The organism is Acinetobacter sp. YH12219 (assembly GCF_013417875.1).
In the GTDB taxonomy this organism is placed as follows: Bacteria; Pseudomonadota; Gammaproteobacteria; order Pseudomonadales; family Moraxellaceae; genus Acinetobacter; species Acinetobacter amyesii.
Genome location: NZ_VPDC01000004.1, coordinates 1 through 57,671, shown reverse-complemented (window position 1 = coordinate 57,671; position 57,671 = coordinate 1). Strand labels below are relative to the sequence as shown.

Annotated in this window: 58 protein-coding genes and 1 pseudogene (1 of these 59 running past the window's edge); 31 read left to right on the top strand and 28 right to left on the bottom strand. The window is 42.3% G+C overall.

Annotation, left to right across the window (positions count from 1 at the left end):
- From FTV04_RS03680 to FTV04_RS03665, 4 genes are all read right to left on the bottom strand, one after another.
- A protein-coding gene (locus FTV04_RS03680) for a sulfurtransferase (protein ID WP_180008663.1) crosses the window boundary here: on the bottom strand, positions 1-289 show its beginning. It extends 560 nt beyond the left edge of the window; only the first 289 of its 849 coding nucleotides appear in the window; its start codon is at positions 287-289; the stop codon falls past the left edge of the window.
- A 153-nt stretch (positions 290-442) separates the two neighbouring features.
- Positions 443-1,651, bottom strand: coding sequence for a nicotinate phosphoribosyltransferase (gene pncB / locus FTV04_RS03675; RefSeq protein WP_180088689.1), 1,209 nt, complete (start codon positions 1,649-1,651; stop codon positions 443-445).
- 146 nt (positions 1,652-1,797) lie between these two features.
- The gene (locus FTV04_RS03670) at positions 1,798-2,298 is read right to left on the bottom strand and encodes an ankyrin repeat domain-containing protein (RefSeq protein WP_078193253.1); all 501 of its coding nucleotides are present in this window, start codon (positions 2,296-2,298) and stop codon (positions 1,798-1,800) included.
- 181 nt (positions 2,299-2,479) lie between these two features.
- On the bottom strand, positions 2,480-3,997 hold the full coding sequence (locus FTV04_RS03665) for a catalase (RefSeq protein WP_180088687.1): 1,518 nt from the start codon (positions 3,995-3,997) through the stop codon (positions 2,480-2,482).
- A 230-nt stretch (positions 3,998-4,227) separates the two neighbouring features.
- Here FTV04_RS03665 and dtd point away from each other — a divergent pair, with 230 nt between their 5' ends.
- The gene (gene dtd / locus FTV04_RS03660; RefSeq protein WP_168379709.1) at positions 4,228-4,668 is read left to right on the top strand and encodes a D-aminoacyl-tRNA deacylase; all 441 of its coding nucleotides are present in this window, start codon (positions 4,228-4,230) and stop codon (positions 4,666-4,668) included.
- Between the two features lie 80 nt (positions 4,669-4,748).
- On the opposite strand, the gene FTV04_RS03655 is transcribed toward dtd, so the two are convergent.
- From FTV04_RS03655 to serB, 3 genes are all read right to left on the bottom strand, one after another.
- Entirely contained in the window at positions 4,749-5,228 is a 480-nt protein-coding gene (locus tag FTV04_RS03655) for an SCP2 sterol-binding domain-containing protein (RefSeq protein WP_078190615.1), read from the bottom strand.
- 156 nt (positions 5,229-5,384) lie between these two features.
- Positions 5,385-5,717 (bottom strand): AciT family ciprofloxacin tolerance protein, encoded by a 333-nt coding sequence (gene aciT / locus FTV04_RS03650; protein ID WP_078190616.1) that lies wholly within the window; start codon positions 5,715-5,717, stop codon positions 5,385-5,387.
- Between the two features lie 414 nt (positions 5,718-6,131).
- Positions 6,132-7,352, bottom strand: a complete 1,221-nt coding sequence (serB, locus tag FTV04_RS03645) for a phosphoserine phosphatase SerB (protein ID WP_078193257.1) — start codon at positions 7,350-7,352, stop codon at positions 6,132-6,134.
- 77 nt (positions 7,353-7,429) lie between these two features.
- On the opposite strand from serB, the gene FTV04_RS03640 reads away from it, so the two are divergent.
- Positions 7,430-8,686, top strand: a complete 1,257-nt coding sequence (locus FTV04_RS03640; protein ID WP_180088685.1) for a hypothetical protein — start codon at positions 7,430-7,432, stop codon at positions 8,684-8,686.
- Between the two features lie 48 nt (positions 8,687-8,734).
- On the opposite strand, the gene ppk1 is transcribed toward FTV04_RS03640, so the two are convergent.
- The 5 genes from ppk1 to mhpT form a co-directional block, all read right to left on the bottom strand.
- Positions 8,735-10,798 carry a polyphosphate kinase 1 gene (gene ppk1 / locus FTV04_RS03635; protein WP_180088683.1) on the bottom strand — a complete coding sequence of 688 codons (2,064 nt, stop codon included), beginning with the start codon at positions 10,796-10,798 and terminating at the stop codon, positions 8,735-8,737.
- 204 nt (positions 10,799-11,002) lie between these two features.
- Positions 11,003-11,971 carry a bile acid:sodium symporter family protein gene (locus tag FTV04_RS03630; RefSeq protein ID WP_180088681.1) on the bottom strand — a complete coding sequence of 323 codons (969 nt, stop codon included), beginning with the start codon at positions 11,969-11,971 and terminating at the stop codon, positions 11,003-11,005.
- A 73-nt stretch (positions 11,972-12,044) separates the two neighbouring features.
- A complete protein-coding gene (gene pncA / locus FTV04_RS03625) occupies positions 12,045-12,695 on the bottom strand; it encodes a bifunctional nicotinamidase/pyrazinamidase (protein ID WP_078193259.1) in 651 nt (216 codons plus the stop codon).
- A gap of 70 nt (positions 12,696-12,765) precedes the next feature.
- Complete coding sequence (locus FTV04_RS03620) at positions 12,766-13,155, bottom strand: hypothetical protein (RefSeq protein WP_180088679.1); 390 nt, start codon at positions 13,153-13,155, stop codon at positions 12,766-12,768.
- A 150-nt stretch (positions 13,156-13,305) separates the two neighbouring features.
- A complete protein-coding gene (mhpT, locus tag FTV04_RS03615) occupies positions 13,306-14,517 on the bottom strand; it encodes a 3-(3-hydroxy-phenyl)propionate transporter MhpT (protein WP_180088677.1) in 1,212 nt (403 codons plus the stop codon).
- A 723-nt stretch (positions 14,518-15,240) separates the two neighbouring features.
- Here mhpT and dapA point away from each other — a divergent pair.
- The 3 genes from dapA to purC are packed head-to-tail and all read left to right on the top strand — an operon-like array spanning position 15,241 to position 17,517.
- A complete protein-coding gene (gene dapA, locus FTV04_RS03610) occupies positions 15,241-16,140 on the top strand; it encodes a 4-hydroxy-tetrahydrodipicolinate synthase (RefSeq protein ID WP_078193262.1) in 900 nt (299 codons plus the stop codon).
- A 15-nt stretch (positions 16,141-16,155) separates the two neighbouring features.
- Positions 16,156-16,761 carry a lipoprotein-34 precursor (NlpB) gene (locus FTV04_RS03605; RefSeq protein WP_078193263.1) on the top strand — a complete coding sequence of 202 codons (606 nt, stop codon included), beginning with the start codon at positions 16,156-16,158 and terminating at the stop codon, positions 16,759-16,761.
- Positions 16,762-16,797: 36 nt separating this feature from the next.
- Positions 16,798-17,517, top strand: coding sequence for a phosphoribosylaminoimidazolesuccinocarboxamide synthase (gene purC, locus FTV04_RS03600; RefSeq protein ID WP_078190626.1), 720 nt, complete (start codon positions 16,798-16,800; stop codon positions 17,515-17,517).
- A 334-nt stretch (positions 17,518-17,851) separates the two neighbouring features.
- Here purC and FTV04_RS03595 read toward each other — a convergent pair whose 3' ends face one another.
- Positions 17,852-19,126, bottom strand: coding sequence for a replication-associated recombination protein A (locus FTV04_RS03595; protein ID WP_180036032.1), 1,275 nt, complete (start codon positions 19,124-19,126; stop codon positions 17,852-17,854).
- A 252-nt stretch (positions 19,127-19,378) separates the two neighbouring features.
- Here FTV04_RS03595 and FTV04_RS03590 point away from each other — a divergent pair, with 252 nt between their 5' ends.
- Positions 19,379-21,175: an EAL domain-containing protein gene (locus FTV04_RS03590; RefSeq protein ID WP_180088675.1), complete on the top strand. Its 1,797-nt coding sequence runs from the start codon at positions 19,379-19,381 to the stop codon at positions 21,173-21,175.
- Between the two features lie 20 nt (positions 21,176-21,195).
- On the top strand, positions 21,196-21,672 hold the full coding sequence (locus FTV04_RS03585; protein WP_180004334.1) for a DUF523 domain-containing protein: 477 nt from the start codon (positions 21,196-21,198) through the stop codon (positions 21,670-21,672).
- A gap of 27 nt (positions 21,673-21,699) precedes the next feature.
- On the opposite strand, the gene FTV04_RS03580 is transcribed toward FTV04_RS03585, so the two are convergent.
- Positions 21,700-22,152 carry a YcgN family cysteine cluster protein gene (locus FTV04_RS03580; protein ID WP_180088813.1) on the bottom strand — a complete coding sequence of 151 codons (453 nt, stop codon included), beginning with the start codon at positions 22,150-22,152 and terminating at the stop codon, positions 21,700-21,702.
- Between the two features lie 167 nt (positions 22,153-22,319).
- On the opposite strand from FTV04_RS03580, the gene FTV04_RS03575 reads away from it, so the two are divergent.
- Positions 22,320-22,478: a DUF1328 domain-containing protein gene (locus tag FTV04_RS03575; protein WP_005006601.1), complete on the top strand. Its 159-nt coding sequence runs from the start codon at positions 22,320-22,322 to the stop codon at positions 22,476-22,478.
- A 164-nt stretch (positions 22,479-22,642) separates the two neighbouring features.
- Here the strand turns inward: FTV04_RS03575 and murJ are convergent, their stop codons facing one another.
- Both murJ and ampD read right to left on the bottom strand, forming a co-directional pair.
- Positions 22,643-24,184 (bottom strand): murein biosynthesis integral membrane protein MurJ, encoded by a 1,542-nt coding sequence (murJ, locus tag FTV04_RS03570; protein ID WP_180088673.1) that lies wholly within the window; start codon positions 24,182-24,184, stop codon positions 22,643-22,645.
- 86 nt (positions 24,185-24,270) lie between these two features.
- Positions 24,271-24,843: a 1,6-anhydro-N-acetylmuramyl-L-alanine amidase AmpD gene (gene ampD / locus FTV04_RS03565; RefSeq protein ID WP_180088671.1), complete on the bottom strand. Its 573-nt coding sequence runs from the start codon at positions 24,841-24,843 to the stop codon at positions 24,271-24,273.
- A gap of 199 nt (positions 24,844-25,042) precedes the next feature.
- Between ampD and nadC the strand changes: the two genes are divergently transcribed.
- Complete coding sequence (nadC, locus tag FTV04_RS03560; RefSeq protein WP_180088669.1) at positions 25,043-25,888, top strand: carboxylating nicotinate-nucleotide diphosphorylase; 846 nt, start codon at positions 25,043-25,045, stop codon at positions 25,886-25,888.
- 72 nt (positions 25,889-25,960) lie between these two features.
- Here the strand turns inward: nadC and FTV04_RS03555 are convergent, their stop codons facing one another.
- Both FTV04_RS03555 and rph read right to left on the bottom strand, forming a co-directional pair.
- Positions 25,961-26,200: a hypothetical protein gene (locus FTV04_RS03555; protein WP_168379723.1), complete on the bottom strand. Its 240-nt coding sequence runs from the start codon at positions 26,198-26,200 to the stop codon at positions 25,961-25,963.
- 150 nt (positions 26,201-26,350) lie between these two features.
- Positions 26,351-27,067, bottom strand: a complete 717-nt coding sequence (gene rph, locus FTV04_RS03550) for a ribonuclease PH (protein ID WP_180088667.1) — start codon at positions 27,065-27,067, stop codon at positions 26,351-26,353.
- 176 nt (positions 27,068-27,243) lie between these two features.
- On the opposite strand from rph, the gene FTV04_RS03545 reads away from it, so the two are divergent.
- The gene (locus FTV04_RS03545; protein WP_180088665.1) at positions 27,244-27,921 is read left to right on the top strand and encodes a TetR family transcriptional regulator; all 678 of its coding nucleotides are present in this window, start codon (positions 27,244-27,246) and stop codon (positions 27,919-27,921) included.
- Between the two features lie 60 nt (positions 27,922-27,981).
- On the opposite strand, the gene FTV04_RS03540 is transcribed toward FTV04_RS03545, so the two are convergent.
- Positions 27,982-28,599: a thiol:disulfide interchange protein DsbA/DsbL gene (locus FTV04_RS03540; protein ID WP_111885097.1), complete on the bottom strand. Its 618-nt coding sequence runs from the start codon at positions 28,597-28,599 to the stop codon at positions 27,982-27,984.
- A gap of 182 nt (positions 28,600-28,781) precedes the next feature.
- Here FTV04_RS03540 and ubiG point away from each other — a divergent pair, with 182 nt between their 5' ends.
- The 7 genes from ubiG to FTV04_RS03505 all read left to right on the top strand — a co-directional run bounded on the left by ubiG (position 28,782) and on the right by FTV04_RS03505 (position 33,328).
- Positions 28,782-29,492 carry a bifunctional 2-polyprenyl-6-hydroxyphenol methylase/3-demethylubiquinol 3-O-methyltransferase UbiG gene (gene ubiG / locus FTV04_RS03535; RefSeq protein ID WP_078190637.1) on the top strand — a complete coding sequence of 237 codons (711 nt, stop codon included), beginning with the start codon at positions 28,782-28,784 and terminating at the stop codon, positions 29,490-29,492.
- Positions 29,492-30,190 carry an HAD family hydrolase gene (locus FTV04_RS03530; protein WP_180088663.1) on the top strand — a complete coding sequence of 233 codons (699 nt, stop codon included), beginning with the start codon at positions 29,492-29,494 and terminating at the stop codon, positions 30,188-30,190. The genes ubiG and FTV04_RS03530 overlap by 1 nt, the downstream gene beginning before the upstream one ends.
- A gap of 36 nt (positions 30,191-30,226) precedes the next feature.
- On the top strand, positions 30,227-30,976 hold the full coding sequence (locus tag FTV04_RS03525; RefSeq protein ID WP_078190639.1) for a YciK family oxidoreductase: 750 nt from the start codon (positions 30,227-30,229) through the stop codon (positions 30,974-30,976).
- 170 nt (positions 30,977-31,146) lie between these two features.
- The gene (locus tag FTV04_RS03520) at positions 31,147-31,566 is read left to right on the top strand and encodes a hypothetical protein (protein ID WP_180088661.1); all 420 of its coding nucleotides are present in this window, start codon (positions 31,147-31,149) and stop codon (positions 31,564-31,566) included.
- Positions 31,567-31,798: 232 nt separating this feature from the next.
- Positions 31,799-31,954, top strand: a complete 156-nt coding sequence (locus tag FTV04_RS03515; protein ID WP_168379727.1) for a hypothetical protein — start codon at positions 31,799-31,801, stop codon at positions 31,952-31,954.
- Between the two features lie 309 nt (positions 31,955-32,263).
- A complete protein-coding gene (locus FTV04_RS03510; protein WP_180088659.1) occupies positions 32,264-32,674 on the top strand; it encodes an RcnB family protein in 411 nt (136 codons plus the stop codon).
- A gap of 243 nt (positions 32,675-32,917) precedes the next feature.
- Positions 32,918-33,328 (top strand): RcnB family protein, encoded by a 411-nt coding sequence (locus FTV04_RS03505; protein ID WP_078190642.1) that lies wholly within the window; start codon positions 32,918-32,920, stop codon positions 33,326-33,328.
- On the opposite strand, the gene FTV04_RS16755 is transcribed toward FTV04_RS03505, so the two are convergent.
- Positions 33,329-33,460, bottom strand: coding sequence for a hypothetical protein (locus tag FTV04_RS16755; RefSeq protein WP_257220955.1), 132 nt, complete (start codon positions 33,458-33,460; stop codon positions 33,329-33,331).
- Here FTV04_RS16755 and argA point away from each other — a divergent pair.
- The 7 genes from argA to FTV04_RS03470 all read left to right on the top strand — a co-directional run bounded on the left by argA (position 33,459) and on the right by FTV04_RS03470 (position 40,936).
- On the top strand, positions 33,459-34,811 hold the full coding sequence (gene argA, locus FTV04_RS03500; RefSeq protein ID WP_180088658.1) for an amino-acid N-acetyltransferase: 1,353 nt from the start codon (positions 33,459-33,461) through the stop codon (positions 34,809-34,811). The two genes, FTV04_RS16755 and argA, sit on opposite strands and share 2 nt — an antisense overlap.
- 338 nt (positions 34,812-35,149) lie before the next feature.
- On the top strand, positions 35,150-36,112 hold the full coding sequence (locus tag FTV04_RS03495; protein ID WP_180088656.1) for a sulfonate ABC transporter substrate-binding protein: 963 nt from the start codon (positions 35,150-35,152) through the stop codon (positions 36,110-36,112).
- Between the two features lie 26 nt (positions 36,113-36,138).
- The gene (locus tag FTV04_RS03490; RefSeq protein ID WP_180088654.1) at positions 36,139-37,128 is read left to right on the top strand and encodes an aliphatic sulfonate ABC transporter substrate-binding protein; all 990 of its coding nucleotides are present in this window, start codon (positions 36,139-36,141) and stop codon (positions 37,126-37,128) included.
- 33 nt (positions 37,129-37,161) lie between these two features.
- Positions 37,162-38,337: an FMNH2-dependent alkanesulfonate monooxygenase gene (ssuD, locus tag FTV04_RS03485; protein ID WP_180051181.1), complete on the top strand. Its 1,176-nt coding sequence runs from the start codon at positions 37,162-37,164 to the stop codon at positions 38,335-38,337.
- Positions 38,337-39,152, top strand: a complete 816-nt coding sequence (gene ssuC / locus FTV04_RS03480; RefSeq protein ID WP_078190647.1) for an aliphatic sulfonate ABC transporter permease SsuC — start codon at positions 38,337-38,339, stop codon at positions 39,150-39,152. Before ssuD ends, ssuC begins: the two co-directional genes overlap by 1 nt.
- A 10-nt stretch (positions 39,153-39,162) precedes the next feature.
- Positions 39,163-39,969, top strand: a complete 807-nt coding sequence (locus FTV04_RS03475; protein ID WP_180088652.1) for an ABC transporter ATP-binding protein — start codon at positions 39,163-39,165, stop codon at positions 39,967-39,969.
- Between the two features lie 346 nt (positions 39,970-40,315).
- Positions 40,316-40,936 (top strand): TetR family transcriptional regulator C-terminal domain-containing protein, encoded by a 621-nt coding sequence (locus tag FTV04_RS03470; RefSeq protein ID WP_180088650.1) that lies wholly within the window; start codon positions 40,316-40,318, stop codon positions 40,934-40,936.
- Between the two features lie 69 nt (positions 40,937-41,005).
- On the opposite strand, the gene FTV04_RS03465 is transcribed toward FTV04_RS03470, so the two are convergent.
- The 3 genes and pseudogenes from FTV04_RS03465 to FTV04_RS03455 form a co-directional block, all read right to left on the bottom strand.
- Positions 41,006-41,572: a 5'-nucleosidase gene (locus FTV04_RS03465; protein WP_180088648.1), complete on the bottom strand. Its 567-nt coding sequence runs from the start codon at positions 41,570-41,572 to the stop codon at positions 41,006-41,008.
- 117 nt (positions 41,573-41,689) lie between these two features.
- Positions 41,690-42,766, bottom strand: a complete 1,077-nt coding sequence (locus FTV04_RS03460; protein ID WP_180088646.1) for an aromatic ring-hydroxylating dioxygenase subunit alpha — start codon at positions 42,764-42,766, stop codon at positions 41,690-41,692.
- 259 nt (positions 42,767-43,025) lie between these two features.
- Positions 43,026-44,165, bottom strand: a pseudogene (locus FTV04_RS03455) (TDT family transporter).
- 208 nt (positions 44,166-44,373) lie between these two features.
- Between FTV04_RS03455 and ribF the strand changes: the two are divergent.
- From ribF to FTV04_RS03430, 5 genes are all read left to right on the top strand, one after another.
- Positions 44,374-45,375: a riboflavin biosynthesis protein RibF gene (ribF, locus tag FTV04_RS03450; protein ID WP_168379800.1), complete on the top strand. Its 1,002-nt coding sequence runs from the start codon at positions 44,374-44,376 to the stop codon at positions 45,373-45,375.
- A gap of 63 nt (positions 45,376-45,438) precedes the next feature.
- Positions 45,439-48,285 carry an isoleucine--tRNA ligase gene (ileS, locus tag FTV04_RS03445; protein WP_180063065.1) on the top strand — a complete coding sequence of 949 codons (2,847 nt, stop codon included), beginning with the start codon at positions 45,439-45,441 and terminating at the stop codon, positions 48,283-48,285.
- Positions 48,278-48,817, top strand: coding sequence for a signal peptidase II (gene lspA, locus FTV04_RS03440; RefSeq protein WP_078190655.1), 540 nt, complete (start codon positions 48,278-48,280; stop codon positions 48,815-48,817). The genes ileS and lspA overlap by 8 nt, the downstream gene beginning before the upstream one ends.
- The gene (locus tag FTV04_RS03435) at positions 48,810-49,292 is read left to right on the top strand and encodes a peptidylprolyl isomerase (RefSeq protein ID WP_078190656.1); all 483 of its coding nucleotides are present in this window, start codon (positions 48,810-48,812) and stop codon (positions 49,290-49,292) included. The genes lspA and FTV04_RS03435 overlap by 8 nt, the downstream gene beginning before the upstream one ends.
- Before the next feature lie 145 nt (positions 49,293-49,437).
- A complete protein-coding gene (locus tag FTV04_RS03430; RefSeq protein WP_180051195.1) occupies positions 49,438-49,980 on the top strand; it encodes an NADPH-dependent FMN reductase in 543 nt (180 codons plus the stop codon).
- A gap of 326 nt (positions 49,981-50,306) precedes the next feature.
- On the opposite strand, the gene FTV04_RS03425 is transcribed toward FTV04_RS03430, so the two are convergent.
- Positions 50,307-51,596 (bottom strand): glutamate carboxypeptidase, encoded by a 1,290-nt coding sequence (locus FTV04_RS03425; protein ID WP_180088644.1) that lies wholly within the window; start codon positions 51,594-51,596, stop codon positions 50,307-50,309.
- A 490-nt stretch (positions 51,597-52,086) separates the two neighbouring features.
- Positions 52,087-52,482, bottom strand: a complete 396-nt coding sequence (locus tag FTV04_RS03420; protein ID WP_180060265.1) for a tautomerase family protein — start codon at positions 52,480-52,482, stop codon at positions 52,087-52,089.
- Between the two features lie 471 nt (positions 52,483-52,953).
- On the opposite strand from FTV04_RS03420, the gene FTV04_RS03415 reads away from it, so the two are divergent.
- Positions 52,954-53,994, top strand: a complete 1,041-nt coding sequence (locus FTV04_RS03415) for a TauD/TfdA family dioxygenase (protein ID WP_180088642.1) — start codon at positions 52,954-52,956, stop codon at positions 53,992-53,994.
- A 92-nt stretch (positions 53,995-54,086) separates the two neighbouring features.
- On the opposite strand, the gene FTV04_RS03410 is transcribed toward FTV04_RS03415, so the two are convergent.
- Positions 54,087-55,262, bottom strand: a complete 1,176-nt coding sequence (locus FTV04_RS03410; protein ID WP_373688113.1) for a PQQ-dependent sugar dehydrogenase — start codon at positions 55,260-55,262, stop codon at positions 54,087-54,089.
- A 443-nt stretch (positions 55,263-55,705) separates the two neighbouring features.
- Here FTV04_RS03410 and FTV04_RS03405 point away from each other — a divergent pair, with 443 nt between their 5' ends.
- Complete coding sequence (locus FTV04_RS03405) at positions 55,706-56,281, top strand: type 1 glutamine amidotransferase domain-containing protein (protein WP_180088640.1); 576 nt, start codon at positions 55,706-55,708, stop codon at positions 56,279-56,281.
- Between the two features lie 68 nt (positions 56,282-56,349).
- Here the strand turns inward: FTV04_RS03405 and FTV04_RS03400 are convergent, their stop codons facing one another.
- Positions 56,350-56,661, bottom strand: coding sequence for an ankyrin repeat domain-containing protein (locus FTV04_RS03400; protein WP_180088638.1), 312 nt, complete (start codon positions 56,659-56,661; stop codon positions 56,350-56,352).
- 84 nt (positions 56,662-56,745) lie between these two features.
- Positions 56,746-57,480: a group I intron-associated PD-(D/E)XK endonuclease gene (locus tag FTV04_RS03395; protein WP_180024683.1), complete on the bottom strand. Its 735-nt coding sequence runs from the start codon at positions 57,478-57,480 to the stop codon at positions 56,746-56,748.
- Positions 57,481-57,671 lie beyond the last annotated feature (191 nt).

Genomic DNA, 57,671 nt, shown 5'->3' with positions numbered 1-57,671 from the left:
CAGCCCATGCCCCACCTTCATCGTCATACACTACTACATGATGTTCTGGACTGATATTCAGATAGCTGATGAGCTGTTCTAAACCGGCTTGGTCAGGTAAAAGCCCCATCGCTTGTTCTTCTTGGCGCACTAACAGTTTCGGCTGCACATGCAGTGCATGTGGAATATGCAATTGGTCATAAACCGAACGACGACTCAAATCGACGATCCGTAGTTTTTCATTACCAAGATGTGGAACCAATTCTTCCGCTTCAATCAGCAGACCAAAATTCAGTGTAGATGCTGTCATCGTTGTTCGTGTTGTATTTTGTGCGATTAAATTCGATCTTAGCATAAGTCATTTTCACTATTATTCTGAATTTTTGCATTCCTTTAGCAATATTTTAGATATAAAAAAGCCGAATCATTGATTCGGCTTTTTTATTTTTATCTAATGCTGTGTTTAAGCGCTAACTTCTGGGATGTCAAATACCTGACGTAGATACGCTAAGAAAGTATCATTATCCGTCATGGTTTTACCCGGACTATCTGAAATTTTTGCCACAGATTGACCATTACATTCAACCAGTTTCAGTACGATATTCAGCGCAGTTTGCCCCATATCATTGGTCAAGTTGGTGCCAATACCAAAGCTAACTTGGAAACGGTCTTTGAAGTAATTATGCAAATCCCACGCTTTTTCGATATTTAGACCATCACTAAAGGTCAGCATTTTACTTTTGCTATCGACTTTAAGCTTTTTGTAATGTGCATAGGCTTTATCGCCCCATTCATACGGGTCGCCACTGTCATGACGTAAACCGTCGAATAGTTTGGCAAAGTACAAATCGAAGTCACGTAGGAACGCATCCATACCGACAACGTCCGTTAAGGCTATTCCTAAGTCACCGCGGTATTCCTGTACCCATGTTTCTAGCGCAGACTTCTGGAAGTTACGTAGACGAACATCAAGCGCTTGGAACGCCTGCAAGAATTCATGCGCCATTGTACCAATTGGAGTAATGTTCAAGTCTTTGGCAATCAGAACATTACTTGTACCGCGGAAAATATACGGTGAAGCCTGATTTAATTCTTCAATTACATGCTTTTGCCATGCATAACTATAACGACGACGCGTGCCAAAATCAGAGACCAAGAATGGTGGATCATTTGGATTTTGCCGTGCTTCATACTGCTTCAGCAAGGCAATCTTATGTTGCAAACGGCGCTCACCTTCGGCTAAAACTTCGGGTGTACGAATACGTTGGAAATATAATTCATTGACGATGGCTAAAACAAAGATTTCAAACATCATCGCTTGAACCATTGGGCCTTCTACCCAAATGTCGAGTCGACCTTCATCATCAATACCCGCTTTAATAAAACGGCGTTTAAGCTGAAATAATTCAAGATAATCAACAAAATCGCTTTTAATAAAACGTAAACTGCGTAAATACTGCAATTCATCTTCTTTAAACTTCAACTGACAAAGCATGTCGAGCTGCATGTTTAAATCATCCAAAATTTCAACCAGTGGATAGGCTGTATCATCCAAGTTACGGCAACGAAAGTGATACACACTATGGGTTTGCGGAAATTTGTGTAACACCACCTGAAGCATGGTGAATTTATACAGATCTGTGTCTAATAAGGATTGGATGATTGGAGACATAAAGACTTTCAGTTTTTATCAACTCTTTGCATTAAAGCATACTTTATTGATAAAAAGCCGATTGATTTAGTGGAATAACTTATAAATCACCGCGATTCATCGACTTTTTTCAATTTTTTTGCTGAAGCTGAGCGCGATCAAGCTCACTATTTTTTGAGTAACTGTCGATATTTTTCTTCTTGACCAAATTCACGCGCAAACTGTTCTGCAGTCTTTTGCCCCATTTTTTTGGCATTTGCATCGCAATCCACTTGGCGTAATTGCTTTGCAATCGCCCATTCTAATTTAAACATGGCACCCATCAATGCGGTGTTGCCTTTATTGTCACGTGCGCAGCGGTCTGCACCTTGTTCTAGCAAACGAGTCACAATATTTTGATGACCATAATAGGTCGCCATCATCAGTGGTGTAAAACCCGAAGCATTGCGCACATCGACCGGAAAACCGTGCTTAAGAAATTCATTGATGACTTCTTCATTGCCAGTTTTGGCTGCAGCAAAGAAAATTGCGATCAATTCCTGTTGTGAGGTCATCTGATCGCTTGCAGTTGCTTTAGCGGGGGAGATATCTTCCGCGATTGCCACGTTTGCGAATGCGGAACCAAACGCAAGAAGACTGGCTAAAGTCAAATGCTGCATAACTTTCATGATGAACTCCAACAGAAAACGAATGTAGAATTGAATTAGAAATGATTCATTTCATAAAAATGAATATTTAAGGAGTGCCTATGAAACTCCCCATAGGGTGCAGGAAAGGTATGGAGCTTCATAGGACTTTTTTGAGGTAACGTTCTAGACCCTAGTTACCAATCCTTCAGACTGATCGAAATTAGTCTTTCAGTTGTGCTGCTTTAGCTTTTACAGTTGCAAGGTTACCGTTTACTGCTTTAGTCATACGCGTACCGTAGTCAGCGTCTGCTTTGTAGAAGTAAGACAGCATGATGTGCTTGGTTTCTGAATCTTTCACGTTGCCAAGGTCAGCCGCCAAGTTCATGATCAAGTTTTCTTTCTCTTTCGCAGAGTATGAACGGTAAAGCTCACCCGCCTGCTTGAAGTTTTGCTCTTTCACGCCTTTTTGCTGAACTGTGCCAGAAAGCGGCGTTTCAACCGCACGCGCTTTCGCAGTCGCTGGTTTTGGCTCAATACGGCTTGGCTCGTAGTTCACGTTCGATGAAGTGCCGCCAACATTCATAGAACCATCCTGGTTGTTGTTGTTCACGTTAACCAATGGACGGTTGACTGGAATTTGCTGGTGATTCGCACCCAAACGGTACATTTGAGTATCTGAGTAAGAGAAGATACGGCCTTGCAGCAGACGGTCTTCTGATGGCTCGATACCTGGTACTAAGTTGCCCGGAGCCAATGCCACTTGTTCCGTTTCCTGGAAGAAGTTTTTCGGCATACGGTTCAGTGTCAACGTACCCACTTTAGTTTCTGGAACTAAGTTCGTTGGCCAGATTTTAGTTGGATCTAATGGATCGAAATCGAAGCTGTTGAGATCTTTAGGATCTAACACTTGGATGTAAAGATCCCATTTCGGGAATTTACCAGCGTTGATGTTGTTATAAAGATCGTTAGTCAAGTGATTAAAATCTTTACCTTGTTGCTCAGCAGCTTCTTTAACGTTCAGACCTTTCACGCCTTGTTTAGAGCGGAAGTTGAATTTAACGTATTTGTATTCGCCTTTGTCGTTATAAAGCTTGTACGCATGTACACCAAAGCCGTCTTGTTCGCGGTAGCTGGTAGGCACGCCTTGGTTACCATACACATAAGTCAACATATTGGTTGCCCATGGTTGGCTAGACAAGAAGTCAAATACGCGGTTTGCGTCTTGAACGTTGTTGATTGGGCTTGGCTTCATTGCGTGAATGAAGTCAGGGAATTTGATCGCATCACGGATGAAGAACACTGGAGTTTGGTTACCCACTAAGTCCCAGTTGCCTTCTTGTGTATAGAACTTAATCGCAAAACCGTGCGGGTCACGTAAAGTTTCTGGAGAACCTTTACCGTGAATTACAGTCGAGAAACGTAAGAAAACTGGAGTCTTAGTACCTGCTTTGAACAATGAAGCAATGGTGAGATCAGATAAATCTTTAGTTGCAACGAACTCACCATAAGCACCTGTACCACGGGCATGTACCACACGCTCAGGAATACGCTCACGACCAAAACGTTGTAATTTTTGAACCAATTGTACGTCTTGAAGTAGAACTGAACCATTTGGACCCGCAGTAATCGAGTTTTGGTTATCGCCTACTGGTGCACCATTGTCTTTTGTTAATGGCGCTGCTTGAGTCGCCACTGTTGCTGTTGCTAACATCGCAACCAATAAAGAACGCTTAAACATCGTCTTAATCTCTCTGTTAAATACCTTTCCTGCCCCGCAAAGATACTGGCATTCAATAAATAGATAAAAACAGATTATTTTTATAAATTTAATCGTATTATTAGATTTATAAAAAATATACAGTTTATTTTCAAATGTTTGAGCCCAAAAATTTCTACACATTGCCTCGAAAGAATGCTGTCTTTGCTACAATCCCTGCCCTATGTTCAATTTTCTACTCGGAAGAAGTTATGCGGGCCTTGTTACAACGTGTTTTGGAAGCCAAAGTGGTGGTCGATGGTGAGATCACGGGTGAAATTAATCACGGTATTTTGGTGTTTTTAGGCCTTGGCAAAGCTGACGATTTAGAAAAAGGCAAAAAGCTGATTGATAAGATCTTGAAATACCGCTTTTTTGATGATGAACAAGGCAAGATGGGCTGGAATGTCAGTCAAGCCGGCGGCGGTATCCTCTTGGTGTCTCAATTTACCCTGATGGCGCAAACGCAAAAAGGTCTGCGCCCCGATTTTGGCCCTGCCATGCCGCCAAACGATGCCAAAGCACTGTATGAACAGCTGGTCGATTACACCAAGAGCCAATATGACCATGTACAAACAGGCATCTTTGCCGCCGACATGAAAGTGCATTTGGTTAATGACGGTCCAGTGACCTTTAATTTAGAAGTTGAATAACCACTGAAGCATTAAAAAAAGCCCTCAAAAGAGGGCTTTTTTTAATGCTCCTCCTTTAGGAGGAGAACAAGGCGTAAATCTTACTTACCTGTTTTTTCTTTAATAAACGCACGTGCGATTTTGATTTTTTCTTTAACCGGTTTTGGAAGTTTAGGTGGAATTAACTTCGCCACTTGGTTAAACCAAACCAGTAGACCAAAATCACCTTCCATTTTAATACTGCCATTTTGCATACCCGTCATGAATGCAGTTGGGTCACCTTTCATCAGGGTTTTTACGCCCTGTTCACTGTCCGCAAATTGCAAAATAAAGTCTGCTTTTTCAGCATCGCCTGAAACAGTATCAATCTGTCCGTTATTTACAATAATTTGACGTGCAACACCTAAATCCGTGCCGATTTGAATGCGGAATTGACGCTCATGAACCAATTCAATGAATTTAGGGCTAGTACGTGCAAGCTGTTTCATACGAAGCGCTAAACCTGCCACGAGTAAATCAAGTGGATCCGTACTGACATCAACTAAAGGTAGTTTTACGACAGGAATTGATGATAGTTTCATGACTTAAAGCCTATTGTAATTGTTGGAAAATTGACTGGCTTCATCCTAACATAACTTGGCTTTTGAGAAGTAAGGCTTTGTATCTCAAATCGGACTAATGCGTTCATAAAAAAATGCGCCCTCAGGCGCATTTTCATTGAAATTTTGTTCTGACACTTATCGGCTCGAACATTGCTGTTCTTCATCATATACAGGCGTGTGCTCTATACATTGGCGCTTTGCCATCGCACGCTCTGCACGGCGGTCTTCACGTAACAATACTAAAGTGAATACCACCATTGCGGCCATTAATGCCGTTAAATAACTATAGGTCACTGATAATTCAAACATGGTTTGTGTGCCAAATCGAATCACTTCAATGAGTCCCCACACCAGCATCCCCGCCAGCATAAAACTTAACCAGCGACGATAAGGCGAGAAGAAAACAGCAATCACAGCCGCCGATACCAAGCTCAGGCCAACGATTGTTGCTAAATTCGCTGTTAACATAAAAACCTCCGTCATTTGACAGCTGACATCTCTTGTCTTACAGGATGCTGAGCCGTCTCACTACTGTATCTTCAGTAAATAGATTTGGTCGATCTCAATCTCTTGCAAGCATTATGCTGAGTTTTTTGCATAAAAAAAGTCTCGTTTTTTGTCCATGCGACACACCTTGTCGCAACATTATTTTGTCATTACATTTTTTCTTTTTAAAGAATTTCTAGAACAATGATGGCATCTCGTTTCGAGTGTCATTACAAAAAAAACAGCTGGTTTTAGGCTAAAAAAATTAATTTTTCGAATGCTGTTAATCGTTGTTTTTATCGACAATTTTCTTCTACCGTTCATCGGATGAGCTGAATTTTTGGCATAAAAAAACGCAGCCTTTTGGCTACGTTTTTTAGTATGACTTAAATGGTTTTAAGCACGATTCAAATCTTTATCATGCACACCAAGCAGGTAAAGAACACCATCTAGACCCACGCTTGAAATGGCTTGATTGGCATTTTGACGCACCAAAGGTTTCGCACGGAAGGCAACGCCTAAGCCAGCTAAAGACAACATAGGTAAGTCATTCGCACCATCACCGACTGCAATGGCTTGTTCTAATGAAATCCCCATTTCTTCAGCGATTTGTGTCAATAAGAAGGCTTTGCGGGCACCATCTACAATATGGCCTTTCACTTCACCTGTTACAGCACCATCTTGTACGTCCAGTACATTGGCATGGACTTCATCGATACCCAGTTTTGCTTGTAGATATTCGGCAAAATACTGAAAACCACCTGACAAAATAGCCGTGCGATAACCCAATGATTTAAGCGTTGAAATGAGACGTTCCGCACCTTCTGTGACAGTCAGACGTTCTGCAATCTTAGGCAATACCGAAGCATCCATACCTTTGAGCAGTGCCACACGTGCACGGAAACTTTGTTGGAAATCGAGTTCACCTTGCATAGCACGTTCAGTGATTTCTGCCACTTGAGCGCCAACACCCGCTTCAATCGCCAATTCATCAATTACTTCTTGCTCAATCAGCGTCGAGTCCATATCAAAACAAACTAAACGACGATTACGACGGTAAGCATTGTCCTCTTGAACGGCAACATCTACCCCAAGTTCGGTAGATAGACGTAAACATGCTGCACGCATCGCAGTGGCATCCAACATTTGGCCTTTTAAACCAAATTGAACGCAGGCACGGCGCGGACCTTCGCTCGATCCATCTAACTCTGGACGGCCAGATAAACGAGTCACAGTTTCAATATTGAAGCCTTGGCTCGACACAATATTTGTAACTGCCTGTAAATGAGATGCCTGTAATTCTGGCGCAAGTGCCGTAACGATATAGCGTGTGCGGCCTCCCTCATTTACCCATTGTTGATATTCTGTTGTAGAGATTGGTTTAAAGCGCACAGTTAAGCCAATATCATGTGCTAAAATCAACATCTCCTTCATGGCTAATGCTGTCGCAGTCTGGTCTTCCGACGAAACAACAATACCTAAAGTCAGCTGATTGTGGATGACTGCTTGTCCGACATCTAAAATCTGTAAGGAATGTGCGGACAAAACCTGCATTAATCGTGTAAATTGATTAGGTTGGTCAGGTCCTAAAAGTGATATAAGAATGATTTCTCGCATGAATTGACTCGGGTCTGAGCTACAACTAATGTAAGAATCATAATCTAAATTGAATAGAATTGCCTTGGAAGTTTACGTTGAATGCGCCTAGACAAGGGCTATTTGCTAGCCTATTAGTAGTTTGTTTTGCTTTGCATACCTTTTTATTGGTATTGGCAACAACCCACCAACTGAACGAAAACCGTGCCAGTCAGGGACAACTGATGACCAGTCAATTGGTTACAGACAGCCTATCTGAGCTTGAGCCGGCCAATACCGTATCATTAGCCTTACTTGCTGACCGCTATGCAACCAACCCGAGCGTGGCTTCCATCCGCATTTTAAATGCCAATAATCAAGTTTTGGCCACAGGCGGTTTGACCAAAACCCGTGACGGTGAAATCTTTGTTCGAGATGCGCTGCAAAACGAAAAGAAAGTTGGAACGGTTGAAATCACCTTAATTAAACCAAGTATTGGTGAAATCTTACGTACCCAATGGGCTGCGATTCTATTTTCATTATTCTTACATGGCTTGTTATGGTTGGCGTATCGCGCTATTGCGCGTCCAAGTCGTACTGAATATTTAGCGCGAATCAACAATGAATCACGTCTAAAACATGAAATTCAAACGCTAGCGCAGGCTTTAGAACAAGAAAAACATAATGCCGCTGTGGCGATTGCTCAAGCGCAGCAAAATACGCAAGCAAAAGCAAAACAGCATAAAGACATGAAACCAGTGGTTCTCGACAGCAACAGCTTGGCATTAAATATTCAATTTTATGATCCGAAACAGCTGCTCGATAGCGTCAACAAAACCGTGTCTGTGCCGTATTTTAATCTCTGCCAAATTTTCTTAAATAAAACCACAGAACTCTGTGTTCAACATTATAAATTGAACAGTTCTGACATCAGTACGGTACATAAGTTTGATGAACATGGCGCAACCATCAGCATGACCGCTGACACTCCAGATGCGCTGCGTTGCCTCACCATGATCAGCTCAGTATTCCAATTGCTTTCAGATGTTTTATATAAACGCTACCGTGAAGAAAAACGTTTCGTTTTACAAACCCGTAGCGCGATTTCAAGCTCTGTCGAAGCCATGCAATTGTCTTCTGTACAAGCGGCTGAACGTTTAGTCCAACAATTGGTTGCTAAAGAAAGTGCCATTCATGTGCCGACAACTTTGCTCAAAGAGATTTCAGATCATTTCCAATTGTTCAGTTTGCCAAATCCGACCAATGTGCTCACTCGTCATGCATTTATGCTCAATGGAATGGACAGTGATGCCGCTGAATTGGCTCAAAACTTCAGAACTGAAATTTTAAAATCCAAACAGTCAAAAGCCTCGTAAAGGTTTGAGCGAAATCAAAAATCCCGACTTAAGTCGGGATTTTTTGTTTTAAACAGTCGAAATTTTCTGTGCAATCAAATATTTTTGCGCGTTATGCGGTTCGGTACCTGCTTCAACTGCGACTTTCTCCCATTGCCCATTCGACTGCATTTCCCATGCATTTTGATTATCTTCCAAATAGTTAAGTAAACCATCTTTCATAATGCGTTTTTTCAAACGGCTTTCCAAAATGGGAAAACAAGTTTCGACCCGTGAAAATAAGTTACGTCCCATCCAATCGGCACTGGCACAGTACAATCGTTTTTCGCCTGCATGCTCAAAATAATACACTCGAGTATGCTCTAAGAAGCGTCCGACGATAGATCTCACATGAATATTCTCAGACATACCTTTGACCTGAGGAATCAAACAACAAATCGAACGGATAATTAAATCTACAGATACCCCTGCTTGCGATGCACGATACAAAGCAGCAATCAGTTGCGGTTCCGTGAGTGCATTGACCTTCACAATAATTCTTGCGTATTTTCCCGCTTGTGCGGCAACAATTTCCTGTTCAATCAGTTTCAGTAATTCAGTATGCAGAGTAAATGGTGCATGCAGTAAGGCTTTCAGCTTCGCCATCTTGCCCATACCGGTCAATTCCTGAAACATGCGATGCACATCCTCGCAAATATCGGGATGCGTCGTCATCAGGCCATAATCGGTATACATCCGCGCATTGCCTGCGTGGTAATTACCTGTTCCCAAATGGGCGTAGCGCAATAGTTGATTATTTTCACGGCGCACAATCAAAATCATCTTGGCATGGGTTTTATAGCCCACAATGCCATACACCACGACAGCCCCAGCTTCTTGCAATATATTGGCCACGGTAATATTGGATTCTTCATCAAACCGCGCCCGAAGTTCTATAACTGCGGTTACTTCCTTACCGTTGCGAGCCGCCTCCGCCAAAACTTGTACGATGTCCGAATCTGGCCCACTGCGATAAAGCGTCTGCTTAATGGCTAAAACCTGAGGGTCTTTTGCAGCTTCACGTAATAGGTTAATAACCGGTTGAAAGGAGTCAAACGGATGATGTAACAACACATCTTGTGTTTTTAATACATCAAAAATCGCGGTTTGTTTCCGAAAAACTTTAGGAATAATTGGTGTATAGACCGGATATTTCAGTTCTGGCCGATTAAAACTGGTACTGAGCCGCGATAAATTGATCGGGCCGTCAATGCGATAGAGCTCCTGCTCACTCAAATCAAATTCATCTAACAAATAATCAATAATGCTTTGCGGACAATCATCTTCAATTTCTAAACGAACTGCCCGACCAAAACGGCGTGAAGACAATTCATCTTTTAATGCCACCGCCAAGTCATCCACATCCTCAGCCAAAACCAAATCTGCATTGCGTGTCACTCGAAAGGCATAACAGCCCGTCGCTTTCATCCCCGGAAATAGGTCATTGATGTGTTGCTGAATAATGGCGGTCAGGAAAATTTGTGTCTCTGCACTGCCTTCAACTTCGACGGGCATTTTGATTAAACGCGGCAACGAACGTGGCGCAGGCACAATCGCCATTTCAATGGCACGACCAAAGGCATCTTTGCCTTCTAGGCTCACAATAAAGTTGAGGCTTTTATTGACCAAGCGTGGAAACGGATGAGATGGATCTAAGCTAATCGGTGTTAAAACTGGTTGAACTTCTTTACTAAAATAATGGCTAATCCACGCCCGATGTTTTTCTAAAATATCTTTAAATTGAATAAAGCGAATGCCTTCACTTTGTAATGCAGGCAATACAGCATGATTGAGGGTCTGGTATTGCTCTGCAACCGTGTCATGAATCACTTGGGAAAGTTCATCTAAGACCACTTCAGTCGGAATGGCATCTGGCGTCCGTGCAATCGCATTCAAATCTCGTTGTTTCATCAGCCCCGCAATGCGAATTTCAAAGAATTCATCTAAATTGCGTGAAAAAATGATGAGAAAATTCAAGCGTTCAAGTAAAGGTAAACTTGAATCGAGTGCCTGAGCCAAGACCCGCCGATTGAAATCTAAAAGTGACAATTCACGATTATAATAGGTCTCTGATGAATGCTGAAAATGTTGCATACCCTCTCAATGCTGTTTGAAACAGTCTATATCTAAAGTGGTTGCCGGCATGTTAGGCAGCGGAGATGACACTTATGTTACAAATAGCATTAATCAATTAAAAAGGCATGCAATTCCCTAAAACACTGTTCATCAAATCGTAAAATTTATTTTCGACATAAAAAATAGAGGGACATTGCCCTCTATTTTACTGAATTTTTTTGTTTATTGCACAGGCTTGTCTTGTTCCAATGCTTTGGGCTCACTCGTCCGCGCTGCCCAATAGGTTGCCAGTGCAGGACCCGAAATATTGTGCCACAAACTAAAAATCGCACTCGGCACAGCGGTCAGAGGTGAAGCGACAAAATGGGTCGCCGCCAATGCCACACCCAAACCTGAGTTTTGCATCCCGACTTCAATTGATACTGCTTTACAGTCTGCATAGGGCAATTTAAATATTCGGCTGGCCCAAAAACCCAATAGATAGCCCAAGCCATTATGTAAGGCCACTACCCCCAGAATCAGTAAACCTGATTGCAAAATCTGTGTTCGGCTACCCGCAATGATTGCTGCCACAATCGCTACAATTGCCACAACAGAAACCAATGGCATGACCTGTATATAGGCATCCACTCGGTGCTTAAAGACAGTTCGAATCATTAACCCCACAATGATCGGAAATAAAACCACTTGTAAAATTGAAACCAACATCGATGCCGCATTAATTTCGATCCATTGGCTTGCCAGCAAATAGAAAATCGCAGGGGTTAAAACCGGTGCGAGTAATGTCGAAACAGAGGTACAGGCAACAGATAATGCGGTATTACCTTTTGCCATATAGGTGATGACATTAGAAGCCGTTCCACCCGGACAGCAACCGACAAGAATGACCCCGATCGCGATCTCTGTCGGCAGTTGTAATAATTTACACAAGAAAAAAGCCAATCCCGGCATCACAATAAACTGTGCCAAAACCCCGATCATCACAGCTTTAGGGCTTTGCAATACACTTTTAAAATCTTGCAGTGTCATGGTCATGCCCATACCCAACATAATGATGCCTAGCATCCATGGGATATATGCTTTTAACCAAACAAATACATCGGGAAAAAACATGGCGAGCGCTGCAAACAGCACCACCCAAATCGCAAATGTTTTCTGCACAAATTGAGTGAATTTTAAGAAAGCCGACATAGGCATCTTCCATTTAAATACAGGGACAAAAAAAGGCACACCCTTGTGCCTTTTCTCAACTGAGCCCACTGGGTCATGCCAAAGATAATGCCTGTGCATGCTGCTGCACAATATCTTTCAGGTAAATACGCTTCACCCCATTCGCCAACATGTCTTGCCATGCATGCTGTAAAGAACCCTGTAAATCGATCCCTTTGGTCAAATCAGCAATCACAAAAGTTTCAAAACCAAGCTTACGTGCATCCATTGCCGTCCATGCAACACAGAAATCCGTGGCAATGCCCACCACAAAGACTGTATCAATACCACGTTCGCGCAAATAGCCCGCCAAACCTGTTGAAGTTTTCTGATCTGCTTCCATAAAAGCAGAGTAGCTGTCGATATGCTGATGAAAACCTTTACGGATAATTAGCTGCGCCGTTGGTAAATTTAAATCAGGATGCAATTCGGCATCCTGTGTGCCTTGTACACAATGCGTCGGCCACAATACTTGCGTTCCATAATTCAGCTCTATGCTGTCATAAGGTACATGCTCAGGATGATTTTCAGCAAAAGAGATATGGTCGGCTGGATGCCAATCTTGAGTCAGCACAATATTCGTAAAGTATTGCCCCAGTTGATTAATCCCTGGAATAATTTGATCGGCATTGGCAACAGCCAACTGACCGCCTGGGGTAAAACCATTTTGTACATCAACCACAATCAGCGCTGTATTTTTTTGCATATCTCTCCATCCGTTGTCATGCATTTTCGGCGACTCTACTGATTCGCTCATATTTTAAAAGCCTTAGTATTCAGTCCTGTGCGTAAAAATAAAATGACTGTCCTTCCTGACAATACCGATACTTGGGCAAATGCTCAACCAAACGTTGTGCAAAGCGTGGGTAAATACGGGCTTTTCGCTGAGTCGAAGCATGAAAATAAAAATATCGCGGTTGATGTTGAAAGATATATTTTAATAAATGGCGGCGTGTCTGTTGCATGACCTCAAACGCATTAATATTTTCAGCAACATCTTCTAGGGTAGGTTCATCGGCAAAGGCCAACCACGCATTTTGTCTCGGCTGATGGCGATTTCTTTGAAATACAGGTTTGAGTTCCAAGATAAATTCGTATTGATGTAGATACAAACTGAATTCACGTTGATCAACTTTAAAAATTGCGACCAGTTTTCTTGCTGACATAGCCCCTCTACGTTGATTTTTTATTTTCTCTTTCTGCTGTATTTTTACATAAAATACATTTATTTATCTTGATTTAAAGCATTAGCGCGACTTCAATTGTCGCCATAAAAAAGCCCGCAATATGCGGGCTTTTTTGATATGACATGTTCCTTAAGCTGGAATACGACGTACCAACAACAACATAAATACTGCAGAGATTGCGATACATGGAATCGCAGCGGTAATCACCCCTGCCGCACCAAAACCTGCTGCCAATAACTGACCCGCAATTGCAGGGCCTAACATTGCACCGACACGACCAACGGCTGAAGCTACTCCAACACCCGTACCACGTAACTGTGTTGGATACACGATACCACCGAAGGCATACAGTACCCCTTGGCAACCAATCACGAATGCACCGACTAAAGCTGACGCCATGTACATTTGAGTCAATGAACCTGCACCATTGAGCGCAAATAGACCTGCCAAAATACCGCCGTACATCAAAATGATCACATAAGCTTTCTTCCAACGGTCAGTCAACATACCTAAAATGATCGTACCAATGGTTGCACTCACCATGAAGTAGAACTGCGCAGTTGCACCATCTTTACGTGTGAAACCGAGTTCGGTGAACAACGATGGTAACCAGCTCAACATGATGTACACCACCATCAAGGTGAAGAAGTAGCTCACCCAAATTGAGAAGGTACGTAAACGGTTTTCTGTGTTGAATAGGTTTTTGAAAGCACCTTGTTGCACTTCGCCATTGGCAGTCGCTTGAACCGCTTGATCTTTGGCTTTCAAGAATTCACGCGATTCAGGCAAGAACCAAATCATCAATGGAATCACAACAATCGGTAATAAACCGCCTAAATAGAAAATATTTTTCCAGTTTGCACCGAAGTCTGTCATTGCAACCAATGACAAGATTGCCGCACCCACAGGCATACCACAGTACATCAAACCGACTGCACGACCACGATTTTGTGGTGTTACCGCTTCAGATGCCAAGGTAATCAAAATTGGCATTGCTGCCCCTAAACCTGCACCTGCAAGAAAACGTACGGCCAATAAGCTATGGAAACTGTTTACCCATACCGTACATAAGGTAAAAATGGCGAACATCCCCGTAGACCAAATTAATATTTTTTTACGGCCCATTCGGTCTGCAATCCGACCACCCACCAAAGCACCAGGTAATAATCCTAAAATACCGGCACTAAAAAACACCCCTAGCTGCGAGCTATCCAGCCCGAAATATTCACGAATCCCTGCTGCTGCAATACCTGCAGCCTGAATATCCAGACCTTCGATTACGGCAATAAGGAAACAGATTGCTACCGTGACAATAGCATGCTTGTTATCTGACTTTTCCATTGGAGAATCCTTGTTGTCATCAGCGTTCAAATTAAGTCGCATCATCGCTGAGCCTTATAAAGGATATAACTACCAATAAGTTGAAGCCTTTCGTCCAAAATTGGATTACGTGCATGGTGTAATAGTTTTTGTGCTTTAAGTCACAAAGTCGTAAAAACAATTAAAAATTTAAAATAAAAAAATATGAATCGTGCAATGAACAGTCAAATCAAGCGATCTTTTTAAACACTCATAAAAACATGTCTATTTCTATTAGATATAAAAAAGATTATTACCCAAGTTTTTAACAATCATTTGTAATAAAACCCGAGCGAATTGATATAGTTTTTAAATCTTTAGTCATTGTTATTTAATCTTAAATTCTGATTAAAAAGCACGGAATACAGATAGATCAACCTTTTGCTGATGATTTAATCAATCCCATCAACCATGCCAACCCTCTCGATTGAATAACACATTTTCAAGATTCAGCCCTTGCTGAACAATTTTCAGGCTGCAAAAAAACCGCTATTTTACACTTGATTGTTTTAAGTTTGATTTGTATAAAGAATTTTATGGCTTTGACCAAAGCATATTGTTCTTATGCGTTTGATCAGTCATAATTTGCGTAAGCATTATTCAATTTGGGTATAGCCCAATGAACATGCTACAAATCAAAATTCGAAACCATCCAGAAATCAATATTTCATCTTGTCGGATGGACAAATAGGATAGCTTTTCAAAATGACTCAGCAAGCTCAGACCATTCAAGGTTCAATTGTCGCAATCGTCACCCCAATGTTTGAAGATGGCAGCGTAGATTGGAAGAGCCTCGAGAAGCTGGTTGAGTGGCATATAAAGCAAGGCACTAATAGTATTGTTGCTGTAGGGACTACAGGTGAAGCTTCTACCTTGAGCATGGCCGAACACACTCAGGTGATCAAAGAAATCATCCGTGTGGCGAACAAACGCATTCCAATTATTGCCGGCACAGGTGCAAACTCAACCCACGAAGCAATTGAACTCACCAAAGAAGCCAAAGAATTAGGTGCAGATGCGGCATTATTAGTTACACCATACTATAACAAACCTACCCAAGAAGGCCTGTATCAACACTACAAAGCGATTGCTGAAGCTGTTGATTTACCTCAAATTTTATACAATGTACCTGGCCGCACCGGTGTAGACATGCACAACGACACCGTGATCCGTCTTGCTGATATTCCACAAATCGTGGGCATTAAAGACGCCACTGGCGATGTTCCTCGTGGTCAAGAACTCATTGAAGGCCTTAAAGGCAAAGATATGGTGGTGTACTCAGGTGATGATGCAACGGCTTATCAGTTAATGGGTTTAGGTGCTAAAGGCAACATTTCGGTTACTGCGAACGTGGCGCCAAAAGAGATGAGCGAAGTGTGTGCAAGCGCTTTGGCGGGTGACGCAGTTCAAGCCGAGCAACAAAACAATACTGTTGCAAATTTACATCAAATTTTATTTTGCGAATCGAACCCAATTCCTGTGAAATGGGCACTTCATGAGATGAACCTGATTGAAACAGGCATTCGCTTACCATTAACACCCCTTGCAGAACAATATCGTACTCCGCTTCGTGAAGCACTCATCACTGCGGGCGTTATCAAATAAAGAAGAGCAAACATCATGCAATTACGTTTAGGACTTAGCCTGGCACTTTCAGTATTTACATTAGCCGGTTGTAGTTCACTTGCCTTTAATAATGGCACACTGGACTATAAACAAACCACAGATGTTGAACCGCTGAAATACCCTGAAGGGTCAATGGTTCGTCCTGCAACGCCTTTGTATCCTGCTCCATCAGTTGACCCGCTAGCAATTGAGCATGCACCAAAGCTTGAAAATAAGCGTGGCAATCGCTATGCCCTTCCGCGTCCAGCCGCGGAAAAAAATAATGTCGTCGCAGATTCCTCAACAGACAGTACAAATATTAGCCGCCCTCAACTATTGGTGGATGGAAATCAAAATCCACTGATCAAAGTTGAAGGAAATTCTGCTACAATTTGGCAATACACACTTGCTACCCTCAGCAGCCTTAACCATACCATTGTTGGTCAGAGCAAAAACCGTTACGAAGTAACCGTCAAGGTCGATCAGCAGACCTATGTCTTAAGACTTTCTTCTGTAGGTTCAAGCAATAACATCGCTGTGTTCAATGCCGATAACAGTTTTGCAGACAAAGAAAAAGCTGCAGATCTGTTAGCTCAGATTTACCAAAATTGGCCAGCCTAGTCGTACTAGGCATTTTTTCTCGAAAAAGGTTCCCTCATGTTAAAACAAACCTTGCTCTATACTGGTAAAGCGAAATCTGTTTATGAAACAGATAGTTCTGACCACCTCATCCTAGTTTTCCGTGACGATGCTTCTGCATTCAACGGTGAAAAAATTGAACAACTGGATCGCAAAGGTAAGGTGAACAACCGTTTTAACGCCTTTATCATGGAAAAATTGGCTGCGGCTGGTATCGAAACTCATTTCGAAAAACTTCTTTCTCCAACTGAAGTTTTAGTGAAAAAATTGACTATGGTTCCTGTAGAGTGCGTAATCCGTAACTATGCAGCAGGTTCACTTTGCCGTCGTTTAGGCGTTGAAGAAGGTAAAGAACTTACTCCGCCAACTTTCGAATTGTTCTTCAAAGACGATGCGTTAGGCGACCCAATGGTGAATGAATCACAAGCGATTGCATTAGGTTGGGCGACTGCAGAACAACTCGCTCAAATGAAAGAATTGACTTATAAAGTAAACGAAGTACTTAAAGGTCTATTCGATGCAGGCAACATGCTGCTTGTTGACTTTAAACTTGAATTTGGTGTGTTCCACGACCGTATCGTACTGGGTGACGAATTCTCTCCAGACGGCTGCCGTCTATGGGACAAAGACACTAAGAAAAAACTCGACAAAGACCGTTTCCGTCAAGGTTTAGGCGGTGTGGTTGAAGCGTATGAAGAAGTTGCTGCACGTTTAGGTATCGACCTTTCTGATATCTAAGTCGTTCATCGATTCAAAAAACCGAGCTCTTTAGCTCGGTTTTTTAATAAAATATTACTCGATTAATCCATGATCGAAAAAACAAATGTTAACCATAAAAATCCTCTGTTTCACATTTAGCCAAGTTCACACTAAGATAGCCACATACCAGGCAGCATTAGGATCTATAAGTTTCCAATGTGTATGCCGACCAGATTTTCCATCTACCCTCTAGGATGTATCTCCCCAAAGGCATCCTATTTTTTCAGCCCAGCTCGCCTTGAGTTGGGCTTTTTTTTGCGTGAATTAGACATAAAAAAGGCACCGAAGCGCCTTTTCATTATGATCATTCAAATCATTGTTGCTGTTGTTGTTGCATCCAACGGCGTTGCTGCAAACGCTCACCTTCGACTTCACGTTTATTGCGTGCAGACTCATACAGCTTAGTGCCTTTCAGTTCAGGTGGCATATAGTCCTGCATGACAAAATGTTCAGGATAATTATGTGGATATAAATAGTCCACGCCATAGCCTTGCTCTTTCATCAATTTGGTTGGTGCATTTCTCAAATGCAATGGCACGGGTAGATTCGAGGTTTTTTCTGCCAAATCTAAAGCTTTGTTTATGGCCAAATAAGTGCTGTTACTTTTTGCACTGGTTGCCAAGTACACCGCACATTGCCCCAAAATGATTCGACACTCAGGCATACCAATTGCCTGCACAGATCGGAAGCATTCTCCTGCCAACAGCAAAGCATTTGGATTTGAGTTGCCAATATCTTCTGATGCCGCAATCAACATACGACGAGCAATAAAGACAGGATCTTCACCACCTTTGAGCATTCGAGCCATCCAATACAAAGCGGCATCTGGATCACTACCTCGAATCGACTTAATAAAAGCCGAAACTAAATCGTAATGCTGTTCGCCCGATTTGTCATAGCGTGCAATATTTTGCTGCGCAACTTTGACTACCACCGCATTGTTAATGATATTTTCTAAGTCTGGCTCAAACGTACTGGCGATTAAATCTAAAAGATTTAATGCTTTACGAGCATCACCTGCGGCAAATTGAAATAAAGCTTCATATTCTTCGATTTGAATATAACGCTCTTTTAAAAACGAATCTTGGTGAATGGCTTGATCCAATAAGCGCTGAATTGCGTCATTATCCAGAGCATTTAAGGTATAGACCTGACAACGCGACAATAAGGCATTGTTGACTTCAAATGAGGGATTTTCTGTGGTTGCACCGATCAGGGTAATTTTGCCCTTTTCGACAGCATTCAGTAAGGCATCTTGTTGTGACTTATTAAAACGATGAATTTCATCAATAAACACCACAGGTGTCAGTAAATCTCCACCATCGGCGATGATTTCACGTAATTCTTTCACCCCAGTATTAAGCGCAGATAAACTAATAAATGGTCGGTCAACAGCCTGCGCCAACAACAACGCAATCGTGGTTTTACCTACACCCGGTGGTCCCCAAAAAATAATCGATGGTAAATGCCCTTGGTCAATCATCTGACGTAACGGTGCATCTTCACCTAATAGGTGATCTTGTCCAATAATTTGCGATAAATCATGAGGACGCATGCGTTCAGGAAGAGGAATTTGGCTGTCTGACATCTTATTATTTCGTTTCCGGCAATTGGGGACGTTTTTTCTATTCTAACACTGCCTTGGCAGAATCTTTGCTTTATTCGATATTCAATTTAAGAGGCTGGTTTGATGTCGTTATTTAAGTATCTTGCATGTAAAAATCCTTAGGCGAATGTTAACTATAATGTAACAAGAGATCTTATCCCTTATCGATCAAATTAAAGTATGATCGGCTAGATATCCCATTTTTAGCTTGCCTGACCCAATTGGACAGATTGTATGAAGCAATCATTAAAGCAAAAGCAAATACCTCAAGTTCAACAAGGCATTGATCTATCTATATATTCATTTCAACAAATGCCTCAAGCCAAGAATATACAATTACAACATACCCAATGTGCAGAATTACGCGAAAAACTCGACAGCCGTAATCAAATGTTAGATGCCAGTGTCGACTGTATTAAATTATTAAGCCTAGACGGTCATATTCTGCATATGAACCGCGCTGGTTGCTTAGCTCTCGGTGTGTCGCCGACTGAAACTGAGTTTGGTATGTCATGGCACAAATTATTGCCTGAAGAAGTCCGCGACGCGTGTCTGAATGCTTTTGCAGAAGCCAAACAAGGAAAAACTTCTCGCTTTGTCGGCATGAGCCAAGTGGCCGATGAACCCATGGCTTATTGGGATAACATGCTCAGCCCAGTATTCAACGAATATGGCCAAGTCAAAGAAATTCTCTGTGTCTCCCGTGATATTACGGTACAGCGACTGGCGGAAAATAAACTCCAACGGATCATTGAACAGGATGATTTAACAGGTTTATTAAACCGCCGTGCCTTTAGTCGAGTCTTTAAAAGTCACTTAAGAGTGGCACGAGAACATCAGCAACAACTGGGTTTGTTATTGATCGATCTGGATTATTTTAAGCATATTAATGACACCTTAGGGCATAGTGCCGGAGATCATTTACTGCATACCCTTGGGCAGCGTTTTCAGCACTGTTTTGATGCAAATATCGTGGTTTCACGCTTAGGTGGCGATGAATTTGCCATTTCTATTCCTAACTTAAAATCGCAACAACAATTAACAGATATTGCCAGCATCGCCTGTCAGCAAATGGATATGCCGATTTTCTATAATGGACAAAGCATCAATATAGGTATGAGTATTGGCTGCGCGATCTACCCACGCGATGCACAAAATTCCTCGAATTTACTTAAATGCGCAGATATTGCACTGAATGATTTAAAAGGCAGTGGTCGTGGTGGGGTGCGAATGTTCAACCACACCATGTTCAAAATCCTTGAAAATACCACTCGTCAATTAACGCTAGCGCGCAGCCTGATTAAGTCCAATCAAATTATTCCGTTTTATCAACCCAAAGTTCGCCTTTCTGACAGTCAAGTGGTCGGCTTTGAAGCTTTGCTGCGTTGGTACGATAAAGACCAACAATTACAATTACCTTCTCAAATTTTTGCTGCATTTCAAGATTATGAATTGGCTTCACGCATTAGTGAAACGATGCAAATTAAAATCTTTCAAGATATTCAAAAATGGATTGAACTCGGACTACAACCGCTACCAATTTCAATAAATGCTGCCCCTGTCGAATTTTTACGTGATGATTATGCGGAAAAACTACTGAATCGCTTAAAGCAGTTTGGTATATCACCAGATATTATTGAAGTCGAAATTACCGAGCAAAGCCTGTCAGAACGTGGCTCAAATTATGTGATTCGCGCTCTCCATTTATTAAAAGAGCATGGCATACACATTTCTCTAGATGATTTTGGTACAGGTCATTCATCATTAACACGTTTGAGTAATTACCCTGTCGACTGTATTAAGATAGACCGTAATTTTGTGGAACGCATGCATACCGACTGTTCAGCACTTGCCATTGTCAAAGCGATTACCCAAATTGGTGCGAGTGTTTCCCTGAATATATTAGTCGAAGGTATAGAGAAACCGGAACAGGTCGATACCTTAAAAGAATGTAATTGTCATACTGGACAAGGTTTTTACTTTTATCGTCCGCTCAGTTATGACCATGCGATGGAACTTTTGAGTCACTAAAACTTGTGGAGCAAGACACGATGACACTGAAGTATTTAGTCAGTGCCTGTCTGGCAGGCCAACCCGTTCGTTATGATGCCAAATCAAATACACAACAAGCAATTTGCCAACTGATGCAGACTCACCAAGTCATTACGGCCTGCCCAGAAATGATGGGCGGCCTTAGCTGTCCACGTTTTCCTGCAGAAATTCAAAATGGTCAAGCCACTGATGTGCTCAATGGTACAGCCCAAGTCAAAGATGTCTTGGGCACAGATGTCAGTGCTGAATTTATTGCGGGTGCCCACCGCATGTTGGAATTGGCCCAATTGCATAAGGTTGATGTGGTGGTCTTAAAAGATCGTAGCCCGTCGTGCGGCAGTCATTATATTTATGATGGCACCTTTACGCGTACAAAAATTGAAGGCTATGGAGTAACCACAGCACTCCTCAAACAGCATGGTTTTCAGGTTCTGTCAGAACAAGACTTTCTGGCCATGATACAAGATCAACTCTAGCCCCAAGATAGAGCGTATCTATGTCCTTTAGCGTACCCAACGCACAATATAATCTTCAATATCATCAGGGTTGACGTCTTCTTCACTGATGCAACGCCCTGCGGCAGACTTTCGTGCCTTCAAAATACTGTCACGACTTCCCGTCACGAGATGATGCCAACGCGGTAAATCTTTACCTTCAGAAATTCTACGATAAGCACAGCTCGGTGGTAGCCAATGAAATTGGTGAATCTGATGTGGCGTCAGCTGTATACAGTCTGGAACATGTGATTGACGATTTGGATAATCGGAGCAAGATGCCTTTTCACAATCTAAAAGTTTGCATGCCACTTTGGTGTAGGCAACCTCATGAGTATCTTCATCTTCAAGCTTAATTAAACAGCAAAGCCCGCAACCATCACAGAGTGACTCCCACTCCAAATGGGTGAGTTCAGTCAAAGCATGCTTTTTCCAAAAATGTGGGCGTAGAGTATCGGTCATCTTCTCGCTCGCAACAAAGGTGGCAGGCATATTAACTGAACCTGCACATTAATTCTTTGTTTAAGTTACCGAATATTGAACATTAAATAAACAAAAGACTACATAGTAGGTTTTTTTAGCCTCTTATAATGGGCATACAGAATAAAAAATCACATGGAGATAAAACTATGTTCCGCTGGGCTATTATTTTCGCTGTAATTGCATTGATTGCGAGTCTGCTAGGTTTTGGTGGTGTGGCAGGCTTATCCAAAGACTTTGCTGTTATTCTTTTGGTTATTGCAGTTATCCTTGCAATTGTTGGTTTCCTCTCTCGAGGAAAAGTTTAGGCGACGGATTGTATGTCGTTTTAAACTACAAATTCCCCCCCCTTAGACTCATGGATAAGAAACGTACGTTTTTATCATCTTGAGTGTCAATGAAAAAAATAAGAGCCTATGGGCTCTTATTTTTTTACATCCACGTAAACTTACTACGTTGTATGGTTTTAGCTTTATGGTTTTAAATGACGTGGTCTAAAGCCTGTTGCAATTAAGGCGATACCATAAGCAGCAACACCAATCACACATAAGATGATCACTTCCGCGACACGCATCCACGCAGATACATCACCGTTGTACCATGTTAAGCCATACCACAGTGCAGCAATCATCACAGCATTGGCTATCGCAAACTGAATCACCAACTTTTTCCAATGTGCACCAAAGCGAAAAATATTGCGCTTATGTAAATAAAAATACAGCATCCCTGCATTCACTAATGCGGAACCAGATGATGCCAATGCCAAGGCCATATGCTCAGCATGCCAATCAATCAGTTTAAAGAATCCAATAAACACCACGTTAAGAATGGCATTGGCTGCGACCGCCATTAAACCTACACGTACTGGAGTTTTGGTATCTTGTTGCGCATAAAACCCTGGTGCAAACACTTTAATGAGCATGAATGAAATCACACCGGCACTCATACATTGCAATGCCAATGCGGTCATCTGTGTATCTTCAAAGCTAAATTGACCACGTTCAAATAAGGCCTGAATAATAGGTGTAGAGAGCATGAAAAGCGCAATACTTGCAGGCACACCCACCAAGATAATGACCTTAGCTGCCCAATCTATCATACGGCGGAATTTGTCCTGATCTTGTTCAGCATGGCGTGCAGACAATGACGGTAAAATCACGGTACCAATGGCCACCCCAATCAAACCTAAAGGCAGCTCGGTCATACGTTCAGCACTATACAGCCATGACACTGAACCATCTTGCATGAAAGACGCCCAAATGGTGTTCAACAGTAGGTTGATCTGCGTCACTGAGACACCAAACAGTGCTGGCAGCATCAACTTCATGATGCGATCAACACCTTCGTGTTTGAAGTCAACTTTCGGTGGAATCAGTAATTTTTTACGCCACAGCTCTGGAATCTGAATCGCCAATTGCAAGAATCCTGCCGCGACAACAGACCAACCCAAAGCCATAATTGGCTCAGCCATATAAGGGGTTAACCACAGCGCACCGGCAATCATCGCGACATTGAGTAACACTGGAGCGAACGCAGGTGTACTGAATGAGCCATAACTGTTCAAAATACTGCTGGCAAATGCCGTTAAGGACATAAACAATAAGTAAGGAATCGTTAGGCGGAACATATCGGTAGCTAACGCAAACTTGTCTGCATCACCATGGAAACCCGGTGCATAGATATAAATAATCGCGGGTGACGCCACCATTGCAACGAAGGTCAAACTAGTCATCACCAGACCTAAACAGCCAAAAACACGGCTAATCAGAATCTGGACTTCGGCATGGGTTCGACTGGTTTTATATTCAGTCAATACAGGAATAAAGGCTTGTGAAAATGCCCCTTCTGCGAATAAGCGCCTAAAAAAGTTAGGAATACGAAAGGCAACCACGAAGGTATCGAAGTCTTTACCTGCACCAAATACATTTAACAGGACAATATCCCGTACCAGTCCCAATACACGGGACAACATAGTCATTGCACTGACAATGACTGTCGAACGCCAAAGCGCCATCGGTATTTCTCACTTTTGAAAGTGCGCCTATTGTAATGAAACTCGTCAAGGAATTTCATTGGTTTATTAAACGCAGTATGTATTGTTTATTTGTTTTTAAAATGATGCAGCTGTTGACGAAAAGCGTTCCACTCAAAAAATGGACCCGGATCAGTTTTACGTCCCGGTGCAATATCTGAATGCCCTGCAATATGTTGTTGAATTTTTGGATAAACCTGCTGCAAACATGCCACCACTTGAGTCAATACCTCATATTGCACAGGTTCGAAAGGCAAGTCATCACTGCCCTCCAGCTCAATCCCAATCGAATAATCATTACATTCTTTTTGTGCTAAATAGGTAGAACGCCCTGCATGCCAAGCACGATCGTTAAAATTCACAAATTGCAGTACTTCACCTGTACGCAAGATCAATAAATGTGTCGATACTTGCATCCCTTCAATAGTTTGAAAATAAGGATGTTTCGACCAATCCAACTGATTTTGGAAAAATTTTTCGATATAACCACCGCCGAACTGAGAAGGTGGCAAACTAATATTATGAATGACGACAAGCTGAATTTCGGTATCTTCAGGACGCTGGTTAAAATTCGGTGATGGAATTTGACGCGCACCTAGCAATTGCCCATCCTGCACCTGAAATGTTGTTGCTTGTGACATAAAAAAATCCTGTGTCTAAGCCGGCCTGCAATGCTGCAGATCAAAACGCCGAGCCCTACTTGAAAGGTTTAATGCTAAAACTTTCACATTGAAATCTCAATTCAAGTCTGTGAAAGGAGTTAAAAATCGCTCATTTTTCAGGAACAATGCTAATATAGCGCGCACATTTTCCTGGGTTAAAAAAGATACGGAACTTCTTATGAGCATATCGCAATCTTTGCTTGAACAATCTATCCAAATCAATATTCAACACGCACTACAAGAAGATATTGGCGAAGGCGATATCACTGCCCTTTTAACTCCAGAAGATGAACAAGCGACCGCAACAATTATTAGTCGTGAAGATATGGTGCTAGCAGGGCAACCGTGGGTCAATGCGCTCATTCAGGCTTATGATGCCGCTGTCCAAGTCACTTGGTTGAAACATGATGGTGACCGTGTTGCCGCAGGCGAAGCCTTTTTAAAACTCGCAGGTTCTGCGCGTAGCTTACTGACGGTTGAGCGTCCAGCCTTAAATTTTATACAAACATTATCTGCAGTAGCGACCAAAACTGCTGCCTATGTCCAGCAGCTTGAAGGTTTGCATACTCGTCTACTCGATACCCGTAAAACCTTACCAGGCCTACGTATTGCACAAAAATATGCAGTTGCTGTTGGTGGCGGTCAAAACCATCGCTTAGGTTTATTTGATGCATTTTTAATTAAAGAAAATCACATCATGGCAGCAGGCGGAATCCAACAAGCGATTGCCAAAGCACACCAGATTGCACCGGGTAAACCCGTTGAAGTGGAAGTAGAAACTTGGGACGAACTCAACCAAGCGTTGGAAGCAGGTGCGGATATTGTGATGTTGGATAACTTTAGTCAGCAACAAATGATTGATGCCGTCAAACATGTGAATGGTCGCTGCAAACTTGAAGCCTCAGGCAATATCACTATTGCAAATTTACGTGAAGTGGCAACGACAGGGGTCGATTATATTTCGATGGGTGTGCTTACCAAAGATGTCACAGCGATTGATTTATCGATGCGCTTTAATGCCTAAGCTCTAGGCTTACTCTAAACATAAATAAAGGGTGCTGTCGCACCCTTTTTTCTGCTTAACTTCTAGCATGAATTAATCATCATCTTGCTGTTGTTTTGCACCTCGTTGATCTTCATGTTCAGAGTCCTTTTCATGCGCCGCATCGTCTTCATGCTGCTCGCGCTCATCTTGATCATCGTCCTGATCTTTTGAGTTTTCACTTTGTTCAGAAAAACGACCACCTTCACGCTCTTGATCCTGATTCCCAAAAAAATCACAACCACTGATCAACAATACGCTGAACAAAGAAAAATACATCATCCAATTTTTCATATTTAGTCCTTCAAAGCATCCTGATCCTATTAATTTGAGTCAAAGACACGCTACTGAATAGCCGATTCGTGTTGGATTTTCTATATTCAACGCATAAAAAAACGCATCCGAAGATGCGTTCTTTATTCAGTTTGAACTGAATCAAACAACTTACCAGCCTAAAGCTTCTTGTTGTTTTTTGATCAATTCTTGAATGCCTTTTTCAGCCAATTCAAGCATTTCATTACACTGTGCACGCGTAAATGGTTTGTCTTCAGCTGTGCCTTGAAGTTCAATGAACTCACCTGCTTGTGTCATGACCACATTTAAGTCAGTTTGGCAGTTCGAATCTTCTTCATAGCAAAGATCAAGTAATGCTCCATCTTGATACATACCTACAGAAACAGCTGCAACTAAGCCTTTAAGCGGATCTTGTTTGATTTTTTTATTTTCAAGCAAGACATTCATTGCATCAACCAAGGCAACTGCTGCACCTGTAATTGATGCTGTACGTGTACCGCCATCTGCCTGAATCACATCACAGTCGATGCTGATGGTATTTTCACCCAATTTTTTCAAATCGACCATCGCGCGTAAGCTACGACCAATCAGACGTTGAATTTCTTGAGTACGACCGCTTTGTTTACCACGTGCCGCTTCACGGTCAGTACGTGTATGTGTTGAACGAGGTAACATGCCATATTCAGCAGTCACCCAACCCTGACCTTTTCCTTTAAGGAAACGCGGCACTGAGTTGTCGACACTTGCAGTACAAAGAACTTTTGTATGACCAAATTCAACCAATACAGAACCTTCCGCATAACGTGTGTAGTTACGGGTAATTTTTACTTCACGTAATTGATCTAATGCTCGTTGGTCGATACGCATAATGAGTCCTTAATCTGACAAAATTGATTGCGGTACATTATAACAGAAGGTACAGCCAGATTCGGGACGCATTCGTGTGCATTTACAAAATCCATTCAACCAAGTTTTGATAGGACCGTCGTACGTCATCAGGAAATTTGTTAGACTGAAGCCACGCAATATTCAGGACGAATTGCATGTCGATACGGGAAGAACGTAAGCAACAAAGTCGTAAAGCTATCCTTGATGCAGCGCTTGCATTGAGTACCACAGGCCGTTCTTTTAGCAGTCTGAGCTTACGCGAAATTTCCCGTCATGTTGGCTTGGTCCCCGCTGCATTTTATCGTCATTTTCAGGACATGGACGAACTCGGTTTGGAACTGGTCGACCAAATGGCCCTGCACCTTCGTAATGTACTCAATCAACTGAGTCAGCAATGCTTTCAAGCACCCGATGCACGTACACGACAGAGTCTGGATTATTTATTTCATGCCGTTGAGCAATTTCCTGAGGCATGGATGTTTCTCATTGCAGAGCGTTGGGGTGGTTCAGCTTCCTTAAGACAAGCCATTACACGTGAATTTAATTTTCTCAGTACTGATTTGGCCCATGCACTGGCTCAAGTTGAAGCGACTCAACAAATTCAATCCGAACAAGACCTCAAAGTATTGGGACAAATTTTGTTTGAATTGGCCTTAAGTTGGGCAATGCAGTGGATTGACTTACATCGACATATTGACCTTCCACAACGTACGGATGCGCTACAACAATTTCGCCGCCAAGCTCAGACTCAAGTTCAGCTCTTATTTCGTGGCATCTTACATTGGGATCGATCTTTGGCTCAAATCGCTGATCCGCAAAATTTATCGACCTAAAACGCAAAATGTACCGTCATAAAAAAAGCCGCATCGAGTGCGGCTTTTTTATGACATCTGTTATTTCGCTTTGCGTTCTTTATCAACAAGGAATTTCACGATTTCAACGGTACGTGCATCTTCACCTTGTACGATGTATTTACCATTGACGGTAATCGCAGGCACGCCGCTCAATTGATATTGAGCCGCTAAGCTTTTCGCTTGAGCAATTTTTGAAGACACAGCAAATGATTTAAATGTGCTGTTAAATTTCGCTTCAGGAACACCATAACGGGTGTAGAACTTAGCAAATGCGCCTTGTTCTAAGATATTTTTTTGACCCACATGAATGTCATGGAACAATTGTAAATGTGCTTTTTGACGAACACCCAGTGCTTCCGATGCATAGTAAGCACGCGCGCCTTGTTCCCAAAGTGGATTCATTGCTGCAGGTGTACGGACAAAACGTACATCTTTAGGCAATTGCTTTAACCACGTTTGCATATGCGGTTCTAATGTAAAACAATGTGGGCAGCCATACCAAAAGAACTCACGGACTTCGATTTTACCCGGACGTTCGACTTTAATCGGTTTTGGAATAACTGTGTAATCAGTCCCCGCGACAAATTGCGCTGCCATCGCACTGCCAGAAAAAGCCAAAATAGCTGTTGTAATCGTGCCTAAAAGGAATTTTTTCATTGAACTTATCGTCCTCAAAATCATTATGATTAGTTTATGGCAACACTATAAATCAAATCTGTCGATTTCGTTTTCATTCTGTGAACTTTTTTAAGGCTTTTATCGCTTTTTTTTCAGGACGCGCTACACTAACTCCCATAAACTTTTTTCTAAAATATAAAGACTTGATTGAGGTGCAACCGATGTCGCAATTGAATGTTGATCCACAAGAAATTGCCAAATTTGAAGCTTTCGCAGCCATATGGTGGGATCAGCATTCTGAGTTCCGCCCTTTGCACATGATTAATCCCCTGCGTTTGAACTGGATTGATGAGCATTCAAATGGTATCACTGGCAAGAAAGTATTAGATGTGGGCTGTGGCGGCGGTATTTTAGCTGAAAGCATGGCACGTCGCGGTGCGCAAGTATTGGGTATCGACATGGGCGAAGCGCCGTTGAATGTTGCACGCTTACATGCCGAACAAGAAAATGTACAAAATATTGAATATCGCCAAGTACCTGTAGAGCAATTGGCAGAAGAGCAAGCAGGTCAATATGACGTCGTCACCTGTATGGAAATGCTCGAACACGTACCCGATCCAGCTTCGATCATTTTAGCCTGTCAAAAGCTGGTAAAACCGGGTGGTCATGTGTTCTTCTCGACCATTAACCGTAATCCTAAAGCCTATTTGTTTGCGATTATTGGTGCGGAATATGTTTTACGCATGTTGGCGAAAGGCACTCATGATTATTCCAAGTTTATTAAACCTTCAGAATTAGCTCATGATATTCGTCAAGCCGAGTTAAAACTCAAAGATATGACAGGTTTACATTATAACCCGATTACCAAACGCTATTGGCTCGCACCGAATGTGGATGTGAACTACATGGTTCATACGGTGAAAGAAGCCTAATGAAAGCTGTACTCTTTGATCTTGACGGTACACTGATTGATACCGCGGCTGATTTTATTCGTATTATTCAAGACATGTGCCGTGACAAAGGCATTGCGGTGGTCAGTGCTGACGACATTCGTGTACAGGTATCTGAAGGCGCGCGTGCCATGGTCAAACTGGTCTATCCAGAGTTAGACGTTGAAGATCCTGTCTTTCTGGCACATCGTCAACGCTTTTTAGATCTGTATGGTGCTGATATTGCAGTTGATACCGATCTGTTTGAAGGCATGTATCCACTACTCGCAGAGTTAGAACAACATCAAATTCCGTGGGGCATTGTCACCAATAAGCCGCGTTCACTCAGTGAAGCGTTGCTCAAAGCGTTGAATTTAACTGAACGCTGCTCGGTATTGGTTTGCCCAGACGATGTCAGTAAAACCAAGCCAGACCCAGAGCCGATGTATTTAGCAGCCAAGCACATTCATCTAGATGCTCAAGACTGTATCTATGTCGGTGATCATCCACGTGATATCGATGCAGGTCGTAATGCGCAGATGTACACGATTCTTGCGGCTTATGGCTATTTACCTTTACAACACAAAGATGACTTAACAGCTTGGCATGCAGATTGTATAGTGAAGACTGTTGCTGACCTGCATGAAGTCATTCATGATTTGGTCATCAAACCGAAAACGCTCAACACAGCGACTTTATAACGATAGAACACAACACAATAAAACGAGGAGGTACGGATGAAATATTCAGAATATCAACCTCGCCCCGATCTGCTCAAAGATCGCATTATCCTGATTACAGGTGCGGGCGATGGTATTGGCCGTGCGGCTGCCCTCAGTTATGCCTTACATGGCGCAACCGTGGTCTTACATGGACGCACACTGAATAAACTAGAAGTGATTTACGATGAAATTGAAGGCTTGGGTGCCCCCCAACCGGCGATTTTACCGCTACAACTGTCTAGTGCCTCTCCTCGTGATTATGAGCTGTTGGTCGATACCTTAGAAAAGCAATTTGGTCGCCTAGACGGCATTTTGCATAATGCTGGGATTTTGGGTGAGCGAACTGAACTAGAACATTATCCTGTAGATGTATGGGATGATGTCATGGCGGTGAACCTTCGCGCGCCCTTTGTACTGACTCAAGAGCTGATGCCCTTACTGCAAAAATCTGAGCATGCCTCAGTGGTCTTTGCCAGTTCAGGTGTGGGACGTGAAGCTCGTGAACGTTGGGGCGCGTACTCGGTCTCAAAAATTGCCATTGAAGCCGTGAGCACATTATTTGCCAAAGAAAATGAGCATCCCAATATTCGTTTTAACTGTATTAATCCCGGTGCGACACGTACTGCCATGCGTGCAAAGGCGTATCCAGACGAAGATCCAAAAACTTTGCCTACGCCTGAAAGCATCATGCCTGCGTATTTATATTTGATGGGTGATGACAGCTTGCATTTAACCGGTGCCAGCATTGATGCTCAAGATGAATAGGCCGCAAAGCCGATTAAAAAAAGGAAGCGCAAGCTTCCTTTTTTTATGTATTGAATGCTTACAAGACATCATCAACCGACTGATTTCGTGGTGTCCACGCGAAAGTCGACTTGAGTTTTTAGCAAATTTGCCGATACTTGGAGCATTCTTTAAAAACATTGGATTGATACATGTCTGACTTTAGCAATATTACAGTGACTCCAACTGAGGATGGCATGGTTAACCTACTGGTCGATGGTCAACCGATTTCAGCAAAATATGGCATGAAATTCGACCCGAGTATCGTGGACGATTTAAAGGGCTTAGATGTCGGTCAAAATGCAAAATTATTTGAACAATTTATTTTTTCGCATACTGACTTAAACTTTGAGCATGCCTATTTCTATGTCACTTGCATTCAAAAGCAAGAAGCTGGCTATCAAGTGATCACTAACTTTGTTTATCGCATCATTGCGCAAGATCAAGCACCGTTTGAGCATGTGATTACCAAACAAGGTACAGCAATGACACCTGAAGATATTAATGAATTTATTCAAGCTCATATTCAAAAATCATTAACGGATTATACCGACCTGAAATACGCATACTAATTACGTTCCAAGTGACACATTTAGAACTAAAAAGGGCCATTTGATGCCCTTTTTTTAAACTCTTAGATTAGCATTTGAAATTCAACAAGCTTTGATCAATAGACAGCTTCATTACCCAATTTGCCATTGATCGTATTTTTAAATTATTTTTATAATAATATTCGGTTTTTCAAATTAAATATAAAAGCATAGACTGCTGGGCATGACATAGACCGACGGCAAGGAGACCCAAATGGCTGATCAAACACGTAAAATTGAAACCATTCGTTCAATTGAAAATTTACAACTGACTGAAAATTTGATCTCTGCAATGGACGATGCCGAGCAAGCTGAATCTGTGGCTCAAGCGATTTATTCCCTCCAATGCCTCAATGAGCAGTGGTACTAAAACCAGAGCTTACTCAACATTTTCAGTCCATCATCTCTCCCCTATTTGCCCATCAAGACTTGATGGGCGTTTTTGATCGTGCTTACAATAGACCTCAAATTTGATCAAAGCTGAATTGTAAGGATAAAAGCACGCTTTATCGGGCCATCGTTTTCAAGATGGAAAGATTGTTCTCGGCGCCAAATTTATCGCATAATATCCGCAATCTCTTCGTTTTATTTAAAGAAATATTCATCTTTCTTCACAGTTTCTCTGCATTTAATGCGTACAGTAGTGATATTGAAGATAAATTACTCATGAGGGTTGAACATGAAAAAGATTTTGCCAATTTTGGCTCTTTCTTTCAGTGCTTTAATAGCAAGCAGCATCACGTCTGCAGCGCCTCACTTCAAGAACGATGAACGTGGCTTTGATGGCCCACGCGGCAATGCATATGGTCAAGTGAAAAAAGATCGTGATTTCCGTGGTTATCAGGACGATGACGATCTTGAAGATCGACGCCGTATGCGTGAACAACGTGGAGTCAAACGTTTGCAACAACATAAATGGCAAACGGGCTATGTGATGCCACAGCATTATCGTGGTAATGGTTATAAAGTCGATTATAAAGACCATAACTTACCTAAACCATCGCGTAATCAGCAGTGGTATAAAATCAATAATGACTACATATTGGTCAACTCAGACAGTAACAGTATTCTGAAAATTTTAGGTATGTAAGCCATTTTGAATTAAATTTCGCCATATTTTTTTAAAGCCCAGATCAACTCTGGGATTTTTTATGAGCTTTTTTCAATATTTAACCGCAAAGCCTGATGCTGCCTAGCGTTCAGATCATTTACACACCTTCAAATTTCCTCCATACATTTCACAATTCAACTATATTACCCCCACGCTTTCTCTGAACTTTCTCGCTAATTTTGAATCATCGAAAAACAGATTAGAAATGTATAGAGGTGTCCCATGAACAAAATCGTATCGACTTTAGTTCTTTCAGTATCGGCTTTAATGGCTACTACTGCAGCAATCGCTGCACCAGACCATCGTCAAGATGACCGCCGTTACCATCCGTCATACCAACACCAAGATAACCGTTGGGACAATGACCACCGTCCGAGCAATTGGAATAACAACAACCGTTATGACAATAATCGCTACGACCGTAATGACTCTCGTCGCGTAAACCCAAGCCGCGATTGGCGTGTTGGTCAAAGCTTGCCACGTGTCTATGATTCAAGCCGTTACAAAGTCAGTGATCGTGAAGCACGCCGCTTACCAAACACCGGTCGTTATCAACAATGGTACAAAATCAATGGTGACTACGTACTAGTCAATGATCGTACCGATCGCATCATTCGTATTAAGAATGGCTAATCATTCAACGATCTCTTGAGTCCCTTTCCCAACACCTGAACACTGTTCAGGTGTTTTTTTATATTTGCTTTCCGCTGTCATATGTTTTTGTTTAGAATCATCCATACCAACCACATAAACAGGCATAGGCATGCAAACGAATATCACTGAACCATCTTCCAGCACAACCTTACAGTATGTGCATTGGTTCCGTCATTCTGCACCCTATATTAATGCGCATCGCAACAAAACCTTTGTCATCATGTTTGATGGTGAAGCGCTGCAACATGAAAATTTTCAACACATTATTCACGATATTGCCTTATTACACTCGCTTGGTATTCGTCTAATTTTGGTGCATGGTGCCCGTCCGCAAATCAATCATAATTTACAAAGCAGCGGCATCAAGACGCCATTTCATCATCACCGTCGCATCACCACTCGCGAATCCTTACCTGCGGTGATGAATGCCGTCGGTTCCATTCGTCTGCAAATTGAAGCGCTCCTGTCTATGGGTTTAGCCAACTCACCGATGTACGGCGCGCGCATTGATGTAGTCTCAGGCAATTTAGTCACGGCAAAACCGTATGGCATTCGTGACGGTATCGATTTTCAACTGTCTGGTGAAGTTCGTTCCGTCGATATTGATGCAATTCAACGTCATTTAGAGAGCCAAAACATTGTGGTGCTTGGGCCAACAGGTTATTCCACGACAGGTGAAGTGTTTAATTTATTGGCTGAAGAAGTTGCGACCAAAACCGCGATCAGTTTAAAAGCGGATAAGTTGATTTTCTTGGGCAAACAACATGGTTTGCACAATGAACATGGGCAGCTACAACGCGAAATTACACCTCATCAACTTGATCAGCATATTTTGCAATATCAAGATTCTAATCCCGATATTGCCCTGCATTTAAGCGTTGCTAAAGATGCCTCGTTACAAGGCGTACACCGTGTTCATCTTATTTCATATGCCTATGATGGCGCATTGATCGAAGAATTGTTCACACGTGACGGTTCTGGCACCATGATCACCGATGCGCATTATGAAGAAGTGCGTACTGCCGATATTCAAGATGTTGGTGGCTTAATCAATCTCTTACGCCCTCTCGAACAAGAAGGTATCTTGGTTTATCGCTCACGCGAGCGTTTGGAAAATGAAATTGGACAATTTGCAGTGATTGAACGTGACGGTACGATTTTGGCCTGTGCTGCGTTGTACCCTATTCCTGTCACAGGGGATGAAAAACGCTCTGCTGAAATCGCGTGTGTGGCTGTGCATCCGGGGTATCGAAAATCAAATCGCGGTAGCCAAATTTTGCATTATTTAGAAGAAAAAGCGCGAGATTTAGGTATTGAACAATTGTTTATTTTGACCACACGAACAGCGCATTGGTTCCTTGAACAAGGTTTTGAACAAGTCAGTGTCGATGACTTACCGAATGCCCGTCAGGCCTTATACAACTACCAAAGAAACTCATTGGTTTGTAAAAAGTCACTTTAAAGTGGCTTTTTTTATGCGCTGAATAGCATTATTTTGCATAAGGTTATGCCTAATCCCTTGGCTATCCCCCTCAAATCACTTTGCAAGCCACAGAATAACCATATCTGCCATTTAAACAACCCAAATAAATAAATAATTTCAATAACTTAAAATAATACTTTGACACATTATATGTTTTTCTAAAATCATAATTTTTCATAAGTTTTGCTGATTTTTATTTATCTTTTTTCCTGATTTTAAATTTAAGTTTTCTTATTTTTTTCGAAAAAGAAAACTCTTTAGCTTATGTGTTCATAAATCAACAGTTCTGCACATTTAGACCTTTATAGGAGCAACACATGCGTACTCACAAAGTAAAACTTTGGACAAAAACACTTGTACTGTCTACAGCGGTTGTGGGTGCCATGATGATGTCGGGCTGTGGCAAAAAAGAGGCTGAAGAAAATGTCACCTTAAATATTGGTTTCCAAAAATATGGCTTATTGCCAATTTTAAAAGAACGCGGAACTTTAGAAACAGCCTTAAAAAGCCAAGGTGTAAATATCAAATGGGTGGAATTTCCTGCTGGCCCACAGCTGCTTGAAGGTCTCAATGTAGGCAGCGTGTCATTTGGTGAAGTCGGTGAAGCACCGCCTATCTTTGCTCAAGCCGCTCAAACCGATTTGGTTTACATTGCCAACCAACCTGCTGTTCCAAAAGCTGAAGCTTTAATTGTGCAAAAAGATTCGGCTATTCACAGTATTCAGGACTTAAAAGGTAAACGTGTGGCCTTAAACAAAGGCTCAAACGTGCATTACCTGTTGCTCAAGTTGTTGGAAGCCAATCAGCTTAAATTTAGCGACATCAATGTCGTGTATTTACCGCCTGCCGATGCACGAGCTGCCTTTGAAAAAGGTGCAGTCGATGCATGGGTAATTTGGGACCCGTTCCTTTCTGCCGCTGAGCATCAACTTAATGCTCGCACCATTGCCAATGGCGAAAACTTGGTGAAGAACTACCAGTTCTATTTGGCCGATCGCAAATTTGCTCAGGAAAATCCAAAAGTCCTGCAAGCTGTGGTGAATGAGTTGAATTTGACCACGCAATGGGTCTCAAAAAATCAAGATGAAGCGGCCAAGTTACTCGAAGGCAAAACCGGCTTAGGTCTAGATGTACTTAAAACATCAATTTCTCGCTTAGGCAATCAAGTGACGCCGATTACTGCACAAGTGGCGCAAGAGCAGCAGCAAGTCGCTGATGCGTTTTATAACGAAAAATTAATTCCAAATAAATTAAATATTGAGTCGGCCATTATCAAATAAGTCGACTACAGCATAAGGGCGATGCCATGCGTATTCTAAGAACATTTTCCATACTGACTTTAGCCACTTTGGCCCTTGGACTCAGTGCCTGCCAAAAACAAGAAACAGCACAGCAGGATGGTGAAAAACCAGCTGAAACAGCCGTAAAAACCTTGGTTATCGGTTTCCAAAAATCAGCCTTAAATTTACTGGTTGCCCGTGAACAAAAGCTCTTTGAACAACAATTTCCCGGCGCTCAGATTGAATGGAAGGAATTCCCTGCTGGCCCACAAATGTTAGAAGCCCTTGCGGTCGGTGCGGTGGATTATGGCTATGTCGGCAACACCCCGCCTATTTTTGCCCAAGCTGCCAATAAAGACCTGAATTATATTGGCTATGAAGTGGTGCCTGAACAGTCGCTTGCTGTCGTGATTCCAGCGGACAGCTCAATCAAAACCATTCAAGAATTACGTGGTAAACGCGTTGCTGTACAAAAAGGCTCGAGTGCGCATGAGTTATTAGCCAAGACTTTAGAAAAAGCCGGTTTGACGTGGAGCGACATCCAACCAATTTGGATTCCACCAGCAGATGCACGAGCCGCATTTGATAAAAAATCAATTGATGCATGGGCCATTTGGGACCCGTTTTTATCTGCAGCGGAGTTGGATGCTCAAGCTAAAGTGCTGATTCAATCTGGTGATTTTCCAAAGACCTATTCATTTTATGTGGCAAATCCAAAAGTCGTTCAAGCACACCCTGATGCCCCAGCTAAATTTTTAAAGGCCCTAGACGCTTCCGATCAGTGGATTGTGAAGAACCAAAATGTGGCTTTAGAGATTTATCAAAACAGCACTGGGCTGCAAAAGAATATTGCTGCGCAAGCCTTTTCACGCCGATCCAAACCATCTCCTGTGCGCTCGCTGACACCCGAGGTCATACAAGCACAGCAAAATATTGCGGACTTATTTAAACAAGTCCAACTGATTCCAAACAACATTCAAGTCCAAAAGCAAGTTTGGATACCTTCATCACATTGATACCCGAGCCATCAAAAATACAAGGAACTGAACATGAAAATTTTCTGGTTTATCCCTACCCACGGTGACAGTCGCTACTTAGGAACAAGTAAAGGTGCACGCCAAGTCGATCATGCCTACATGAAGCAAATTGCAGTAGCGGTGGATAATCTTGGCTATGAAGGCGTTCTGATTCCGACAGGTCGTTCATGTGAAGATCCATGGCTTACAGCTGCAAGCTTGATTGATGCCACTAAAAATCTAAAATTTCTAGTCGCTCTACGTCCGGGGGTGACAACGCCTGCACTGACTGCACGTATGGCAGCAACATTTGACCGTTTATCTGGCGGTCGTATCTTACTAAACTTAGTCACAGGCGGTGATGAGCAAGAACTCAAGGGTGATGGTGTCTATGAAGATCATGCGACGCGTTACCAAACTGCCGCGGAATACACCACGATTTGGCGTGAAATTTTAACCCGTTCACATACTGGTGAAAGCTATACCTTCCATGGCGAACGCCTGAGTGTGGACGACGCAAAATTACTTTATCCACCGGTACAAAAACCGTATCCACCACTATGGTTTGGCGGTTCTTCAGAGGCAGCTGTTGATCTGGCAACGGATCAAGTTGACACCTATTTGACTTGGGGTGAGCCACCTGCTGCGGTAAAAGAAAAAATTGCAGTGGTGCGTGAAAAAGCCAAAGCCAAAGGACGTGAACTGAATTATGGCATTCGTTTACATGTCATTGTGCGCGAAACCAATGAAGAGGCATGGAAAGCAGCTGAAGAGCTGATCCAATATGTCGACGATGACACCATTGCAGCTGCGCAAGCCAAGTTCAAAACCATGGACTCTGTTGGTCAACGCCGTATGGCTGAACTGCACAACGGCGACCGTAGCAAATTAGAAGTATCGCCAAACTTATGGGCGGGTGTTGGCCTGGTTCGTGGTGGTGCAGGTACGGCACTCGTTGGTGATCCTGAAACGGTAGCCGCACGTATCCAAGAATATGCCGATCTAGGAATTAGCACCTTCATTTTCTCTGGTTACCCACACCTTGAAGAGTCTATCCGTTTTGCAGAATTGGTGTTCCCACTACTGCCATTGGAAACACGTCAGAAATTGGTTCAACCTAACTTAACCGGCCCATTTGGTGAGATTGTCGCGAACAATTACACACCAGATGAAAATAAAAAAGCTGAAAAGATTCAGGAGCCGGCCTAATGTCCAAAACTGTTTCTGTTGAAACCTTCAAAGCACCGAAGGTTTCACGTGGAACACAACTCGGGCAGCGTTTGCTGCCTTGGTTGTTTCCTATTGCATTAATTATTGTGTGGCAAATTGCCTCTGTTACAGGGCTGTTAGAAAGTCGTATTTTGCCTGCGCCAAGTGCGGTGGTGGTGGCCTTTTGGAACTTACTGATCAGTGGTGAACTGTGGAAGCATGTTCAAATCAGTGCGGGTCGTGCTTTGGTTGGACTTCTAGTCGGTGGTGGTTTAGGTCTTTTTTTAGGGCTGCTAAATGGTTCATCCAAAACAGCATCGACGTTACTCGACACCACACTGCAAATGATCCGCAACATTCCTGCTCTTGCCCTGATTCCCTTGGTGATTTTATGGTTTGGGATCGATGAATCGGCCAAGCTTTTTTTAGTCGCTATCGGCGTATTCTTTCCCATTTATATCAACACCTATCATGGTATTCGCTCTGTAGATCCTCAACTGATTGAAATGGGCAAAAGCTACGGTTTGAGTGGCTGGCAACTGTATAAAGAAATTATTCTGCCAGGGGCGATGCCATCTATTTTAGTTGGTCTGCGTTTTTCACTCGGTCTCGTTTGGGTTTTGTTGATTGTGGCAGAAACCATTTCAGCACAAGCCGGCATCGGTTATATGACCATGAACGCACGTGAATTTCTGCAAACCGACATCGTCTTGGTCGGGATTTTATTGTATGCCCTACTCGGTAAATTGGCCGATGTACTGGCTGTTGCCTTAGAAAAATATTTACTCCGTTGGCACTCGGGTTACCAAAAATAAGGAGCATGTGATGACCGATTTAAGCATAAGCCGTCATGCAGACGACTCAACCCAACCTCAGCGTTCTTCTGTCGAGGATATCAACCCCCATGCGGTGTTGGGCGCAGAGATCCTGATTGAACAACTACACAAATTTTATGGCGATGTTAAAGTCCTTGAGGACCTTGACCTACATATTCAACCCGGTGAATTCTTGGCAATTGTCGGTCGTAGTGGCTGTGGTAAAAGTACCCTGCTTCGCCTCATCGCCGACTTAGAAAAACCGAGTTATGGCGAAATTAAATTTAAGTCTGCTCGTCATATTCGTGAAGGCATCACAAGTGATGATATTCGTGTGATGTTCCAAGACCCTCGCCTCCTGCCTTGGCGTAGCATTGAGAAAAATGTACAACTTGGTTTAAGCAAAGACCAACACGCCAATGCTACAGCACTCCTCGAAAAAGTCGGTTTAAAAGACAAAGCGGGGCTTTGGCCAACACAGCTATCAGGGGGGCAACGTCAACGTACTGCACTGGCACGTGCTTTGTCACATAAACCACGCATTTTGCTGCTAGATGAACCACTGGGTGCGCTCGATGCCTTAACACGTTTAGATATGCAGAATTTGATTGAAAAACTCTGGACTGAACAAGGTTTTACCGCAATTTTGGTCACACATGATGTAAGGGAAGCCGTGCAGTTGGCAGACCGTATAATCTTGCTCGATAAAGGCCATATTGCCCAAGAATTTCGTGTCGATTTGGCCCGCCCACGAAAAAAAGGCATTGAATTTACTGAACTTGAACAACAAGTCTTACAAGCAGTCTTGGCCACTTAAGCTATACATGTGCAGGAAATCATCACTTAAACCGTATGACTTCCTGTTCTGTTCCAAAGCAATATCACAATAAAACCATGTATAGCATTGAGGGCGATTTATCGTCTGTTGACAAATACATCACAAAAATTACGACAAATCATATAAATCCATGACTAAAAATAATGATTTATTTAGATTTCACCCTAAAATGATTATTTGAAATATTATGGCATTCGTCGTATTTATTTGACCGTTGAACAGAATAAACTGCCAAAATTCATAAAATTAAAAACGATGATTGTGCACAAATCTGTTGATTTGCCGTACAATTCAATATTCCCTTTTCATTTTCTTAAAAGAGCTAATGGAACAAAAAAAGAGTACCCAGAAACGCCACCAGTTGCTCAGTGCAGCACTGGATGTCTTTTCCCTGTATGGCTTCAATGGCGCCAGCTTGGATGAGATCGCACAGATTGCAGAAATGCATAAATCGAATATTTTCTATTATTATGAAAATAAAGAAGCGCTTTATGTTGAAGTTTTAACAACGGTTCTACAAAAGTGGCTTGCACCGCTACAAATGTTGGAAGCAGACCTTGAGCCTGAAGAAGCGATCACCAATTATCTATTGCAGAAAATTGAAGTATCTCGTACGCAACCGAAAGCCTCACGTTTGTTCGCACTTGAAGTCATTCAGGGCGCACCACACATTCTTGAAATTTTAAAAGGCCCACTAAAAAAATTAGTGAAACGCAAAGCCAAAGTCATTAGCAACTGGCAAGAGCAAGGCAAAATTTCAAAAGATATTGATCCAGAACTTTTAATTCTGAACATTTGGGCAATTACGCAAAACTATGCTGACTTTGCTACCCAAATGGAAATGGTCACTGGAAAAACCTTACGTAATCGCAGTATGCAACAACGGATTATTCAACATACCGTTCATATGATGCTTTACGGTGTAATTCCACGCCCAGAAAAGTAAATTGAGTTGGGTCGAATTGGCATACGACCATAGCTTTCTATGGTCGCCGACCGAAATTAGCTAAACGCCTTATTTTACTGTTTGATATAATTCCAATAATTTCTTTGCGCCGAATAATAAATTTTCTTCCCAATCCAGATGTGCTGTGTCATTCGCACCATCGGTAATATATTTTACCGACACAAAGCGAATACCCAGTTTTTTACATACTTTAGCGATTGCGTAGCCTTCCATATCGACAAGATTACACGGTACTTTCGGCAGCCCAGTTTCAAAGCTGTCGCCTGTACCACAAATTCCTTTAGGCAAATGGCTAAACATGCTCTCTGGCTGAATTTCAGCAGGATGATCGGTATCCATCGGCGTCACCCCCACATCAAAACCCAAAGGCGATACATCCATATCCCGTTGTACAAATTGAGCTACTTCAACCAAAGCATGTGCATCAAAATGTGAACTTCCCGCAGTGCCCAAATTCAGCAAAGTATGACATCCGGTTTTTTGAATCACATCAAAGGCTTTAAATGCGGCATTGACTTTACCAATACCACTGTAATGCACTTCAATGCCTGCAGCTTCAAATAAGCCTTTAGATTCACTCGGCAGGGCCATAATTAAAGCGATTTGCTGACGCATAGCGGTCTCCTCAAATTGATGCCTTCATATAGCATACATTTGCACGTGCGCAGAAAAAATCATCTTCAAAAATCACATTGCTCAGAAAATAAATTCCTCACGCAGATTTGAATGCTATCAAATTTGAAATTGCATCGGACGTTTGCCAATAAAAGATGGTGCCAATTGTTGGTCGTGACGTAAGGCATCTAAAATCTTCTCTAAGGCAATATGTGCCATATCCCCTCTCACACTATGTGAATGGGTCATTGGCATATGCTCGATGCCCGCTCTTCGCGCTGACAAAATTTTAATGTCTTGTTTGTTGACCACCCAAGTATAGGCATTCACAGCCGGCATCAATGCCTTAGACAACAATTTTGGAATCGGAAATTTATAACTGACACAGGTATAAACCCGTGACTCATACGGCCCCACAGGGCTAATCAGACTATTAAACACCATGCCCGATGGCTCTCCCCAATGGTATTCCACCAAGGTAATATTCGGCGCGATAAAACTGTCGCGGTGGACCTGTTCAGCACCATGCGGATTGGTCAGCCATGGCATCCTGCCGACATCTGCATCATGGTCATGATAGTCAACGACTACTTTGCGCGGCCCCACATCTATGGTGGCATCCACGGCTTTTCCCGACTCTGAACGAAACCAGCCTTCATGCACAAATATGGTATGGGTCACATCCATAATATTTTGTGCAACAGCGCCCATCTCACCATCATAACTGCCGACCATGTAATAGCTGACCCAGCCGGCTTGATCATAAAACGGTAATTTAAATATTTCTGGGCGTTCCTGTTTGGGCTTTTCACCGAGATAAATCCATACCACCCCATCTTGCTCACACACATCAAAACTACGCTGTTTAAAGGGATGCGGTTTTTCTGGAAAAAACTGCCCATTGACACTGGGAATATGCGCCACATGGCCATCACCCTGATACGACCAACCATGATATGGACATCTCACGCAGCCATCAGTCATTTTACCCTGAGACAAAGGCACACCACGATGCACACATTGATCGAGCAATGCAGCGGCTGTTCCATCTTTTTGTCGGAACAGAACAATTTTTTTACCATACAGGGTGGCTGAAAAAGGTTGATCTTTTTTGAGTTCTTTAGAGGTACAAGCGACGTACCACTCTTCTAATAATCCTTTGGCATCATCCCAAAAACTGGTTTGATTACACATAATTCAATCCTTATTTTTATCTTTTTTGTTTTAATCCATATGCCTTGCTCTAGTTCCTATACTTCAAGCAAGTTTATATCTCGAAGCCAATTGATCTCTTGAAAATACGCGCAAATTTTATACATGAATGTTTTGCTTGGATAGCAAAATAACGTAACTGCATCACACGCTTGCACAAGCTCTATATTTGTTTGCTGAAATCCGTCAAAGCCAACGCGCTATAGTTTTCTTCAACGGATTTACATTCACCCGACATCATTTAAGATGCGCTCTGAGCATCACAATACGCTTTTAAACACGGAGAAAAAATAAGCTACCGCGATAAAACCCTTGTATGGTTTTCAGCATCACCAATAACCAAAGCGTACAGAGCAATACTGCAAAAAAAGTACCGAACTGTTGAATAGCGTGTAATTGCGTCTGTTCCGCCAAATGGATGACCGCCAAACTAAAAACGCCGAATGGAAACGTCATCGCCCACCACCCGAGATTAAAGGGTAAATCTCGCAAATGTTTTAGCGTGATGAGTATAGCGATTCCAAACCACCATACACCAAATCCAAGTAGAACAAGGGCTGCGAATACGCCGCCTTGAAGCAACACCTGTCCTAAATCAACCAAATTTACTACTGTCAAAATACGCGGGGCTTGCTCTCCCAAAAGTAACAGCGCTAAAGCCCCTGTCCCAATCGGTCCTAAGGCCAACCAACTGCTGATCGCCATATCCTTGCTTGGCAATTGATGTAAAGCTAGACGCAGCAACAAGATGCTTAAGATGGCAAATGCTGGAAATACTGAGATTCCCCAAAGCAGATAACTCCCCAGCAAAATATGGACAGCATGAGCCTGTGCAGGTAAATGCGCCAACAATAAACCGCCTGAACTGGCAGCCACCTCGCAAGCCACTATCGGCAATAACCATACTGCGGTCATGCCTTGCAGCGCATGTTGCTGACGACTAAACATCAGAAATGGAACACACCATGCAATCGCTATTGACATCAACACATCGACATACCATAAATATTCAGCCCATGTGATGATGCTCATGCCCAAAAACTCTGTGTATAGCGTGGTGCCAAATTTCAATGCGCCATTGATCAGGGTTGCCAGTGCCATGGGGATCGCCCCAAGAAATAAACTCATCACTGGATGCTGGAAAATCTGCTTGTGGGTACAATATCCATCGGCTGAGATACATCCCACTAAACAATATGAACAACACGATGCTGATCTGCCACAGCGCTGCTCCGAAGGACCACATCCACTGCGGCGCCACCGCTATAGATGGTAAAATGAGGGCCACCACACCTGTGCCCATCACCACCGTAAACTAGTTTGGGGTGAAATGACGAATCAAGTCTTGTTTATGCTGGAGTTGATAAAATGGCATTTTCATCGCATGATGCTCATCAAAATGGAATGTCTATAGTTTAAGCACACCATTAAATAAGAAAAATTGATTAATATTTATTTTTATAATTTATTTTATTGATATTGAATTCATCTCTGCATAAAAAAACTTGAGTAAAAACACAACAACAAGACGAACGCAGAAGATTATGGCAATATATAGCCCTCAAACATTTTCAACAATTGATTCGCCCATGAAGCTGCTCCGTCTGAATGCTTTAGCGCCCCACTTAGAACTCCCCAAAACTGCCGTGACCATTGGCAATTTTGATGGTGTACATTTGGGTCATCAAGCGATGGTCAGCCAGCTCAAAGACATAGCACAGCAACAAAACTTAAAAACAGCTGTGATGATTTTTGAGCCACAACCGCTTGAATTCTTTAAAGCTTATGATGCACCGCCTCGAATCAGTTCACTACGTGAAAAAGTCGAATATTTAACTGAACTGGGCGTCGACTATATTGTGGTGGCGAAATTTGACAATGCCTTTCGTAATCTCAGCGCCGAAGAATTTGCCGATATTTTAAAAAATAAACTCAATACACAAAGTTTAGTTTTGGGCGAAGATCATCACTTTGGCAAAAACCGCCAAGGCAATAGCGAATTTTTACGCCAATACGGCTTCCAAGTCACAGCCCTGCAAAATGTCGAAGTCGATGGTGAACGTGTCAGTTCAACACTGGTTCGTCAGACATTACAAGCAGGTGACCTTGCCCATGCCGCAAAACTTTTAGGTCGTCCTTATAGCATCACCGGTCGTGTGCAGTACGGCGATCAAATCGGTCGCACCATTAATTTTCCTACCATTAATGTGCGTTTAAACCGTCATAAACCTTGTTTAAATGGCATTTATGCAGTCGATGTCATTTGTGAAACCGAATCTTTAACAGATAAAGTAAAAAACGAAAATGCTGACAAATTAGGGGTTGCAGGTTATGCACCCTCTGCCCTGTTTGGTGCAGGGCATGTTGGTACGCGTCCCGCGATTAAACAGGAACATCCTGAATGGCGATTAGAAGTACATTTTCCTGATGTTTCTGCTAATCTGTATGGCCTGTTAATGCGGGTGACGTTCTTGAACTTTTTACATGGCGAAAAGGACTACCCTTCGCTTGAAGCACTGAAAGCCGGAATTGATGACGACGTCGAAAAGCTCCTTGAGTTTCGAGGTCAGCACCCTCATTTCCCCTTTTAAACCCCGATTATTTATTGTAAAACGCGTCAGTCAACGGGCTGATAAATTTGGAAGACAACTTGCATGAGCGATAAGCAAACTCCTGAAAATGCAGTGGATTATAAAGCCACGCTAAACCTCCCAGGTACTGAATTTGCGATGAAAGCAAATCTCGCAGTACGTGAAGCAAAATGGTTAGAAGAGTGGTATGCCGACAACATTTATCAGCAGATTCGTGCATCGCGTATTGGCAAGAAAAAATATGTGCTTCATGATGGCCCTCCATACGCAAATGGCCAAATTCACTTAGGCCATGCGGTAAACAAAGTCCTGAAAGACATCATCATTAAAAGCCGTGTAATGGACGGTTTTGACGCACCGTATGTACCAGGCTGGGACTGTCACGGTCTTCCAATCGAACTGAAAGTTGAAGAAAAAGTCGGTAAAGTCGGCGTGAAAGTAGATGCCTCAACTTTCCGTAAAGCCTGCCGTGAATATGCTTACACCCAAGTCGAATTACAAAAGAAAGACTTCGTGCGTATGGGCGTATTTGGTGATTGGGACAACCCATACCTCACCATGAACTTCAAACAAGAAGCCGACATCGTTCGTTCGCTCGGTGAAATTGCCAAAGCAGGCCATATTGAGCCGGGTCTTAAACCAGTCAACTGGTGTTTAGACTGTGGTTCTGCCTTAGCTGAAGCTGAAGTGGAATACGAAGACAAAAAATCAGATGCGATTGACGTTGGTTTTAGCGTTGTTGATTTAGCTGATTTATCTGCACGCCTAGGTGTTACAGTTAGCGATTCTACAGATATCGTGATCTGGACAACTACGCCTTGGACTATGCCTGCCAACCAAGCGGTTGCTCTACACGCTGAACTTGAATACCAATTGGTGAAAGCAACTGGCGAAGACAAAGCAGCGCAAAACTTCATCCTTGCAAAATCATTGGTTGAATCTGCAACTCAGCGTTATGGCTTTAATGCAGTTGAAGTGATTGCTGAGTTTGCTGGTGCAAAACTTGAAAACCTAGTACTACAACATCCGTTAATTGCTGAACGCCAAGTACCAGTAATCTTAGGTGAGCATGTAACTGATGGCAGTGGTACAGGTGCTGTACATACCGCGCCAGGCCATGGTGTGGACGACTATAAAGTTGGCCTACAATACAACCTGAAAGTCGACAATCCAGTCGGCGGCAACGGTGTATATTTACCGAGTGCGCCAATTTTTGCAGGCGAACACATCTACAAAGCCAATCCAAAAATCATTGCTGCTTTAACCGAAGCAGGCAAACTTTGGGCACATGTGGTGATCAAACATAGCTACCCACATTGCTGGCGCCATAAAACACCGATTATCTTCCGTGCAACACCGCAATGGTTTATCAGCATGGATGCAAAAGGTTTACGCCAAGGTGCATTGAACGCGATTGAAAATGACATCAGCTTCGTACCGGATTGGGGTAAAAACCGTATCCAATCGATGATTGAAGGTCGTCCAGACTGGTGTATCTCACGTCAACGTACATGGGGCGTGCCGATTCCATTCTTCGTGCATAAAGATACTAACGAACTTCACCCACGTACGCCTGAGCTGATCGAAGAAGTAGCGAAGCTGATTGAACAAGAAGGTATTGACGGTTGGTATAACCGTGATGCATCTGAGTTTATCGGTGCAGATGCAGAGCAGTACAATGCGGTTCGTGACACTCTAGACGTTTGGTTTGACTCTGGAACAACACACTTTGCAGTACTTCGTGAACGTGAAGAATTGCAAGACCCTGCTGACTTGTACCTTGAAGGTTCTGACCAACATCGTGGCTGGTTCCAATCTTCATTGTTAACATCTATGGCGATTAATAACCGCGCACCGTACAAAGGCTTATTGACTCACGGCTTCGTTGTGGACGAAAAAGGCCGCAAAATGTCGAAGTCGATCGGTAACGTGATCACTCCGCAAGACATCATTAAAGACATGGGTGCAGATGGCCTACGTTTCTGGATTGCGTCTGCAGACTACCGTTATGAAATGACTGCAGGTAAAGAAATCTTCAGCCGTGCATCAGATGGTTACCGCCGTATCCGTAATACGTTGCGTTTCTTGTTGGCTAACTTGAATGGCTTCAAACCATCGACTGATGCTTTGCCTGTCGATCAATTGATCGCACTGGATCAATACATCTTGCAACGTGCTGCGGAAGTACAAAAAACTATTCAACAAGCTTATGAAGATATGAACTTCCATATCGTGACTAGCGCATTGACCAACTTCTGTATTAATGACTTGGGTGGTTTTTACCTCGACATCATCAAAGACCGTCAGTACACCACCAAAGCAGACTCAGCAGCGCGTCATTCTGCACAAACGGCGTTGTATCACTTGGTTCAGGCCTTTGTCCGTTGGATGTCTCCTATCTTGAGCTTTACCGCACAAGAAGCTTGGCCGTTGATTCCAGAGCAATCTGAGAAATATGTATTTACTGCGGAGTGGTATGACATTCCTGTAGCCTCTACAGCGAATCTGGTGACTGAAGCTGAATGGCAAACCTTGATCACCGTCAAATCTGCAGTAAACAAGTTTATTGAAGCTGCACGTACTGCAAAAACTGTGGGTTCAAACTTGTCTGCCAAAGTTGAACTTTGGGCCAATGCTGAACTGAAAGCTGTTTTAGACAAATTCGGTGAAGAACTGCGTTTTGTCCTCATCACCTCTCAAGTGATTGTTAATGAATTTGACGCAGCACAAGGCGAAGCCTCTGACCTTGACGGTTTAAATGTCAAAGTCTCTGCTGCTGACGGTGAAAAATGTGCACGCTGCTGGCATGTACTGCCAGATGTGAATACACATCACGAACATCCAGGTCTTTGTTCTCGTTGTATTATTAACCTTCCTACAGGTCAAGGCGAAGAGAGAAAATATGCCTAATCCACAAGAAAAAAAGGGCTTCTTTCAATTCTACCCACACAATTTAGTGTGGGTGGGCTTATCCATTGTTGCCATTATTTTGGATCAATGGACCAAATGGATTGCAAGTACACATCTGAACTACGCAGATCCTGTACCTGTCATGCCCTTTTTAAATTGGACATTACTACATAACTATGGCGCTGCCTTTAGTTTCTTGTCCGATGCCGGTGGATGGCAACGTTATTTCTTTACTTCACTCGCAGGACTTGTGTCTGTCATTTTTGTATTTTGGCTCATGCGTATGCCAAAAAACGTGAAAGTCCTTCCGATTGCCATTGCCCTGATTTTAGGCGGCGCAATCGGTAACTTAATTGACCGCGTATCTTTAGGCTATGTGGTGGATTTCATTCACGTGTATTACAACAACAGCCACTTTCCTGCATTTAATATTGCAGACAGTGCCATTACTTTAGGCACGATTCTGCTTCTTATCGATACGTTTTTCTTAGAAAAACACCGAATTCAACGTGCGGAAGCGCAAAATGACTGATTTTATCAATCCTAACGAGGAAACTCGTATTGAAGAAGGTTCTAAAGTAGACCTTCACTTTTCTGTTGCTATTGAAAATGGCGTAGAAATTGACAATACCCGTAGCCGTGCTGAACCTGTCAGCCTTGTCATGGGTGATGGCAGCTTATTACCGGGTTTTGAGAAAGCTTTATTCGGTTTACGTGCAGGTGACCGCCGTACTGTGAGCCTTCCTCCTGAAGATGCTTTTGGTCCATGGAACCCGGAAAACGTACAAAAATTTGATACTGTCAAATTTGAGCAACGTCCTGTTGAAGGCCATATGATTGAGTTTGAAGATAAAGCCAAACAAAGTCTGTATGGGGTGATCAAAACTGTAGGTGAAGACATTACCGAAGTGGATTTCAACCACCCTCTAGCCGGTAAAAATATCACCTTTGAAGTTGAAATTTTCAAAGTGACCCCTGCCGGTCAACAAGGCGTAAAACTGATCTAAGTTTCAGCAAATGAAAAGCTCCTTCGGGAGCTTTTTTTATCACTATTTTTATAACTATCAATCGACTCGATACATTTTCTGTATATGCAACGGACCGAATTCATATTAATTTAATGCAAGACTTTAAAACAAGACGGGAAATATGATGAAACTGCATATTATTGTCGGCAGTGTCCGCGAAGGCCGTACGGCAATTAAAATTGCCAACTGGCTACTTTCAGAAATCGAAAGCTATGACTACAGTACCGTAGAAACTGAAATTGTCGATTTAAAAGAATGGGATCTGCCAATTTTTGCAGGCGCACATCCGCCATTAACAGGAATTTATGACCAACCCAAACAACAAGTATGGGCAGATAAAATCGCGCAAGGCGACGCATTTATTTTCATTAGCCCTGAATATAACCACGGTTATAGCCCTGCACTCAAAAATGCGTTGGATTACCTCGGTAAAGAATGGGGCGGAAAACCTGCAGCATACGTTAGCTATGGTGGCACCAATGGTTCACGTTCGATTGATCAAATTCGCCAAGTGGCAACCCAATTGGGCTTAATTGACAGTAATGCTGTGGTTGAAATTCGTGACATTTTCACGCGTAATCAAGCAGATAAATTCGAACCGAATGAATTTGATAGCAAAGCGGTTAAAGCGATTTTCAAAAAATTACTGCAATATGTGAGTGCTTAATTCTTGCCGTTCGCGTGATAAATGCCGCCTTTTGTAGGTTCAGGCTTACATTATTTTCGGCAGATGGCAGCTATACCCCATGCATCATCCACGATAAAGTTAAAACATACAGAGACAGGATGTCACTGAACATAAAACAACAATGATAAGACTAAGCAGGAAGCTTACGGTAGGACAGGAGTTATACCGCTAGAATGAATCTGAAAAAAGCCTCGACAGGATGTCGAGGCTTTTTTCATTTCAAATGCTACACAAGAATAGCTCTAACATGAGCCACAACCGAACTCAGGGCCATGGCTCAATGGGTCTCACCCAATTGGATACGATTACTTTTTAGAACTCTCCACAATTAAACGCGTCACCAGGTACAAACGCGGTACGATAGAATCTGTCAAAATATATTCAGCTTTATCTGAATGTAATCCATCACCTGACATGCCTAGTCCCTCAATGATCGCGGCTCTCGAACTAACCCCAGCAAAAGCGGCATCAGTACCACCACCCCAAGCGGTCGTTTCAACTTTCATCGGCAGCTTTAATTCGTTTGTGTAAATCTGCTGGGCTGTCGCGGCCAATTTTTTGGCTTGTGGACTGGCTTCTAAAGGTGGTCGACGGACTTCAAATTTGACCTCGACCTGACTTTCCGCCAATTTTTTGGTTTTGACTTTTTGCTTCAAGGTTTTTTCCAACTCAGCAAAATCTTGTGGTTTTAAGGAACGAGCATCTGCCTGCGCTGTCGCATGGTCAGGAATCACATTTCGGGTTTTTCCAGCCGTCGCAACAGTCCAATTCAACTTTAAACCCGTTTTCGGATTGGATAGATTTTCTAATTGTTGAATCTGAAAAGCCAGTTCTGTCAAGGCATTGACCCCTGCTTCAGGTTTTACCCCCGCATGCGAACCCCGCCCTTTAATATCTAAATAAGCCGCACCAATCCCACTAGTGGCTAACATCAAACTTCCCTCTAAACCACCGGTTTCAAAGGAGAGGACAACGTCCTGATTTTGAGCTGTATCCATAATCAATTGGCGCGAGCCGGGTGAACTGATTTCTTCATCTGAATTAATTAACACCGTAATGGTGCCGTAATCTTGGTACTTCAGCTGTTTCAGCATATCCAAGACATGAATCACTGCAGCAACACCTTGCTTGTCGTCCAAAATACCTAAACCATAGGCTTTATTACCATCTATACGAAACGGTTGACCTTGTAATTGGCCCTTTTGATACACCGTATCATTATGTGCCAACAACATAATGTTCGTTTTACCTTTGCCTTTCAGTACCGCCTTGACAATCGGCCCTGTCTGATCTGGCGCACCATCGAGTTTCATGATGTCTTTGGGCTGAATCACGTTCACCTCAGCCCCTGTGGCTTTTAATTGCTCTGCAACCACCTTGGCAATCTGATTCAATCCCTCAATATCTTTACTGCCAGATTCAATATTGACCAAGGTTTTCAAGGTTTCTAAATAACTTTGCTTTTGACTTTCCGCAATTTTCTTAATCTCTTGTGGAGATGCTGCCCAACTTGCTGAAGCACTAAGCGCAATGACGCAGCCTAATGCGAGCTGAAGTTTTGATGTCGTCCGTTGTTGTGTAAGTGTTCTTTGCATCGATCTTATTCCCTGTATATTTTTCATTATGAATTTTTAATGTCTGATAAATTAGTTCACCATTCAACCAATTAATCGCAAAAATATGTAACACCGCTGATGAAGATTTTAATCACATCAAAACCAGCTTCCTGCTGTTTTAAAAGCGGTTTAGATCAATATGGATACATAGATCTAACGATCGAGAGCCTTAATGCTGTGCAATACATTGACGCGACGGACAGAATGATAATTTAGGTGTTGTACGTTTTGGCTTACATTAGATGCGGATAATAGACACTATTCACGTTATTGGATTACTTTTATATTAAGGTCATACAGCGACAGGATGTCACTGAACATAAAACAACAATGATAAGACAATGAGCAGGAAGCTTAACGGTAGGACAGGAGTTATACCGCTAGAATGAATCCGAAAAAGCCCCGACAGGATGTCGGGGCTTTTTTCGTTTAGGCGATGTGAAAGCAACATTCCATGTATTTGCACAGACTAAACATCGACCTGAAAACCTAAATCGACATCACAGGCGGCTTGACCACCTCGTATCCCCCAATTTTCTAGAGGGCTTTCGCGTAATGTAATGATGATATGGTCGGCCGGAATGCCAAATTCCACCAAATTCTGCACCAGTAATTGATATAACTTACGCTTAGTTGCTACGGTTCGTCCCGCAAAACAATCAATGGTGATATGCGTAAAGCGCTCAGGCTGCGTCAAATGATCAAACACCTGAAACCGATGTGGCGCATGCACTTGCAAACGTATATTGCGGTCATATCGAGGCAACTGAAAACTCTGTTGTAAGGCGTCAAAAACGGCATTTATCAGCTGTTGTTCTTGTTCAATGCTGTATTGCATCCGTATATCGATTTGTGTTGCAGGCATGCGCGAAACTCATTGTTGTTATTTAAATCACTACACTAGCAGGATTTAGCGGCGTTCTGCTGTAGGCATTTACCTACAGCACTTGCAGTATTTACGCCTGTAGCCTCAACAGCAAAGCGCCTATAGTAGGAACATACAAAGACAGGATGTCTTGCAATAAAAATAAATAATGCACATGCAGCAGGAACGCTGATCGGTATGACAGGAGTCATATCTTTAGAATGAATCTAAAAAGCCCTCGATAGGATGTCGAGGGTTTTTTTCATGTCGTCATTCATTCAGCGATTGCACTCTATTCGTCGAAAAATCGCAATTTATCAACAATACTTACATCGCAACAGTAAAACTGTACTTATAATCGGCAGAGAATTTAGACAGAATAACGGCTGCGAGTTCAGCAACTCGAACTGTCAGCGCTTAGGGATTAGGCGACAACAATAAAAATTGAATTAAAAAATTAGAGAATGACCTATGCAATTGCAACAGCAACAACTGAATAGTTTTACCCGCATTTTTCATGCCGCTCCAGAACACAATAGCCCGCAAGATCTTGCACAATATATTGGCGCGCATCGACAAGAGCTTTTACAACAAATCCATGAAAATGGCATCTTGCTGTTCCGTGGTTTTAACATCGAGCAACCCGAGCAATTTAACCAACTGATTGAACAATATTTTCAGTTTACGCCATGGAATGCATTTAACCCCAATATGCCCAGCTGGGTTGCATCTTGGATGCGAAAATACAGCGAGAAATTGCTCGGCGCTGGCGACTACCGTCGTTATATAGACCGCAACACAGTGCAATTGGGTCCAGTCGAAAACTCGGTACAAGGCCCGCATGTAGAAGGCGGCGTGCGCTCAGAACGCTCGCGTTATATCGCCTTATTTTGTCAGGAACCTTCGACGTATTTAGCAGAAACAGGATTTAATAACTTAGAGCAAATTTGGGAGAATTTTCCGAAACATCTACAGGAAAAATATCTCGGCGCATGGAACCATTTTTCTTATGTCTCGGCGCGCGAGGTGGGACTGTTTGACCGGTTATTGCTGAAAAAGAGCCCGTTTAGTTTAGAGATTCGACAAGATAAAAAAGCCAAACTGACCTTACAGCGTTCGCCACTGGTGATTCATCACCCCGATACAAAAAAGCATGTCATTCAGCCGTGGGCTTTTGCCAATAATACCAATCCATTTGCCCATCAGGCCGCGAAAAATTGCTTTGAAAATCGAGGGGAGATTGAAATCGATTCGACGGCGGACGGCATGCAACTAACTTGGGAAATTTACACACCAGAAGGTCAACAAATTGAATGGAGCGATACGGAAAAGCAGCAATTTTTTGATGCGATGTATAAAGATGCGCTGCTTTTACAATGGCATAAAGGCGATGTTGCGATTGTCGATAATATTAAAATTGCGCATTGGCGGATGAATGGAGAGCAAGGAAATCGTAAACTGATTCAAATTCAAGCCAATGCATTTAATGCCGATGAACACTATGCGGCTTAGCTAACAGATTTAAAATTCGTGCAGGCCTGTATGTGAGAAGCCCCGTAGGGGCTTTTTTTTATTTTTTGAATTTTTTGTTTATTTTTTAGTCGCTATTTTGGCTCAATTTTGAATAACCATGCTTTTTCACCGTCTTCAATCCCCCAAATGGCACCATCTTTGGCTTCAATCAAGCCACGGATCCGCTGTTTCATGTCGATGCGCTGGATTTCTGTTGCCGGTTGATGTGTTGTATCCACAATCAGGATTGCTTGAGACGACAAACCACCAATCAGCGCTTTATTTTTCCACAAGGGGAACTTTTGCCCTTGGTAAAACATCAAACTCGACGGTGAAATCACCGGTGTCCAGCTAATGGCAGGCGCTTCAAATTCAGGTCGCGTATGATGATCAGGAATCGGCTGATCATCATAATGATCGCCATTCGACACATGCGGATAGCCATAGTTTTTCCCACGCTGCACAAGATTTAACTCATCGCCGCCTTTCGGTCCCATTTCGGCCACCCAAAGCTGCTGTTTTGCATCAAATGCCATGCCTAAAGGGTTACGGTGCCCGAAGCTCCACACTTGCTTGGCAACTTCGCCTTGGGTCTGAAATGGATTATCTACAGCAGGTGTTCCATCACTATTTAAGCGCAGTACTTTACCCAAATTTGACTGCAGATCTTGTGCAGGATCAAACTTCTGACGTTCGCCCGAACTCACCCATAATTTTCCATCTGTACCAAACTGCATTCGGTGTGAATAATGGCCTTGACCTTCTACTTTTGGAATTTGCCTCCAAATGATTTTTCGCTGTTTTAAACTTGGCACAGCTTCATTGAGGTTTAATGTGGCTTTTTCGATGACAGCGCCATAACCGCCCTGTCCTGCTTCTGTATAGCTCAGATATATATGATGATTTTTTTCAAATTGTGGATCAAGTGCAATATCACCTAATCCACCTTGTCCGCCATAGGCAACTTTGGGAAGGTTTTTCACCTGTATTTTCTGCTGATTTTGCGGGTTAAAGATGATCAGTTGACCTTTTCTTTCAGTTAGCAATAAGCGTCCATCTGGGAGTTGTTGAAACGCCCAAGGTTCATTAAATTGAGCGATTTTTTGTATTTTAAAGCGTTGTTCTTGCTGGATTTGTGCCGATTTTTGAGCTTGGCTTGGTGTTTGATCTTGTGCTGTAGTTGTGGTGTTTTCCGCATGGCATGCGGCTGTCATCAAGATACCGACGATGAGGCTAGGCGTTCGAAAATATTGTATACATTGTTTCATTTATTGTTCCCTTCCCTTTTATAATCATTTGATTCTAATCAATTAATCAGATGATTTTTCTTTGGAAAGGTAACAGAATAATTTTGTACGTTTTGGCTTACATGGCATGCAGAAAATTGCTGCTATTCAATTTATTCAAACAGGCCTAATCTACAGTTATCAGGAAACAGGAAGTTTCCGAAACATAAAACAATAACAATAAGTTTCTGCATCAGGACGTGAGATATGACATGGAGTTGTATCTAAAATACGAAATACGAAGAAAACCCCAACAGGATGTTGGGGTTTTCTTTTTCTAGCTGATTTTTAAAAGTTCGCTCTAATCTAGAACTTTCGCATAACATCTCTGTCAAAACTTCTTACAGTTTCCTGCGAAATTATTACATACCCAAATCCGTCAGCTTGTTAGCGTGGTAGACAATCCTCATTGCAAGGAGTCAATCATGACTTTAAAAGCTTTAGTGATAACGTCAAATGTCGGTGTTGAACATGATGAGCTGATTCAACCATTAAATTATTTAAATGAAAAGGGAATTGAAGCCATTCATGCCGCTATTAAACATGCGGTTGTCCAAACAGTAAAAGCCGACAAAAAGGTCGAAGCTGAAGTTCAACCCAATGCCCAATTGAGCAACGTAAATGCTGAAGACTATGATGTGTTAGTAATTCCAGGCGGAACTGTCAATGCAGATCATCTACGGATCGATGAAGATGCACTGCGACTTATTCAAAACTTTGCTAACCATCAAAAACCTATTGCTGCAATTTGTCATGGTCCTTGGGCGCTCATTAATGCTGAACGAATTCGTGATAAAACTCTGACGTCTTATAAAAGTATTCGTTTGGATTTGGAAAATGCGGGTGCACATTGGGTTGATGAGCAGGTGCACCGCTGTAATACGGGTGGTTGGGTGCTTATTACTTCTCGTTGTCCAGATGACTTGCCTGCGTTTAATCAAGAGATTCAGCAGGAGCTTGAGCAACAGCAACAGCAACAGCAACAGCAACAGCAACAATAATACTAAAATGAAAATACCCGCATATTGCATGCGGGTATTTTATAATGTTGATTCATAAAATATATGGCTTACAAATTTTTTAAATAAGCTACCACATCATCATTGCCTGCCATTTCTGCAAGCTCTAATGCTGTGTATTGGGTCTTATGCTGTACATTTGCACCTTTCTCTACCAACAGCTTCACTACGTCTAAATAGCCGTTTTCCGATGCTGCCTGCAATGCGCTATAGCCTTCTTCATCGGCAGTGTTTACGTCTGTGCCATTCGCCAAAGATTTTTCGACTTCTGCAAGTTCACCTAAAGATGCCCAGTACACTAGCTCAGGCAGATGCAGTTCTTCATCGTCTTCAGGGATTGGGGAGATAGAATTAAATTGCATGATCATAATACCTATTTGTAATTTCTATAAATATCGCTTGTCAATTAATGACCATGGCAGAATTGGTCATATAAATCAGTTTATTTAACGAATTTTATCAAATCTATTTAAAGCGTAATTCACAGTTTCCTTTGAATTTAATAAATATTTTCCATTTTTATCGCGTTCAATACGAATGGATAATTTAGCCGCTTGTGTAATAGTTCCAGATTCCAGTAATCGACTGATATCACTATTTGGAAGAATAATATAATTATTTACATAAGATGGACCATTACATGATCGTAATACAAAAATATAGAAAGTAGATGATGCATCCTTTGAATCATAAGATCTCTGATTTATCGTGAATCTATACTGATTATTTGATTCAGATATATTGGCTGTTTTAACCTGTATATGAAAGTATTTATTATCTTTTGCTGCGACAAGATCAATACCATCATCAACAGCCATATATGATGTATTAAATCCAAAAAATAATAATTCAGCCATCACTGCAAATTCACCAGCCTTGCCCGTATACAGTGCATTAACTGTAGGTGGCGGTGGAACAATATCAGGTACAACTTTTTTGATTTTTAATCTGTAAATTCCCCGTCTTGGAGCACCTTTAGAATTTTTTGGTTTTGTGAACTCTGATTTTGTTTTATATTTGTCAATATCCTTTGAAAGTATCGAAGAGATTTTCTTAGATAAAACATCTAAATGCTGCTGAGTATGAGGATATTTCGCTACGATTGCTTCTGCTATTTGATCAACATGCATTTCTTTTCGCGATTCCTTCATTACTTCTTTAATTTGCTCAATAAACTCCATCTCTCCCCCCATAAAATAGTCATAGTTAAGTTTTTATATCTTTTTTAAAAACTTATAAATATAGAATAGATCTCTTTCATAAATCAAAAAACGATCTTCTTTTTGGTTAATATTTGCACTCCGGATTTCTTAGCATTCGTGCATAATCTGCGGATGAAATACATCGATTCAAACAAGCTTTCTGATCCTCA

Bases quoted from the DNA above. Each gene is read 5' to 3' on its own strand.
- pncB (WP_180088689.1), bottom strand. From the start codon at position 1,651: ATGTCTCCAATCATCCAATCCTTATTAGACACAGATCTGTATAAATTC.
- FTV04_RS03670 (WP_078193253.1), bottom strand. From the start codon at position 2,298: ATGAAAGTTATGCAGCATTTGACTTTAGCCAGTCTTCTTGCGTTTGGT.
- FTV04_RS03665 (WP_180088687.1), bottom strand. From the start codon at position 3,997: ATGTTTAAGCGTTCTTTATTGGTTGCGATGTTAGCAACAGCAACAGTG.
- dtd (WP_168379709.1), top strand. From the start codon at position 4,228: ATGCGGGCCTTGTTACAACGTGTTTTGGAAGCCAAAGTGGTGGTCGAT.
- FTV04_RS03655 (WP_078190615.1), bottom strand. From the start codon at position 5,228: ATGAAACTATCATCAATTCCTGTCGTAAAACTACCTTTAGTTGATGTC.
- aciT (WP_078190616.1), bottom strand. From the start codon at position 5,717: ATGTTAACAGCGAATTTAGCAACAATCGTTGGCCTGAGCTTGGTATCG.
- serB (WP_078193257.1), bottom strand. From the start codon at position 7,352: ATGCGAGAAATCATTCTTATATCACTTTTAGGACCTGACCAACCTAAT.
- ppk1 (WP_180088683.1), bottom strand. From the start codon at position 10,798: ATGCAACATTTTCAGCATTCATCAGAGACCTATTATAATCGTGAATTG.
- FTV04_RS03630 (WP_180088681.1), bottom strand. From the start codon at position 11,971: ATGTCGGCTTTCTTAAAATTCACTCAATTTGTGCAGAAAACATTTGCG.
- pncA (WP_078193259.1), bottom strand. From the start codon at position 12,695: ATGCAAAAAAATACAGCGCTGATTGTGGTTGATGTACAAAATGGTTTT.
- FTV04_RS03620 (WP_180088679.1), bottom strand. From the start codon at position 13,155: ATGTCAGCAAGAAAACTGGTCGCAATTTTTAAAGTTGATCAACGTGAA.
- mhpT (WP_180088677.1), bottom strand. From the start codon at position 14,517: ATGGAAAAGTCAGATAACAAGCATGCTATTGTCACGGTAGCAATCTGT.
- dapA (WP_078193262.1), top strand. From the start codon at position 15,241: ATGACTCAGCAAGCTCAGACCATTCAAGGTTCAATTGTCGCAATCGTC.
- FTV04_RS03605 (WP_078193263.1), top strand. From the start codon at position 16,156: ATGCAATTACGTTTAGGACTTAGCCTGGCACTTTCAGTATTTACATTA.
- purC (WP_078190626.1), top strand. From the start codon at position 16,798: ATGTTAAAACAAACCTTGCTCTATACTGGTAAAGCGAAATCTGTTTAT.
- FTV04_RS03595 (WP_180036032.1), bottom strand. From the start codon at position 19,126: ATGTCAGACAGCCAAATTCCTCTTCCTGAACGCATGCGTCCTCATGAT.
- FTV04_RS03590 (WP_180088675.1), top strand. From the start codon at position 19,379: ATGAAGCAATCATTAAAGCAAAAGCAAATACCTCAAGTTCAACAAGGC.
- FTV04_RS03585 (WP_180004334.1), top strand. From the start codon at position 21,196: ATGACACTGAAGTATTTAGTCAGTGCCTGTCTGGCAGGCCAACCCGTT.
- FTV04_RS03580 (WP_180088813.1), bottom strand. From the start codon at position 22,152: ATGACCGATACTCTACGCCCACATTTTTGGAAAAAGCATGCTTTGACT.
- FTV04_RS03575 (WP_005006601.1), top strand. From the start codon at position 22,320: ATGTTCCGCTGGGCTATTATTTTCGCTGTAATTGCATTGATTGCGAGT.
- murJ (WP_180088673.1), bottom strand. From the start codon at position 24,184: ATGGCGCTTTGGCGTTCGACAGTCATTGTCAGTGCAATGACTATGTTG.
- ampD (WP_180088671.1), bottom strand. From the start codon at position 24,843: ATGTCACAAGCAACAACATTTCAGGTGCAGGATGGGCAATTGCTAGGT.
- nadC (WP_180088669.1), top strand. From the start codon at position 25,043: ATGAGCATATCGCAATCTTTGCTTGAACAATCTATCCAAATCAATATT.
- FTV04_RS03555 (WP_168379723.1), bottom strand. From the start codon at position 26,200: ATGAAAAATTGGATGATGTATTTTTCTTTGTTCAGCGTATTGTTGATC.
- rph (WP_180088667.1), bottom strand. From the start codon at position 27,067: ATGCGTATCGACCAACGAGCATTAGATCAATTACGTGAAGTAAAAATT.
- FTV04_RS03545 (WP_180088665.1), top strand. From the start codon at position 27,244: ATGTCGATACGGGAAGAACGTAAGCAACAAAGTCGTAAAGCTATCCTT.
- FTV04_RS03540 (WP_111885097.1), bottom strand. From the start codon at position 28,599: ATGAAAAAATTCCTTTTAGGCACGATTACAACAGCTATTTTGGCTTTT.
- ubiG (WP_078190637.1), top strand. From the start codon at position 28,782: ATGTCGCAATTGAATGTTGATCCACAAGAAATTGCCAAATTTGAAGCT.
- FTV04_RS03530 (WP_180088663.1), top strand. From the start codon at position 29,492: ATGAAAGCTGTACTCTTTGATCTTGACGGTACACTGATTGATACCGCG.
- FTV04_RS03525 (WP_078190639.1), top strand. From the start codon at position 30,227: ATGAAATATTCAGAATATCAACCTCGCCCCGATCTGCTCAAAGATCGC.
- FTV04_RS03520 (WP_180088661.1), top strand. From the start codon at position 31,147: ATGTCTGACTTTAGCAATATTACAGTGACTCCAACTGAGGATGGCATG.
- FTV04_RS03515 (WP_168379727.1), top strand. From the start codon at position 31,799: ATGGCTGATCAAACACGTAAAATTGAAACCATTCGTTCAATTGAAAAT.
- FTV04_RS03510 (WP_180088659.1), top strand. From the start codon at position 32,264: ATGAAAAAGATTTTGCCAATTTTGGCTCTTTCTTTCAGTGCTTTAATA.
- FTV04_RS03505 (WP_078190642.1), top strand. From the start codon at position 32,918: ATGAACAAAATCGTATCGACTTTAGTTCTTTCAGTATCGGCTTTAATG.
- argA (WP_180088658.1), top strand. From the start codon at position 33,459: ATGCAAACGAATATCACTGAACCATCTTCCAGCACAACCTTACAGTAT.
- FTV04_RS16755 (WP_257220955.1), bottom strand. From the start codon at position 33,460: ATGCCTATGCCTGTTTATGTGGTTGGTATGGATGATTCTAAACAAAAA.
- FTV04_RS03495 (WP_180088656.1), top strand. From the start codon at position 35,150: ATGCGTACTCACAAAGTAAAACTTTGGACAAAAACACTTGTACTGTCT.
- FTV04_RS03490 (WP_180088654.1), top strand. From the start codon at position 36,139: ATGCGTATTCTAAGAACATTTTCCATACTGACTTTAGCCACTTTGGCC.
- ssuD (WP_180051181.1), top strand. From the start codon at position 37,162: ATGAAAATTTTCTGGTTTATCCCTACCCACGGTGACAGTCGCTACTTA.
- ssuC (WP_078190647.1), top strand. From the start codon at position 38,337: ATGTCCAAAACTGTTTCTGTTGAAACCTTCAAAGCACCGAAGGTTTCA.
- FTV04_RS03475 (WP_180088652.1), top strand. From the start codon at position 39,163: ATGACCGATTTAAGCATAAGCCGTCATGCAGACGACTCAACCCAACCT.
- FTV04_RS03470 (WP_180088650.1), top strand. From the start codon at position 40,316: ATGGAACAAAAAAAGAGTACCCAGAAACGCCACCAGTTGCTCAGTGCA.
- FTV04_RS03465 (WP_180088648.1), bottom strand. From the start codon at position 41,572: ATGCGTCAGCAAATCGCTTTAATTATGGCCCTGCCGAGTGAATCTAAA.
- FTV04_RS03460 (WP_180088646.1), bottom strand. From the start codon at position 42,766: ATGTGTAATCAAACCAGTTTTTGGGATGATGCCAAAGGATTATTAGAA.
- ribF (WP_168379800.1), top strand. From the start codon at position 44,374: ATGAAGCTGCTCCGTCTGAATGCTTTAGCGCCCCACTTAGAACTCCCC.
- ileS (WP_180063065.1), top strand. From the start codon at position 45,439: ATGAGCGATAAGCAAACTCCTGAAAATGCAGTGGATTATAAAGCCACG.
- lspA (WP_078190655.1), top strand. From the start codon at position 48,278: ATGCCTAATCCACAAGAAAAAAAGGGCTTCTTTCAATTCTACCCACAC.
- FTV04_RS03435 (WP_078190656.1), top strand. From the start codon at position 48,810: ATGACTGATTTTATCAATCCTAACGAGGAAACTCGTATTGAAGAAGGT.
- FTV04_RS03430 (WP_180051195.1), top strand. From the start codon at position 49,438: ATGAAACTGCATATTATTGTCGGCAGTGTCCGCGAAGGCCGTACGGCA.
- FTV04_RS03425 (WP_180088644.1), bottom strand. From the start codon at position 51,596: ATGCAAAGAACACTTACACAACAACGGACGACATCAAAACTTCAGCTC.
- FTV04_RS03420 (WP_180060265.1), bottom strand. From the start codon at position 52,482: ATGCCTGCAACACAAATCGATATACGGATGCAATACAGCATTGAACAA.
- FTV04_RS03415 (WP_180088642.1), top strand. From the start codon at position 52,954: ATGCAATTGCAACAGCAACAACTGAATAGTTTTACCCGCATTTTTCAT.
- FTV04_RS03410 (WP_373688113.1), bottom strand. From the start codon at position 55,262: ATGAAACAATGTATACAATATTTTCGAACGCCTAGCCTCATCGTCGGT.
- FTV04_RS03405 (WP_180088640.1), top strand. From the start codon at position 55,706: ATGACTTTAAAAGCTTTAGTGATAACGTCAAATGTCGGTGTTGAACAT.
- FTV04_RS03400 (WP_180088638.1), bottom strand. From the start codon at position 56,661: ATGCAATTTAATTCTATCTCCCCAATCCCTGAAGACGATGAAGAACTG.
- FTV04_RS03395 (WP_180024683.1), bottom strand. From the start codon at position 57,480: ATGGAGTTTATTGAGCAAATTAAAGAAGTAATGAAGGAATCGCGAAAA.